The organism is Pseudomonas sp. PDM13 (assembly GCF_025685765.1).
GTDB lineage: Bacteria > Pseudomonadota > Gammaproteobacteria > Pseudomonadales > Pseudomonadaceae > Metapseudomonas > Metapseudomonas solani.
In genome coordinates, this window is the sequence record NZ_JAOTQU010000003.1 from 282,687 (window position 1) to 339,024 (window position 56,338).

Consider the following 56,338-nt stretch of genomic DNA (forward strand, 5'->3'; position numbering starts at 1 on the left):
GCGATTGCGGGCCACCGCAGCGGGAGCGTCATCGACGTGGTCGCCCAGATTGAAGCTGTCGAAGGGGACCTCGCTGAAGCCCCCGGCACGGGTGGTGACGCAGGCACGGACCCGCTCGGGAGCGGGCCAGTCAGGCGTCAGCCAGTCGTTCATCAGTTGAAGGACTCGTGGTCCTGGCGCAGCAGGGTGAGCAGCCAGACCATATCGTCAGGCAGCGGCGACTCCCACTTCATCCGCACGCCGGTCACCGGGTGATCCAGCTCGAGGAAGCGGGCATGCAGGGCCTGGCGGGGGAAGTCCTTGAGGGTCTGGACCAGCGTCTGGCTGGCTGCCGGGGGAATGCGGAAGCGCCCGCCGTAGACGGGGTCGCCCACCAGCGGAAAATTCACATAGGACATGTGCACACGGATCTGGTGCGTGCGCCCGGTTTCCAGCTTGACCCGGGCATGGGTGTGCGAGCGGAAACGCTCCAGCACACGGTAATGACTGACCGCCGGTTTGCCGCCGGCCACCACGCCCATGCGCTGGCGCTGCTGGGAGCTACGACCGATGGGGGCATCGACCTTGCCGCCGGCGGTGATCACGCCGACCACGACGGCCTCGTAGATGCGGCTGACGGTACGGGCCTGGAGCTGCGCCACCAGCTTGGTGTGGGCTTCCAGGGTCTTGGCCACCACCATCAGGCCGGTGGTGTCCTTGTCCAGGCGGTGCACGATGCCGGCACGGGGCACGTTGGCCAGGTCCGGCACATGGTGCAGCAAGGCATTGAGCAGGGTGCCGTCGGCATGCCCGGCAGCGGGGTGGACCACCAGCCCGGCGGGCTTGTCCAGCACCAGCAACTGGTCATCCTCGTAGACGATGTTCAGCGCGATGTCCTGGGCGACCCACTCACCCTGGGACTCCTGCTCGGCGTTGAGCTCCAGCACGGCACCGCTATAAACAGTGTCACGCGGTCGCAGCACCTGGCCGTCGACCGTGAGCAGGCCGTCCTTGATCCAGGCGGCCAGGCGCGAACGCGAATGCTCGTCGAAGAGCTGTGCAGCGACCTGATCGAGACGTTGCCCGCCCAGTTCGGACGGCACCTCGGCGCTGAGTTGGATGACCTGCTTGATAATTGGGGACATGCTCGGAAACGGCGGGGGCGCAGCCTTTGGTTTCGGCCACGCGCTTGTGGTTAAATACGGCGTCTTTGTCCTGGGGGAGCCCAGGGCGCCCATCATAACAGGACGGCTCCGCCCAAGACAGCCAGCCGTCACAGGGACGCAAGCCGCTATGCAAGTGAAACACCTGCTGCTGATCGCTATTCTCGCCCTAACCGCCGCCTGCTCCTCCAAAGAGGTGGTAGACGAGAACCTGAGCGAGTCCGAGCTGTACCAGCAGGCTCAGGCCGATCTGGACAACAAGAGCTATACCAGCGCCGTATCCAAGCTCAAGGCCCTCGAGTCCCGCTATCCGTTCGGTCGTTATGCCGAGCAAGCCCAGCTGGAACTGATCTACGCCTACTACAAGAACGTCGAGCCCGAGGCCTCCAAATCCGCTGCCGAGCGTTTCATTCGCCTGCACCCGCAGCATGCCAACGTCGACTACGCCTATTACCTGAAGGGCCTGGCCTCCTTCGACCAGGACCGTGGCCTGCTCGCCCGCTTCCTGCCGCTGGACATGACCAAGCGCGACCCGGGCGCTGCCCGCGACTCCTATAACGAGTTCGCCCAGCTGACCACCCGCTACCCGCACAGCCGCTACGCGCCGGACGCCAAGCAGCGCATGATCTACCTGCGCAACCTGCTGGCCGCGTACGAGATCCACGTCGCTCACTACTACCTGACCCGCCAGGCCTATGTCGCCGCCGCCAACCGTGGCCGCTACGTGGTGGAAAACTTCCAGGAAACCCCGGCCGTCGGTGATGGCCTGGCCGTGATGGTCGAGGCTTACCAGCGCCTGAGCCTGAACGACCTGGCAGCCACCAGCCTGGAAACCCTGAAGCTCAACTACCCGGACCACCCGAACCTGGTCGACGGCCAGTTCGTGCCCCGCGAAGAAGAAGCCGACAACCGCTCCTGGCTGGCCAAGGCCACCCTCGGCCTGATCGAGAGCGAGCCGCCGCTGCCGCCGGGCGAAACCCGCGCCAACCAGGACGTGATCAAGCAGTACGAAGACGCCCAGGAAGAAATCCCGGACGAGCTCAAGCCCGAGAACCAACAGGAAGTGCAGGAAGAACAGCACGAAGCCGAAGCCAACAACAGTGGCGACCGCTCCTGGTTCAGCTACATGACCTTCGGCGTTTTCGACTGAGAACGACCGCAATGTAAAGAAGAGGCCTGCGGGCCTCTTTTTTTGCCCGCACGAAACGTGCTCGTCCCTGTTTTTGCGCCTGGCCAGGGGACCTGATGCACAGCTCGCGCCCTCCCCGCTGGGCGCCGACCATCGGCTTGGCTAAACTGCGCTCCTTTCAATGACAAGTGAGCTCGACTGGGATGGTCCGCCTGCTGTTCTGGATTGTTGTGATCTTCGCCGCCGTCTGGGTCTGGCGCCGCATGAAGACGCCACCGGCGCCGCGCCCGCAGAAGCCCGTGGACGAAACCGCCAGCCCGATGGTGCGCTGCACCCAGTGCGGCGTGCACGTGCCCCAGGCCAACGCGTTGGCCAACGGCGAGCGCTGGTACTGCAGCCGCGCGCACCTGGAACAGGACACCTCCAGCGGTGAGCGCTGAAGCCCCCGCGCTGGGCAGCCAGCCGGCACGCCGCATCTTCCGCCTCTACAACATCTACCGCCTGCTCATCGGCCTGGCACTGGTGGGCCTGATCTCCAGCGAGCTGGACAGCGAACTGCTCGACCTGGCCCGCGCCCAGCTGTTCCGCAATGCCTGCTGGTTCTACCTGCTGCTGAACATCATCATCGCGCTGATGGTCCGCCATCCGAAGCACATGCTGCAGGTCTTCAGCCTGGCGCTGGTGGACGTGATCCTGCTGTCCTGCCTGTTCTATGCAGCGGGCGGCACGCCTAGCGGTATCGGCAACCTGGTGATAGTCGCGGTAGCCATCGCCAACATCCTGCTGCGCGGCCGGGTCGGCCTGCTGATCGCCGCCGTCGCCGCCATCGGCATGATCTACCTGACCTTCTACCTCAGCCTCAGCCGCCCGGAGGCCGCCAGCCAGTATGTGCAGGCCGGCGCCCTGGGTGCCTTGTGCTTCGCCGCCGCCCTCTTCGTACAGGGCATCAGCAAGCGCCTGCAACTGAGCGAAACCCTGGCCGAGAAACGTGCCGCCGACGTCGCCAACCTGGAAGCGCTCAACGCCCTGATCCTGCAGCGCATGCGCACCGGCATCCTGGTGCTCGACCCCCAGCACCGCGTGCTCCTGGCCAATCAGGGTGCGCTGACGCTACTCGGTCGCGAAGATCTGGCCGGCAAGGTCCTCGACCCGCAAAGCCCGGAGCTGGTGAAACGCCTGCAACAGTGGCTGGACAACCCCACACTGCGCCCTCAGAGCCTTCAGGCGGTGGCCGAGGGCCCGGTGCTGCAACCGAGCTTCGTTTCCCTGCAACGGGGCGAACAGCGGGACACCCTGGTGTTCCTCGACGACATCTCGCAGATCGCCCAACAGGCCCAGCAGCTCAAGCTCGCCTCCCTGGGTCGCCTGACCGCCGGCATCGCCCATGAAATCCGCAACCCGCTGGGCGCCATCAGCCACGCGGCGCAGCTGCTGCAGGAGTCCGAGGAGCTGACCGGCCCGGACCAGCGCCTGGCGCAGATCATCCAGGACCAGTCGCGACGCATGAACCTGGTGATCGAGAACGTCCTGCAACTCTCCCGCCGCCGCCAGGCGGAACCGCAACTGCTCGACCTGAAGTACTGGCTGCACCGCTTCGCCAGCGAGTTCCGCAACGCCTCCGGCCCGGGCCAGACGCTGCACATCGAGACCAACAGCGGCACCATCCAGACCCGCATGGACCCGCACCAACTCACCCAGGTACTGACCAACCTGGTACAGAACGGCCTGCGCTACAGTTCACAGAAGAACAAGGTAGGACAGGTCTGGCTGAAGCTGTTCCGCGACCCGGAAAGCGACTTGCCCGTTCTGGAAGTGATGGATGACGGCGCCGGCGTTCCCGCCGAGCAGGTGCAGCACATCTTCGAGCCCTTCTACACCACCGAGAACAAGGGCACCGGGCTTGGCCTGTACATCTCGCGGGAGCTGTGCGAGAGCAATCAGGCCCGTCTCGACTACAGGACCCGCGAAACCGGAGGCAGCTGCTTTCGCATAACCTTTGCCCACCCGCGCAAATTGAGCTGACCATGACCAGACAGAAAGCACTCATCGTCGATGACGAGCCCGATATCCGCGAACTGCTGGAGATCACCCTCGGCCGGATGAAGCTGGATACCCGCAGTGCCCGCAACGTGAAAGAGGCCCGCGAGCTCCTGGCCGCCGAACCCTTCGACCTGTGCCTCACCGACATGCGCCTGCCCGACGGCACCGGCCTCGACCTCGTTCAGCACATCCAGCAACGCCACCCTCAGGTGCCCGTTGCCATGATCACCGCGTACGGCAGCCTGGACACGGCCGTCAACGCCCTGAAGGCTGGCGCCTTCGACTTCCTCACCAAACCGGTGGACCTCGGCCGGCTCCGCGAACTGGTGGCCGCCGCCTTGCGCCTGCGCACCAGCGGCAACGGCGAAACACCGATGGACAACCGCCTGCTCGGCGACTCTCCGCCGATGAAGTCACTGCGCAACCAGATCCAGAAGCTCGCCCGCAGCCAGGCCCCCGTGTACATCAGCGGCGAATCCGGCAGCGGCAAGGAGCTGGTGGCCCGCATGATCCACGAGCAGGGCCCGCGCCATGAAGACCCCTTCGTACCGGTCAACTGCGGCGCCATCCCGTCGGAGTTGATGGAAAGCGAGTTCTTCGGCCACAAGAAAGGCAGCTTCACCGGCGCCATCGAAGACAAGATCGGCCTGTTCCAGGCCGCCCACGGCGGCACCCTGTTCCTCGATGAAGTCGCCGACCTGCCCCTGCCCATGCAGGTGAAGCTGCTGCGCGCCATCCAGGAAAAGGCCATCCGCACCATCGGCGGCCAGCAGGAAGTGGTGGTGGATGTGCGCATCCTCAGCGCCACCCACAAGGACCTGGCCGCAGAGGTGGCTGCAGGACGCTTCCGTCAGGACCTCTATTACCGCCTGAATGTCATCGAACTCAGCGTCCCGCCGCTGCGCGAGCGCCGCGAGGACATCCCGCAACTGGCCGACGTCATGCTCAAGCGCCTGGCAGCGGACAGCAGCGCTGCGGCCAGCATCACCCGCGACGCGATGGAGAAGCTCAAGAGCTACCGCTTCCCCGGCAACGTCCGCGAACTGGAGAACATGCTGGAGCGGGCCTACACGCTGTGTGAGAACGACCAGATCCAGCCCGAGGACCTGCGCCTGACGGATGCACCGGCAGCTTCCGAAAACGGCGAAGCCGACCTCGCGCAGATCGACAATCTCGAGGACTACCTGGAAGAGGTGGAGCGCAAGCTGATCATGCAGGCGCTCGAGGAGACCCGCTGGAACCGCACCGCCGCGGCCCAACGCCTGGGCCTGACCTTCCGCTCGATGCGCTACCGCCTGAAGAAACTGGGGATCGACTGATCCCCAGGCCGATCAGGCCAGCGGCTTCAAGCGCGCCGATGGCGCATAGGGCGCCGGGTCGACAATGGGCTCACGCCCGAGCATGAGGTCGGTCAGCAGCCGGCATGACGCAGGCGCCAACACCAGGCCGTTGCGGTAATGGCCGCAGTTCAACCAGAGCCCATCGAACCCCGGGACCGGCCCGATAAAGGGAATGCCATCCGGCGAGCCCGGACGTAGCCCCGCCCAATGCCCCACCACCTCGGCATCCGCAAGGGCTGGCAGCATCTCGATCGCCGATGCCCTCAAGCTCTCCAGCGCCGACTCGGTCGGCGTCTTGTCGAAGCCTTCGTGTTCCAGGGTGCTGCCCACCAGGATGTGGCCATCACGCCGCGGAATCGCATAACGCCCCTTGGCCAGCACCATGCTCGGCAGGAAGTCCTCTGCGCACTTGAACAGGATCATCTGCCCCTTCACCGGCTCCACCGGCAGATCGAGTCCCAGCGTCGCCAGGAGTTCACCACTCCAGGCCCCCGCACAAAGCACCACGCGATCAGCGCGAATCCCTCCCTGAGCAGTCCGCACACCGACGACCCGCCCTTCCTCCTGGATGAAACCATCGACGGCGCAATCTTCCTGAAGCGTGACGTTAGGCAGTCGAAGCAGGGCTTCGCGCAGAGCGCGAGTCAGGCGCGGGTTGCGGACGTTGGCGACGTCGGCCATGTGGATGGCGGTGGAATAGCCCTCGGCCAACGGAGGAACAGCCGCCTTGACCGAGCTGATCGCCACGCGAGAAACCGGGCGATTGCGCTCTGCGGCCCACGCTAAAGCCTGCGCCTCATCGTCCAGATCGAGCCAATAGAGCCCCGTCGAATGCAGCTCAGGATCAACCCCAGTGCGCAAGAGCAATTGCCGAACCAACTGCGGATAATAGCTCTGAGACCAATGCGACAGTGCCGTAACCGCTGAGCTGTAACGCCACGGATATAGAGGTGAAACTATACCCCCTCCGGCCCAGGAGGCCTCTCGCCCAACACTTTTGCGTTCAATCAAAACCAGACGGTCCACATGCTCTGCCAACTGTAGAGCACTCAACAAACCAACCGCCCCCGCACCGACCACACACAGACTTGTCACCATTGCCCTCCTAACCCAAGCCATTGCACCGCTGTTGATGGTGGCGCGTTCGAGTTCACAGGGAGCGGATAGTCATGGAGATGAGGAAGAACTACAACAGGTCAGATGGCTTCAGCCTGCTGGAATTGCTGATAACACTGCTGCTACTGAGCGTGCTCTTCAGCCTGGCGATACCTCCTATGGCTGCATTCAAGGCACGCCAGGAGCTCAATTCGTTTCAACAGGACTTAACCAGACTCATACAGCATGCTCGTCATCATGCTCTCCTCAACAAAACCCGAGTAAGCATCTGCACCACCGATCACACGGGAAAATGCTCGACCCTCGAGTACGGCACTCTGACCAGCTTCATCGACGAAAAGGGGCGCCGCATGCTCAAGGACGACACCGACATTCTGATGAGGCTTGACATACCCGGCAGCCTGAAAATCCAGTGGCGCGGAATGAGGCCTCGCAGTTCACTTCACTTCAGCCCATACGGCATGACATTCGTGAGCAACGGCACCTTCACGCTCTGTCATCGCAAACCCAATGCCCATCACTTGAAAACCGTCATCAGTCTGCAGGGGCGAATACGGTCAAGCCGCATTCCTGCTCAATGCCCTCGTGATAGCTGAGCCGATCCTGCTGCGGGACGCCATGTACCGTTCACGCTTCGTTTCACGCCTGCCATCCAGCCAAAATTGTTTCGCCCGTGTCGTTACAAGAAACTGCACTCAATAGTGCGCCTAGAGGCCCGTGATGCAGAACAGTAAAGGATTTACCCTGATAGAACTGATGGTGACCATTTTGCTCTTGGCGATAGTCACATCCCTCGCCGCGCCGGCAATGGGGGGGTTCGTTCTCAGGCAGCGGGTCAGCGGGCAGGCCTCGGACTTCACCCTCGCCCTGGCCCTGGCAAGATCGGAAGCGGTGAAGATCAACGCAAGCGTATCCGTCGTGCCGATGACCAGCTCCAACTCTGGCTGGAGCGACGGCTGGTGCGTAGGCCCCACCAGCATCAGTGACTGCTCCGACAGCGCAGTTGTCCGTAAATTTGCTGCTGCTGAAGCGGTAACCGTCACCAGTGCCAATCTGGCCTCTCCTCCACGTATCACCTTTCTGCGCGACGGAACCCGTGGAGCTGCGACGGGCACGCCGGCAATCAAGGTTTCCTCTGACCGACTCAACGCCACAGGTGAAGACGCTCGCTGCGTGCGGGTGAACCCGCAAGGACGTGCAGAAATCGTGAAGATCATCAAATCAGCCACATGCAACTGAATGCAGGAATCCCGGATGAGAAGCTTTTCAGTTAAACAATTGGGGACCTCATTGATCGAGGTGCTGGTTACCCTTGTGATCTTTACCGTAGGTCTGCTCGGCCTGGCCGCACTGCAACTCAATGCCCTGCAGGGCACTTCGGACAGTGCCCAGCGCTCACAAGCCACCTCGGTGCTGCAGGATCTGGCCGAGCGCATTCGCGCCAACCCGTCCGGCTCAGCTGCCGATTATGCTGCCGCAGTGAACTGCGCCCAATTGCCGGCCACCATCTGCTCCGACTACTTCTCCCCCAGCACCAACGCCAAGGTCAACGCCACGAGTTGTACAGCGACCCAGATGGCTAAATTCGACAGTTGGGAAGCCAGTTGCAGCTACGCGGCGATCTCGACGTTCAATACCATCGACGCCCGCTTCAACAGCCGCGACTTCATTTCCCCGGCGTCCACCGCTTCGGTCATGACCATTACAAACTCCTCGAATGTCCTGAGCCTGAAATCGTCCTGGTTAAGCAAGTCAAACGCTCCCCAGGAACAAGGCAAGGAAACCAAGTCGGAAAAAGTACTCTCGGCAGAGCTCAAGGAACTTCGGAGATGAAGCCAGTAACCCTATTCAATCAGCGTGGCCTGAGTATCATCGAACTCATGGTCGCCTTGGTCCTGAGCCTGATCCTGCTGACGGGGGTCATTCAGGTTTTTCTGTCGACCAAACAAACCTATGCCACTAACGATGCCATGTCGCACCTGCAAGAGAACGGCCGCTTTGCGCTCGAGTTCATTGCAAGGAACGCACGGCTCGGTGGTTACACCAATCCCACGGAGTTAATCTCCCCCCCTCTTCCCGTGCAAGGCAAGAACTGCGGAGATGCATGCAGCCTGAACGGCAGCGGGGCAGACTCCGATACCCTGGCGATAGCCTTCCAACCCCCGAGAGACGAAGGTACCGGCCTGCACTACGACTGCGCGGGCGCATCGGTTGACGACGACAAAGTATTGGTAAACGTATTCAAGACACTCAACGGATCCCTCGTTTGCAGCTCCTATTACATTGGAACCACGACCGCCATCAGCAGCAATAAGCCGCTGGTAGAGGGGATTGATCGACTCCAGGTTCTTTACGGGGTCAACACAGCGGGAAAAGCCGACAGCGTTGATCAGTACATATCGGCGGATAGAGTCACCAGCTTGAACAAGTGGGATCAAGTTAGGGCAATAAGACTGGCCGTCCTGGCCAACTCCGTCACGCCGGTAAATCCGACCCCGCCTGCACGAAAATTTGCACTTCTTGACGCCACTCCAGTGTCATTTTCGAACGCAGAAGCCCGACTTGGCCGGCAGATCTTCACCACCACCATTCTTCTCAAGAACACCAACTGAGGCGACGATGTTGACTATCCCTGGGCATAACCAGCACGAGACAGGCGCCAGCTTGATTGTCGCTCTAATCTTCCTGCTCGTACTGACGATTGCTGGCATCACCGCCATGCGCTTTGCCACGATGGAAGAGCGCATGGCCAGCAATACGCAGTTCCGCACCGACGCCTATCAACTTACCCAGAGCGAAATCCGTGCACAGATGAAGGATTTCAGCGGCAGCGTCGCCAAGAGAGTGCCACTGCTCAATGCCAAGAACGCGAATGCTCATGGCCTGACTCAAGAACGCCTGCTCGAGCTGGCGCTGCCAAAAAGTAGCCGTGTGCCCGTCAACCTAACAGCCGTTATCTCGGATATCCGCGGTTCGTTCGCTGCAAACTCGGTCCGCTATCTGTCTGACAGTCCCTGCGAAGGTGGTTATAGCCTGGAGAAGTTCTCCTGCACTTACTACGAAATAAACACCAAGGCTGCCCTCAATGGCGGAGCGTCTTCCGACCAAGTCCAAGGTATCGTGTTTCGCACGAACAAGTGAGACCCCATGAAATATCTACTGTTCTTCATCACCCTTGTAATGACGTCCGCCCACGCTGACGAGACCGTCCCTGACAACTACTCGTTCGAAACCGTAGAGGCCGAGCGTCTCATCGTGAACTGGCAACCAACGGATACTCGCCTGGGCACCATGCTGGTCTATCGCTGTACAACCTGCGACCCCATCAAGATGTCGTTCTACCGGGACACTGAGTTTCGCCTCCAAGGAAAACTGGCCGATATCGCCGTCCTGAAGAACAAGGTCGACTGGAAAGGCCATATCAAGTTCACGGAAGAGAATCCTGAACGAATCATAAAAATCAATATCATCGAGCCGACAGAGGACAGCCAATGAAACGCACACGCAAACCTCTGCTTTTCGCCGGCGCGTTCTTTTACACGCTGTTCTCGCTGCAAAGTGCGCTGGCGGAAGATATTGAAATCTACGTAACGCGTGACCTCCCCGCGGACCAACGCGTACGCCCGAACATCTTGTTCATCATTGACTCCTCCGGCTCGATGGACACCAAGGTCAAGTCAACCAACAAGACGCGTATCCAAGTCGTCCAGTCCGTTACCAATAACCTGATCGACCAGCTCAAAGGCAACGGTGACGTAAACATCGGCTTCATGCGTTTCAACACCAGCGACGGCGGCAAGGTCATCAGCCCCATCTCGATCCTTAACAACAGCACGGCTGACGGGTTCAAGCAGACCGTCAACAACATCGGTGCAGATGACTGGACCCCCCTGCTGGAAACCTACTATGAGGCCTACCTCTATCTGACAGGAGGAACACCGGTCTGGGGGAAGAAAACCAGCGTCGCTTCGTCGATGGCCAACGGCAAATATATTTCGCCGATCACCCATAGCTGCCAGAAGACCAGCATCATCTACCTGACCGACGGCGAGCCCACTGAAGATATCGGCTCCAACGCTGACGTTCGCAAGCTCGTTGCCGGCAAGAACACCGCTCCGTGGGCTAGCACGAGTTGCGGTAATGGCCATGGCGTGTGCCTACCGCACCTCGCGCAATATCTCGCCAATCAGGATCTCTCCAGCTCCTACAGCGGCAAGCAGATCGCCAGTACTTACACCATCGGCTTTGCAACCGACCAGACGCTGTTGAGCAATACTGCAGCAGCGGGCAAAGGCAGCTACCAAACCACCGACAACGTGTCTGGCCTCACTGAGGCGATGAAATCCATCATCGTCGAGATCCTGGCCGAAAACACGACCTTCGCCACGCCCAGCGTGGCCGTGAGCGCCTACAACAACCTCGGTTTCCGCAACGATCTCTACTATGCGCTGTTCCGCCCGGCGGAAGGCGCTCGGTGGGTCGGGAACGTCAAACGCTACAAACTCGGCAAGAACAGCACGGGCGACAGCATCATTCTGGATGCGTCGGGAGCGGCAGCCGTCGACTCCACGACTGGCTTCTTCTCGGAGACATCGCGAAGCTTCTGGTCGACTGCCGCTGATGGCCGCGACGTAGAAAAAGGCGGGGTTGCCGCAAGACTGCCCGCCCCCACCAGCCGCAGTGTTTTCACCTGGACGGCTGCAGACAGGAGTCCGACCGCCAGCGCTGGCGTAACCGACAGCGCGGCGCTTCCCACCTTCTCGGATACGACCGCACTCACCAGCGCACTGCTAGGGGCTAGCTCCACCGCCGAAAGGACCAAATTCATCGAATGGGGCCGCGGATTCGATCCCGATAGCACGACGTCCCCGAAAGCAGCGAGGAAGCAGGTCGGCGACGTTTTGCACAACGAGCCCAAGCTGGTGGCCTACAAGACAGACGAGGACCTCGTCAGGGTAGCCAATTCCCAGAAGCCGACCAGCGACGCCGCCTATCAGGCCTCACCTGAACAGCTGTATATGTTCTTTGGGACCAATGAGGGCTTTATCCATGCGGTAGACCCATCAACAGGAGAAGAGAAGTTTGCCTTCATTCCGAAGGAACTGCTGCCGAACCTGGGGTACTACTACAAGAATGCCGAGGGTCTCGGAACCAAGAAATATGGCATGGATGGTCAGTTCAATCTGTGGACCGAATACTCGGCCCTGAACGCCACCACTCGCACCCGCGACATCACCAAGGCCTATCTCTATGCAGGCATGGGTCGGGGTGGTCGCAACTATTACGCCCTGGATGTCACGTCCATCACCGCGCCGAAGCTGAAATGGACGATCAAGGGTGGCGAAACCTCCGGCTTCGAGAAACTCGGGCAGAGCTGGTCCACACCGAAGCTCGCCAAAATCAAGCTGAACGGTACCGACAAGCAGGTGCTGATCTTTACTGGCGGCTATGACGTCAACCAGGACAACGACAACCCTAACACCCCGATCGATGACACCATCGGTAACCGCATCTTCATCGTGGATGCAGATACCGGGCAGTTGCTGTGGAGTGCTGGCAATACAGGAAGCACGCTCAACATCACCTCCATGACCAACAGCATTCCGGCTGACCCGGCCATCATCGACAGAAATGGTGACGGCTTCGCCGACATCATCTATGCAGCCGACACCCGCGGCCAGGTCTTCCGGGTCGATCTGAACAACGCCAACACTGGTGCATCGACGCTGGCGACTGGCGGTCGTATTGCGAGCTTCGGCGGGACCAATGCGCTCAACAACCGGCGCTTCTTCAATACCCCGGACGTGGCACTGGTTCGCGAGCGAGGCGGCAGAAGCTACTTCACCATTTCACTGGGCTCAGGCTATCGCGCCCACCCGCTTAACGAAAACACTGTCGATCGCTTCTATGTGATTCGCGACACCAGCGTTTCCGCACCACCGACGGCCTACACCACGCTGACGGAATCCGACCTTACGGACGTATCCAGCATCAACCTGACTGAAGCCGGAGCGGCGGAAATTCTGGCCTCCATCGCGACCAAAGAAGCCGCGATCAACTCGCTCAACAATGCAGCCAGCGCGGCACAGACAAACTTCAAGAACTACAAGGCAGGTATCAACTTCACCAGCAAGCAGACCGAAATGGTCGACACGGCAACAGAGGCCAACAACCGTCAGAAGCAGATTGATGCGATCTTCGACGCCGACCCCTACATCGCCGAACATGCTCCGGAAAGCACCAAGCAAAGTGCCTACCAGACCCAGATCGGGGCCATGCAGTCGCTGCTGAATGAACTGGTCCAGGGCAATGTGGACACCAGCGAACGTGCACGCCTGGTCGCTGCCTACAACAGTGTGCTTGCCACCCAATCCACCCTGGATTCACTGAACAGCCAGATTCTGGCCAAGGAACAGCAGATCATCGCAGCCCAAGTCGACCCGCAACCCGGCGTCGTGCAGGGCCTGGAAGCTGAACTGGCCACTCTGCGAAGCAACTACACAGCCAATGCGGCCTACACCAAGCGCGAACAGCAGAACCAGAGCGACCGGCTCAAGCAACTCATCACGGCAGTCAAGCAGAGCCAAAGCTCGCCGCCTCCTGCGCTGCATGATGCGATCACCAACCTGCTCGCCGAAACAGGCACAGGCACAGGCCAGGACGAAGCTGCTCTGCAGGCTCGCGACGAGGCAGCCAAGCAGGCGCAACTAAGCAACCAGGCCACCAACCAGACCAACAACACCACCCTGCTCAATACGCTAGAGGCGCAACGTGTGACGCTGGCTGGGAAGGTGAGTTCTCTTCAGGCGGAGCTGGATGCACTGGCGGCTACCCCTTACAGCAACAGCCCCACGCTGACGAATGCGCAGCTGACGGCTGCACGGGCCAAGTACGGCAACGGCATGACCATTTTCGATGCCTACCAGTATCTGATCGATGTGGCCCTGACCAATGCAGGTGATCAACTGCCAACCCTGAGACAGCAGATAAACGAGCTCTACGGTCAACTGACCCCGGGTGACAGCTATACGCCTAACCTCGAGCAATTGAACGCGAGCAAGGGCTGGTTCCTGCGCCTTCCAAAAGGCGAGAAAGTCCTGTCCAGTTCAGTTTCGTTCAATGGCGCGGTGCTGTTCAGCACCTTTAGCCCGCGAGGTTCCGCGGTGACTACCTGCGGTCCTGACGTTGGACGTGGCCGCTTCTTTGCACTCAACCTGACAGATGCGAGTGCCGTGTTTACCAAGCAGGTCAATGGTGTCGCTACGCCTACCCGCAGTTTCGACCTGGGCCGCAGCGGCATTCCGCCGAGCCCAACGGTCATCGTCGGGGACAGTGGATCGGACGGCTCGGACAACAATACCGTTTGTATTGGCACCGAATGTCCCAAACTTGAATGCGTTGAAGGTGGCCAGTTCTGTAATGCGCCTCCGATCAGTGCCAAATACTGGAGAGAAAATTGATTAAGCAAAGGGGCGTCACGCTAATTGAACTAATGGTGGTGATGGTGATAGTTGCGATCCTCGCCGGCATCGCCTATCCAAGCTATCAGAGCTATACCATCCGCTCAGGCAGGGCGGATGGGATGGCCAAACTGATGGAGATCATGCAAGCGCAGGAACGCTTCTACTCGCAGAACCAGAGCTACATCGCCGCCTTGGATGGTGACGCGTCGGCGAGCCCCCCTACGGGGCTCGGCTATGCAGCTACGCCGGTTCCAAGTGATGAGAAGCGCTACACGATCACCGCAGCTGCATGCGGTACGGCAGCAGCTGATGTAATTGCACGCTGCGTGACTCTTACGGCGGCACCGGCCGGACCGCAAACAAAGGACACGGAGTGCAAGAACCTCACGCTCAACAGCCGGGGAGAAAAAGGGATATCCGGAACGGGAAAAGTAGAATCGTGCTGGTAGCCCTGGACACGCCCCTGTATTGACGAACAATAAAAAAGCCCGGCATCGCCGGGCTTTTTTATGTCAGTCAGATTTATTTCACCTCAACGACGCGCAACTCCTTCGGCATCGAGAAGGTCACATTCTCCGGTCGGCCATCCAGCTCGACCGCAACCTCGGCGCCCCAGGCGCGCAGCTGTTCGATTACACCCTGCACCAGCACTTCCGGTGCAGAGGCACCGGCCGTAATGCCGACGCGGGTGATGCCTTCGAACCACTCCTGCTTCATGTCCTCGGCGCCGTCGATCAGGTAGGCCGGGGTGCCGATGCGTTCGGCGAGCTCGCGCAGGCGGTTGGAGTTGGAGCTGTTGGGGCTGCCGACCACCAGGACTACTTCACTCTCGTCGGCGAGCTGCTTGACCGCGTCCTGGCGGTTCTGGGTGGCGTAGCAGATGTCGTCCTTGCGCGGGCCACCGATGCTGGGGAACTTGCTGCGCAGGGCGTCGATGACGCGGCTGGTGTCGTCCATGGACAGGGTGGTCTGGGTGACGAAGGACAGCGCCTCGGGGTTGCGCACCACCAGGTTTTCGACGTCGGCTTCGTTTTCCACCAGGTAGATGGCGCCGCCGTTGCTGCCGTCGTACTGGCCCATGGTGCCTTCGACTTCCGGGTGCCCGGCATGGCCGATGAGCACGCATTCGCGGCCGTCACGGCTGTAGCGCGCAACTTCCATGTGCACCTTGGTCACCAGCGGGCAGGTGGCGTCGAAGACCTTCAGGCCGCGGCGGTCGGCTTCCTGGCGCACGGCCTGGGAGACGCCGTGGGCGCTGAAGATGACGATGACGTTGTCCGGCACCTGGTCCAGCTCCTCGACGAACACCGCACCGCGGGCGCGCAGGTCCTCGACCACGAACTTGTTGTGCACCACTTCATGACGCACGTAGATCGGCGGGCCGAACACTTCCAGCGCGCGGTTGACGATCTCGATGGCGCGATCGACGCCGGCGCAGAAGCCGCGGGGGTTGGCGAGTTTGATTTGCATGCTGTCTACCTCTTGGCCTTGCGGCCGCCCTCCCCTGCGGGAGCTGAAATCACGCCGGCTCGACTGCCAGAATCTCCACCTCGAAGCGCAGCGACTTGCCGGACAGCGGGTGGTTGAAGTCGATGGTCACATGGCTGTCATCGAAACTCTTCACCACGCCAGGCAACTCGGTGTTGGCGGCGTCATTGAAGATGATCAGCAGGCCTTCGGAGAGTTCCATGTCCTGGAACTGACTGCGCGGCATGACCTGCACGTTCTGCGAGTTCGGCTGGCCGAAGCCCTGCTCCGGCTCGATCGGCAGTACCCGCTTGTCACCGGCCTTGAGACCGAACAGCGCGCCCTCGAAACCCGGCAGCAGGTTGCCATCGCCGACCTTGAAGGTGGCCGGCTGGCGGTCGAAGGTGCTGTCGACGACATCACCGTTCTCCAGCTTGATGGCGAAATGCAGGGTGACCCGGGCATCCGGACCGATGCGCGACTCAGTGGCGAGAGACTCAGTCATGAGCGGGTTCTCCGGACTTCTTCGACTTGAACATATCCAGCGCCAGCATGATGGCGCCCAGGGTGATGGCGGTATCGGCCAGGTTGAACGCGGGGAAGTACCAGCGATCCTGCCAATGCACCAGGATGAAGTCGACCACGTGGCCAAGCACCACGCGGTCATAGAGGTTGCCCAGTGCGCCACCGAGGACCATGGCCAGCGCAATGGCCAGCCAGGTTTCGTCGGCCTTCAGGCGCTTGAGCCAGACCACCAGCACGCCGCTGACCACCAGGGCGATCAGGGCGAAGAACCAACGCTGCCAGCCGGAGCTGTCGGCGAGGAAGCTGAAGGCGGCACCGGTGTTGTAGACGTGAATCCAATCGAACCAACCGGGGATGACGGTGATCCGTTCGCGGAACGGAATCACATCCAGCACCACCCACTTGGAGCCCTGGTCCAGCACGAACACCAGTACGCTCAGCAGCAGCCAGCCGAGACGGCCAAAACGGGCCTCAGGCATAGTGGCGAACCTCACCAGCGCCTTCGATGTTCTCGACGCAACGACCACACAGCTCGGGATGCGCAGCGTTCACGCCGACATCCGCGCGGTGGTGCCAGCAACGGCCGCACTTGGCGTGGACGGACTTGAGGATCTTCAGCTTCAGGCCTGGCACTTCGGTTTCCACGGCATCGGCCGGTGCGGCTGCCAGGGGCTGCACATCGGCGGTGGAGGTGATCAGCACGAAACGCAGTTCGTTGCCCAGCTTGGCCAGCTTGGTGGCCAGGGAGTCCTCGGCGAAGACCGTGACCTCGGCCTGCAGGCTGCCGCCGATGGCCTTGGCGGTCCGCAGGTTCTCCAGCTCCTTGTTCACCGAAGCCTTGACCGCAACCACGTCTTCCCAGAAGGCGTTGCTCATCTCGAAGCCTTCCGGCAGCTCGCTCAGGCCCTGGTACCAGGTGTTGAGCATCACCGACTCACCACGCTCGCCCGGCATGAACTGCCAGACTTCCTCGGCGGTGAAGGCCAGGATCGGCGCGACCCAGCGCACCAACGCCTCGACGATGTGGAACAGCGCGGACTGGCAGGAACGACGCGCCAGGCTGTCGGCCTGGGTGGTGTACTGGCGGTCCTTGATGATGTCGAGATAGAAGCCGCCCAGTTCCTGCACGCAGAAGTTGTGCACGCGGGAGTAGACGTTCCAGAAGCGGTACTCGCCGTAGGCCTCTTCCAGCTCGCGCTGCAGCTGCAGGGTACGGTCCACGGCCCAGCGGTCCAAGGCCAGCATGTCTTCCACCGGCACCAGGTGCTGCGCCGGGTCGAAGCCCGAGAGGTTGGAAAGCATGAAGCGCGTGGTGTTGCGAATGCGGCGATAGGCATCGGCGCTGCGCTGCAGGATCTGCTGGGAAACGGCGATCTCGCCGGAATAGTCGGTGGACGCAACCCACAGGCGCAGGATGTCAGCACCCAGGGTGTCGATCACGGTCTGCGGCACCACGGTGTTGCCCAGGGACTTGGACATCTTGCGGCCGGACTCGTCGACGGTGAAGCCGTGGGTCAGCAGCGCGCGGTACGGCGGGTGGTTGTCGATGGCGCAACCGGTCAGCAGGGACGAATGGAACCAGCCGCGGTGCTGGTCCGAGCCTTCCAGGTACAGGTCGGCACGCGGGCCGGTGGCATGGCCCAGCGGGTGCGAGCCGCGCAGCACGTGCCAGTGGGTGGTGCCGGAGTCGAACCACACGTCCAGGGTGTCGCTGATCTTGTCGTACTGCGGGGCCTCGTCGCCCAGCAGCTCGGCGGCATCCAGCTTGAACCAGGCTTCGATGCCCTCCTGCTCGACGCGCTTGGCCACTTCCTCCATCAGCTCGACGGTGCGCGGGTGCAGCTCACCAGTGGCCTTGTGCAGGAAGAACGGAATCGGCACGCCCCAGTTGCGCTGGCGCGAGATGCACCAGTCCGGACGGCCGGCGATCATGTTGTGCAGGCGCGCCTGGCCCCAGACGGGTACGAACTCGGTCTGCTCGATACCGGCCAGCGCGCGCTCGCGCAAGGTGGCGCCTTCGTTGGGCTGCTTGTCCATGCCGACGAACCACTGCGCGGTAGCGCGGTAGATCAACGGGGTCTTGTGGCGCCAGCAGTGCATGTAGCTGTGGTTGATGCTTTCGTGCTTGAGCAGCGCACCAACCTCTTCCAGCTTGGCGACGATGGCCGGGTTGGCCTTCCAGATGAACTGGCCGCCGAAGAAGGGCAGGTCCTGGACGTAGACGCCATTGCTCTGCACCGGGCTGAGGATGTCGTCGTTGCTCATGCCGTAGTGCTTGCAGGAACGGAAGTCGTCCTCGCCATAGGCCGGGGCGGAGTGGACCACACCGGTGCCGGCGCCCAGCTCGACGTACTCGGCCAGGTAGACCGGCGACAGGCGCTCGTAGAACGGGTGGCGGAAGCGGATGTTCTCCAGCGCTTCGCCCTTGGCGGTGGCGATCACCTGGCCTTCGAGGCCGAAGCGCGCCAGGCAGGACTCCACCAGCTCTTCGGCCAGCAGCAGCAGGCGCGCGCCGGTATCGACCAGGGCGTAGTTGAATTCGGGGTGGACGTTCAGCGCCTGGTTGGCCGGGATGGTCCAGGGGGTGGTGGTCCAGATGACGATGGCGGCCGGCTTGGCCAGGCTCGACAGGCCGAAGGCGGCAGCCAGCTTGTCGGCGTCCTCGACCAGGAAGGCGACGTCGATGGCGTCGGACTTCTTGTCCTGGTACTCCACCTCGGCCTCGGCCAGGGCGGAACCGCAATCGAAGCACCAGTTGACCGGCTTCAGGCCCTTGAACACGAAGCCCTGCTTGACCATCTCGGCCAGGGCGCGGATCTCACCGGCCTCGTTGGCGAAGGCCATGGTCTTGTAGGGGTTGTCCCATTCGCCCAGCACGCCCAGGCGGATGAAGTCGGCCTTCTGCCCTTCGATCTGCTCGGCGGCGTAGGCGCGGCAGAGTTCGCGGGTCTTGTCGGCGGGCAGGTTCTTGCCGTGGGTGGTCTCGACCTTGTGCTCGATCGGCAGGCCGTGGCAATCCCAACCCGGCACGTACGGGGCATCGAAGCCCGCCAGGGTCTTGGAACGGACGATGATGTCCTTGAGGATCTTGTTGACCGCGTGACCGATGTGGATGCTGCCGTTGGCATAGGGCGGGCCATCGTGCAGGACGAACTTCGGGCGGCCCTCACCGATCTGGCGCAGCTTCTGATAGAGCCCAATGGAGTCCCAGCGCTGCAGGGTCTCCGGCTCACGCTGGGGAAGACCGGCCTTCATCGGAAATGCCGTTTCCGGCAGGTTGAGGGTCGCTTTGTAATCGGTCATGTCAGTCCAGGCTCATCATTGAATTGGGATGCCTTGCCAGTAGGCACGGGCTGCGGCGACGTCCGCGTCGATCGCCGACTTCAACGCCTCGAGGGAGGCGAAACGCTGCTCTTCACGCAGCTTGTGGTGGAAGGTCACGCTGATGCGCCGGTCATACAGATCGGCGGAGTAATCCAGCAGATGCACTTCCAGGTGGGCCTTGCCATCCCCCTTCACGGTGGGACGCACGCCGATGTTGGCAACGCCGGGGCGACGCTGGCCGTCCAGTTCGACGCTGACCAGAAAGACCCCGGAAAGGGGAACGCGCCGGCGCTTGAGCTGCACGTTGGCCGTGGGCGTGCCCAGTTGGCGTGCCAGCTTCTGCCCGTGCAGCACCCGCCCGGTGATGGAGAAGGGCCGGCCCAGCAGGCGCTCGGCCAGGGCGAAGTCGGCAGCGGCCAGGGCCTGGCGCACGCGCGTACTGCTCACCCGCACATCATCCAGCTCGACGGTGGCGGCAGCTTCCACGCTGAAGCCTTCGGCCGCACCGGCCATCTGCAGGAATGCGAAGTCGCCGGCGCGATCACAACCGAAGCGGAAGTCATCGCCCACTTCCAGATGCTTGACTCCAAGCCCCTCCACCAGCACCGCATGCACGAACTCGGCGGCGCTGAGTTCGCGCAGCCGGCGGTTGAAGGCCAGGCACAGTACGCGGTCGACGCCTTCGGCAGCCAGCAACTCCAGCTTGTCGCGTAGGCGGGTCAGGCGTACGGGGGCGGTATCGGGGCCGAAGAACTCACGGGGCTGCGGCTCGAAAATCACCACGCAGCTGGGCACGCCCAACTCGGCTGCGCGCTCGCGCAAGCGTTTGAGAATGGCTTGATGGCCACGGTGTACGCCGTCGAAATTGCCGATGGTGGCAACGCAACCCCCAAGTTGGGGCCGCAGGTTATGGAGGCCTCGGACCAGCTGCATAGCACACGTCTTGTTCACAAAGTGGCCGAATTATACGCACACCCGCAGCCAGACAACAGGCGCCGCTGACGGGCCGCGCCGATGCCCGATCAGGCGGCCCCGGGAAGCTCAGATCGCACGTCGGGCGAAGTGTCGCAGGCGGAAGCCGAGCAGCGCCAAGGTCGCGAAATAGCTCAGCGCCCCTGCCGTGACCAACCCACCCAGGCGCAACAGGCGCACCAGCATGTCGCCCTGGTCCCAGGCCGGCAGCAGCCACATGCCGCCCACCAGCACCGCCGCCATCAAGGTCACCGCCACCAGCAGCTTGATCAGGAACATCGGCCAACCGGGCTGCGGCTCGAACAGCTTCTGCCGGCGCAACTGCCAGAACAGCAGCGCGGCATTGAGGCAAGCGGCCAGGCCGATGGCCAATGCCAGCCCGGCGTGCTGCAGCGGGCCGATGAAGACGAGGTTCATCAGTTGCGTCGCAACCAGGGTGAACAGGGCGATGCGCACCGGCGTGCGCAGGTTCTGCCGGGCGTAGAAGCCAGGCGCCAGCACCTTGACCAGGATGATCCCCAGCAAGCCCGCCGAATAGGCGATCAGCGCACGCTGGGTCATCTCGGCGTCATGGGCGCTGAACTTGCCGTACTGGAACAGCGACACCGTCAGCGGCTCGGCGATCAGCGCCAGCGCCAGGGCACAGGGCAGCACCAGCAGGAAGCACAGGCGCAACCCCCAATCCAGCAGCTGCGAATAGGCCTGGCGATCATCGCTGGCATAGGTCTTGGCCAGCGACGGCAGCAGAATGGTGCCCAGGGCTACGCCCAGCACACCGGACGGCAGCTCCATCAGGCGGTCGGCGTAGTACATCCACGACACCGAGCCCGCCGCCAGGAAGGACGCGAAGATGGTGTTGATGATCAGCGAGATCTGGCTCACCGAAACGCCGAAGATCGCCGGCCCCATCTGCTTCAACACCCGCCAGACGCCGCTGTCCCGCAGATTCAGGCGCGGCAGCACGAGCATGCCGATGCGCTTCAGGTGCGGCAGCTGGTACAGCAGCTGCGCCAGGCCGCCAGCCAGGGTCGCCCAGCCCAGGGCCATTACCGGCGGGTCGAAATAGGGTGTCAGGAACAGCGCGAAGATGATCATCGCCACGTTCAACAGGGTCGGCACGAAGGCCGGCACGGCGAAGCGGTTCCAGGTGTTGAGCACCGCTCCGGCCAGGGACGAGAGGGAGATAAGGAAGATGTAGGGGAAGGTCACCCGCAGCAGCGAGGTGGTCAGTTCGAATTTTTCCGGCGTATCGGTGAAACCCGGCGCCGTGGCCCAGATCACCCATGGCGCGGCGAGTATGCCGATGGCCGTGACAATCGCCAGCACCAGCGTCAGCAAGCCGGATACATACGCCAGGAAGGTGCGGGTCGCCTCCTCCCCCTGCTGGTTCTTGTACTCCGCCAGGATCGGCACGAAGGCCTGGGAGAACGCGCCTTCGGCGAATATCCGACGCAGCAGGTTGGGCAGCTTGAAGGCAACGAAGAAGGCGTCGGTCGCCACGCCGGCGCCGAAGATGCGCGCCACGATGGTGTCGCGAACGAACCCGAGGACCCGCGAAAGCATGGTGATGGAACTGACGGCCGCCAGCGATTTGAGCAGGTTCATAAGGTCAGGCTGCTTGCATTCCGGGGTGAGCATGAAGGGTTTGCGCCCGGCGGGCGGGGCGGTAACCAGGCCAAACGCGCTGGTTTTCGGAGGCCGCGAGTGTAGAGCCGGTGCAGAAATAAATCACGCTGCCCGCCGATCTGAGGTACGCTCGTCGCCCCTTTGTAGGGAAGCCGTACCTGCCCTTGACATTGCTTCATCGCATCGGCATGATTCGCGGCCTTATTTGTTTGTATCCCCCCAGTTTTCGAGGAGCTTGACGGTGGCCAATACACCTTCTGCCAAAAAACGCGCAAAACAGGCTGAGAAGCGTCGTAGCCATAACGCCAGCCTGCGCTCCATGGTCCGTACCTACATCAAGAACGTCGTCAAGGCGATCGATGCCAAGGACCTGCCCAAGGCCCAGAACGCCTACACCCTGGCTGTTCCGGTAATCGACCGTATGGCCGACAAGGGCATCATCCACAAGAACAAAGCTGCTCGTCACAAGAGCCGCCTGAACGCCCACATCAAGGCGCTCGGCCAGGCTGCTGCCTAAGCTTTGCTTCTGATGGAAGACCGGCCCCAGGGCCGGTTTTTTATTGCCCGCGAAAAAGCATCGCCGAAGCGCGACCACAAAAAAAGCCCGGCGAACCGGGCTTTTGATCTTCAGCGCGACTCGGCCCAGGGCAGGATCGGGATCGCGGTGACCGCATTCTGCGGACTGCCCTCGATCACCCGATCGCTGTACACCAGGTACACCAGCGTATTGCGCTTCTGGTCGAAGAAACGCACCACCTGCATGGTCTTGAACACCAGCGAGGTGCGCTCCTTGAAGACCTCCTCGCCATCCTTCAATTCACCCTTGAAGTGAATCGCCCCCACCTGACGGCACGCGATGGAAGCCTCGGCACGATCCTCGGCCAGGCCGAGCCCACCCTTCACTCCGCCGGTCTTGGCGCGCGACAGGTAGCAGGTCACGCCATCCACCTTGGGGTCATCGAAAGCCTCGACGACGATCTTGTCGTTCGGCCCCACCCACTTGAACACGGTGGAGACCGAACCGATCTCCTCCGCAGCAGCCAGCAAAGGCATGCACAACACCAATGCCGACAATCCCTTGATCACGCGCATCCGAACGCTCCTTCAGACCAGAACCAGATTATCCCGATGCACCAGCTCGGGCTCATCGACATAACCCAGCAGTTTCTCCACCTGCTCGGAGGACTGCCCGATGATCTTCTGCGCCTCCAGGGCACTGTAGTTGACCAGGCCGCGCGCCACTTCGCGCCCATCCGGCCCGACACAGACCACCATCTCGCCACGGCGGAAGCTGCCCTGCACCGCCTTCACACCCACCGGCAGCAAGCTCTTGCGGTCGTCACGCAGGGCCTTCACGGCGCCAGCATCCAGCACCAGGGTACCGCGAGTCTGCAGATGGCCAGCCAGCCACTGCTTGCGCGCCGCCAGCATGCCGCGCTCGGGCGCCAGCAGGGTACCCAGGCGCTCGCCCGCCTTGAGGCGATCCAGCACCCGCTCGATGCGCCCACCGACGATCACCGTATGCGCGCCGGAACGGGCCGCCAGGCGCGCCGCACGCAGCTTGGTCTGCATGCCACCACGCCCCAGCGCACCACCGGTACCGCCCGCCACGGCGTCCAGCGCCGGATCATCGGCACGGGCCTCGAAAATCAGCTGGGCATCGGGATTGTGGCGCGGGTCGGCATCGAACATGCCGTCGCGATCGGTAAGGATCACCAGCAGATCAGCTTCGACCAGGTTGGCCACCAGGGCCGCGAGCGTGTCGTTGTCGCCGAAGCGGATTTCGTCGGTGACCACCGTATCGTTCTCGTTGATCACCGGAATGGTGCCGAGCTCGACCAGGGTGCGCAGGGTGCTGCGCGCATTGAGGTAGCGCTTGCGATCGGAGAGATCGTCATGGGTCAGGAGAATCTGCGCGGTGTGCCGGCCATGCTCGCCGAAGCTCGACTCCCAGGCCTGCACCAACCCCATCTGCCCCACCGCAGCCGCGGCCTGCAATTCATGCATGGCTTTCGGCCGGGCGCTCCAGCCGAGGCGGCTCATGCCCGCCGCCACGGCACCAGAGGAAACCAGCACCAGCTCGACCCCGGCATTGCGCAGGGCCACCATCTGCTCGACCCAGACCGCCATGGCATCACGATCGAGACCACGACCATCCGCCGTCAGCAGCGCACTGCCGATCTTGACCACCCAGCGCTGCGCGCCCGTCACCTTGTCCCGCATATCTTCCAACCTTAGCTAGAAAGCCGTGCGGCCCACGGCGCACAGCCTATGGCGATCATTTGCGCCGAGCGGCGCACTCATCAGGGAACGTAGAAGATTTCCGGACCGTCGCCGTCGTCTTCGTCATCATCGAAGTCATCGTCGTCATCCTGCGCACCGGCGCTCTTCAGCCCGGCACGGCGCAGGGCACGCTGATCGTCCAGCGCCTGCAGACGGGCACGCGCCTCGTCCTCGATACGCTGATCCAGCTCCGCGAGCCCTTCGGCGTACTCGGGCTCCTCGCTCATGCGCAGGGTGCGCTCGTCGAGGTAGCGCATGATGTCCTGGGACAGCGCCTCGGTGCCTTCACGCTCCAGCGCGGAAATCACATAGACCGGACCCTCCCACTCCAGGCGCTCGATCACCGCCTTCAGGCGAGCCTCGCGATCCTCGTCGAGCAACTGGTCGGCCTTGTTCAGCACCAGCCAGCGGTCACGCTCGGTGAGCGCGGGACTGAATCGACCCAGCTCCTCGATGATGGTGGCAGCCGCTTCGGCCGGATCGCTCTCGTCCAGCGGCGCCATATCGACGATATGCAGCAGCAGACGGGTACGCGCCAGGTGCTTGAGGAAACGGATACCCAGGCCCGCACCTTCGGCAGCGCCCTCGATCAGGCCAGGAATGTCGGCCACGACGAAGCTCTTGTAGCGCCCCACGCTGACCACACCCAGGTTCGGTACCAGGGTGGTGAAGGGGTAATCGGCAACCTTCGGCTTGGCAGCGGAAACCGCACGGATAAAGGTGCTCTTGCCCGCATTCGGCAGGCCCAGCAGACCGACATCGGCCAGCACCTTCAATTCCAGCTTGAGGTCACGGGAATCACCAGGCTTGCCATTGGTGGTCTGGCGCGGCGCACGGTTGGTGCTCGACTTGAAACGGGCGTTGCCCAGGCCGTGCCAGCCGCCCTGGGCGACCATCAGCCGCTGACCGGGCTTGGTCAGGTCACCGATGATTTCCTGGGTGCCGGCATCGATGATGGTGGTCCCGACCGGAACGGGCAGGACCAGATCATCACCCTTGCGGCCGGTGCAGTCCTTGCTGCCGCCGTTCTCGCCACGCTGGGCGTCGAAACGACGGGTGTAGCGATAGTCGACCAGGGTGTTCAGGTTCGGGTCGGCTTCCATGAACACGGAACCGCCATCACCGCCATCGCCGCCGTTGGGGCCGCCCTTTTCAATGAATTTTTCGCGACGGAAACTCATCAGGCCGTTGCCGCCGTCACCCGCTTTTACAAAGATCGATACTTCATCGACGAATTTCATCAGGACGCCTCCCGCCACGCGGGACGGGTTGAAAGAAAAAAGAACACAAGGATACAGGGAAGCCCGCGCAAATCGGAGTTTCCATCTATCAGAAACAAAAAAGCCCCGTCGCGAGACAGGGCTTTTGCAGCGGAGTCGCGATTAAGCCGCGACGACGCTCACGTACTTGCGACCGAAAGCGCCTTTGACCTCGAACTTGACCACGCCGTCCACTTTCGCGAACAGGGTGTGGTCTTTGCCCAGGCCAACGCCGTAACCGGCGTGGAACTTGGTGCCGCGCTGACGCACGATGATGTTGCCGGCCTTGATGACCTGGCCGCCGTACAGCTTCACGCCAAGGCGTTTACTTTCTGAGTCGCGGCCGTTGCGGGTAGAACCGCCAGCTTTTTTGTGTGCCATGAGTCAAATCCTCCAAAAAAGGAAATTAGGCCTGGATGCCGGTGATTTTGATTTCAGTGAACCACTGGCGGTGGCCCTGGCGCTTCATGTGGTGCTTACGACGGCGGAACTTGATGATGCGCACTTTGTCGTGACGGCCTTGAGCGACCACTTCAGCGACTACTTTGGCGCCATCAACGACCGGAGCGCCGATTTTCACGTCGTCGCCATTGCCGATCAGCAGAACGCGATCGAAGGTCACGGATTCGCCGGTAGCGATCTCGAGCTTCTCGATCTTGAGGAATTCACCTTCAGCGACTTTGTATTGCTTGCCGCCGGTAACGATAACTGCGTACATGGATTTTCTCCGTTAAACCTGCTCACCCGACGCTTTATAGAAATAAGTAGGGGTCGGCATGGCTGCATGGGGCCGGAACTGGAACCCGTGCAATTGCGTAAGGCAGGAAAATGCCCAAGGAAGTTCAGGGGCCGCGATTGTACGCAAGCCATGATTGCCGCGCAAGCACCGCTGGTACTCGCCTTGACAGCCCCCACCCTGCCCCCTAGCATGCCGCGCAACCTCAAAGGAGCACCCCTCGCTGATGCAACCCCAGGCCTTCTACCGCGTGGTGGCGGACGATTTTACCGCAGTCGACGACATCATCCGTCGGCAACTCACCTCCCGCGTTCCCCTGGTGGAGAAGATCGGCGACTACATCGTGTCCGCCGGCGGCAAGCGCCTGCGTCCGCTCCTGGTCCTGCTCAGCGGCAACGCCCTGGGCTTCGGCGGTGAACAACTGCGCCTGCTCGCCGCCACCATCGAATTCCTGCACACCTCCACCCTGCTGCACGACGACGTGGTCGATGCCTCCGGCCTGCGCCGCGGCCGTTCCACCGCCAATGCGCTGTGGGGCAACGCGCCGAGCGTACTGGTGGGCGACTTCCTCTATGCACGCTCCTTCGAAATGATGGTAGAGCTGGGCTCGATGCCGGTGATGCGCATCATCTCCCAGGCCACCCGCGTGATCGCCGAAGGCGAAGTGCTGCAGCTGTCGAAGATCCGCGACGCCAGCACCACCGAAGAAACCTATATGGAAGTCATCCGCGGCAAGACTGCGATGCTCTTCGAGGCCTCCACCCACAGTGCCGCCGCGCTGGCCCAGGCCCCGGCCGAACAGGTCGAAGCCCTGCGCACCTTCGGTGACTACCTGGGCATCGCCTTCCAACTGGTGGACGACCTGCTCGACTACCGTGGCGACGCCGCCACCCTGGGCAAGAACGTCGGCGACGACCTGGCCGAGGGCAAGCCCACCCTGCCGCTGATCGCCACCATGCGTGACGGCACCGCCGAGCAGGCCGCCGTGGTCCGCCAGGCCATCCAGCAGGGCGGCAGCCAGGACCTGGAAGGCGTCCGTGCAGCCGTCGAAGCCGCCGGCGCCCTGGACTACACCGCCCGCCTCGCCCGCGACTATGCCGAGCGCGCCATCGCCTGCCTGGAGGTGCTACCGGACAACCAATACCGCGACGCCCTGATCGAACTCACCCGCTTCGCTGTCGCACGCACGCACTGATCCAGACCCGCATCAGCAAAAGCCCGTCCTCGCGACGGGCTTTTTATTGCGCCACCGCCAGCCCTCTTCCGATTCCCCACAACGCAGTGGATACGGGCTTCGGGCACAGACTCGGGCGCACCATCCAGCGTGACCTGGATCAAGCAGACGACGAAAGGCGCAAATCGCGCTTGCCATTTTGATAATAGGAATTATTCTCATCTCACTACTTTTCAAGGAGATGAGCCATGACCTACCTGATCGATGCCTGGCTGGATCGCCCGCACCCCTACCTGCGCATCCTCCACCGTGAAACCGGCGAAGTGTGCGCCATCCTCGAAGAGGAAGCCCTCGACGAACTACGGGACCAGGGGGATCTCGACCTTGCCGGCCTGACCTCCAGCGAGCCCCTGATACTCAAGGAGCTGGTGCGCAGCCTGTTCCTCTTCTGCTATGCGCGGGCACTGCGTCCGCACAACGAGATCCAGCTGCACTGAAAGAGGTTCGAGCGGAGGCAAAGGCGCCTCCGCCGGTTCCCGGGCCGTCAGGGACGACGCGCCCGGCAATCACCCCGAGAAGGCTCAGAGGATTTCCAGCAGCTCCACGTCGAACACCAGCACGCTGTGCGGCGGGATGCTGCCAACGCCCTGAGCGCCATAGGCCAACTCGCTGGGCACGTGCAGGCGCCACTTGCTGCCGGCGTTCATCAGTTGCAGGGCCTCGACCCAACCGGCGATCACGCCACCCACCGGGAATTCGGCCGGCTCACCACGGTTGTAGGAGCTGTCGAACACGGTGCCGTCGATCAGGGTGCCGTGGTAGTGGGTGCGCACGGTGTCTTCGGCGGAAGGCTTGGCGCCCTCGCCCGCAACCAGTACTTCGTACTGCAGGCCGGACGGCAGCTGGGTCACGCCTTCACGCTTGGCGTTCTCCACCAGGTAGGCACGGCCTTCGCCAGCGGCGGCATCGGCTTTCGCCTGGGCTTCAGCCTGCATGCGCTCGCGGATCACCTTGAAGGCGGCGGACAGGGCATTACTATCCACACGGCTCTCGATGCCGGCGAAGGCATCGCGCAGGCCGGCGACAACGGCGTCGATGCTCACGCCGGGCGGGGGATTGTCACGGATCTGGTCGCCCAACTGGCGGCCGATGCCATAGCTGACACGGGTTTCATCGGTGGAAAATTCGAGTTCGGACATGGCCGGGGCTCCGCTCTGGAAAAAAGGTCGGCCAGACTAGCACAGCCCCCTTCCGCACCCTATCCCCGCATCGCACCCCGCCCGTTCAGCGACTGGAACTCATCGACAGCGGCACCCGCAACGCGCTGCGCCCATCGGGGGCGATGCCGCACATCTCATCGTGCACCGACGCATGCACCAGATAGAAAGGCAGGCGCGGCAGCTCGTGTAACAGCCCCCGCGCATGCTCCACCGAGCGCAGTTGCATCGCATGGCCACGGCCATCGTCCAGGGTGTGGCAGCGCCCATCGATATGCGCCTGCAGCAAATAGATGCCCCCTTCCATGGAGATGAGGTCGAGCCCCTCGATATGCCCGGCACGGGCTTCGCTGGAAAGGGTCTGCAGGTTCATGGCGTCACCTCGGCGGTCTGTACAGGAAAAAGTTAAATACAGTTTCTGTACAGGATCAAAACCGCCGGGCAGAAACACGACCGCCCACGAGCGGGACGCTGACGGGCGGTCATGGTGGCGCAGGAAGGCGATCAGTGATCGTGCTTGGTCATCTTGTCCAGGTAACCCATGGCGAACGCCGAGATCACGAAGGTCATGTGCAGTATCACGTACCACATGATCTTGGCGTTATCGATGTTCTGCGCATCCATGAACACCCGCAGCAGGTGGATCGACGAGATCGCCACGATGGACGCGGCCACCTTCATCTTCAGCGAGCCGGAATCCATCTTGCCCAGCCAGCTGAGCTTCTCCTTGCCTTCATCGATATCCAGCTGGGAGACGAAGTTCTCGTAGCCCGAGATCATCACCATCACCAGCAGGCCACCCACCAGCGACATGTCGATCAGCGACAGCAGCACCAGGATCAGTTCGGCTTCGGTTTTCTCGAAAACATGGGGGAGGACGTGATAGACCTCCTGGAAGAACTTCAGCGACAGCGCCAACAGCGCCAGGGACAGGCCGAAGTAGATGGGCGCCAGCAGCCAACGCGCCGCGTACATCGTGTTTTCCAATAAGCGTTCCATGAAGCCTCGCATCCAGAATCAAAACTGGCGGCGAGTATAACGAGCACATTCCTACAGAAAAACAGGCAAGTAATGCCTCGAAATATCCCCAACAGCTGTGGATAACCCTGTGAACAGTCTTGGGAACGATGGCCCGGAGCAGGTGTGGCCGGGGCTCGCCGGGCGCTGCGCAAAAGCTGCTCAACGCGAAGGCCGTCAGGTCTCCGGGCTGAACAGGAAGCTGCCCAGGCTGTGACGCCGCTCGCCATTCAGCCGGCGCAACTCACCCTGCACATGGATACGCCAGATCATCGGGCCCGCGCATTCGCAGTAGCCCAGTTCGGCCAGGCAAGAAGCAATCGCGGACAGTACCGATTCAGCGACGAAAGGCCCGTGGAATGGGCCCTGCGCCTTTAGCGCGGAAGGCTGCGCCCCGGAGATGCCGGCCGCGCAGATAAGCGTCCAGAGTCCCTTCTCTCCAGCCAGTGGCAGGATGACGCACTCGATGCGCGTAACCAGCCCCAGGCATTGACGGGTAAGGCAGAGGTTGCGGGACATAACGGCGTTCCTCGCGTAGACCTGCGGCCAGCCTACACCCGCATGCAGCCCTGAGGAAGTGAGGAAACCTTATCCACGCCAGCTGTGGATAAGCCTGTGGATGGAGCGGTGAAAAGTCTGTCGGACCGGCAGCCGCACTGGGCCGGCCCTCTTCGCTCAATGACTGACCAGCCACGACGCCCGCAAGCGCCATGACCGGTCATCGCCTGGTCAGGCCGGCCCCTGGATCTTGTCCTCGGGCGGGGTCTTCTTGCCGGGCTCCTTCTTCGGCCCCTTGCGCGGCGGCTTGGCCGGTGCCGGCGCTTTCTCCAGCGCGGCGACGGCTTCCTTGGCCGCATCGGGCTTCTCTTCCTCCTCCATACCCATCTCGGCGATCTCGCGCAGGCGCTCCACCACCCGGGCGTTGACGCTGCCCTTGGGGAAACGGCCCTTGTCGTCCGGGCTGCCCGCCGCCTCGCCCACCAGCAGGCTCAGCGCCTCGTCGGCCTGGCGCACCGCGTAGACGTGGAAGCGTCCGGCACGCACCGCCTGCAACACGCGCTCGTCGAGCATCAGGGTGGCGACGTTGGCCTGGGGGATGATCACGCCTTGTTCGCCCGTCAGGCCACGCGCCTCGCAGAGGCGGAAGAAGCCCTCGATCTTCTCGTTGACCCCGCCGACTGCCTGCACCTCGCCGAACTGGTTGATCGAGCCGGTGATGGCGAAGCACTGTTTCAGCGGCGTGCGCGACAGGGCCGAGATCAGGGTGCAGACCTCGCCCAGGGAAGCGCTGTCGCCGTCGACATAGCCATAGGACTGCTCCAGGGCGATGCTCGCGGAAATCTCCAGCGGGAATTCCTGTGCATAACGGCTGCCCAGGTAACCGGTGAGGATCATCACGCCCTTGGAGTGAATGGGCTGGCCAAGGTTGACCTCGCGCTCGATGTCGACGATGCCCGAACCGCCCGGGTACACCGTGGCGGAAATCCGCGCGGGCACGCCGAAGGCCGAGTCGCCCACCTCCAGCACCGTGAGGCCGTTGCACTTGCCCACCGCTGCACCATCGGTGTCGATGAGGATGATGCCCGCCAGCATGTCATCGAGGATGCGCGCCGAAACGCGCCCGGTGCGGGTCGCCTTGGATTTCAGCGCACGCTCGATGTGCTCGGCGTCGGTCACCTTCTCGCCGGCCAGCTGGCGCACGAAGTCCGCCTCGCTGAGCAACTGGAACAGGTCGCCGATCTTCGCCGAGAGGCGCTTCTGGTTCTCCGCCAGGCGCGCGCTGTAGGTGGCCAGGCGCGCCACTGCGGCAGCGCTCAGCGGCGCCATGCCCTCTTCCGAGGTGCGGGTCTTGAGCAGTTGGGCGAACTGTTCGAGGGTTTCCTCCGACAGCGGGATCTCCTCATCGAAGTCCACCAGCACGCGGAACATCTCCTGGAAGTCCGGATCCAGGTCCTGCAGCGTGTAATACAGCTGGCGCGAACCGATGATCACCACCTTCAGCTGCAGCGGGATCACCTGGGGCGTCAGGGTCACCGTGGCCAGGCGGCCCAGCTCGGCCAGGGGCGATTCCATCTTCAGCTGGCGCGAATGCAGGGCGCGCTTGAGCGCATCCCAGACGAAGGGCTCGCTCAGCAGCTTCTCCGCCTCCAGCACCAGGAAGCCGCCGTTGGCGCGGTGCAGGGCACCCGGGCGCAACTGCCGGTAGCTGGTATAGAGGGCGCCCTGGTCGGTGCCGTACTCGATGCGGCCGAACAGGTTGTCGTAGGTCGGGTGCGACTCGAACACCACCGGCGCGCCGCCGCTGGCCGGGTGGCCCACCACCAGGCTCGGGCAGTACTGCTCCTCGAGCATCTCGCGGCGCTGCAGGTCCGGCTTGTCGTCGAGCATCTGGTCGACCACGGTCTTCAGCAGATTCACCTGCATGGCCTGCAGGTAGGCGACCACGCCGGCGTTCTCCGCGTACTTCTCGGAGAGCACGCACAGCAGCGGCTGCAGGGCCTGGGTGATGGTCTCGTCGTTGAGCTGGCGCAGCTGGTTGCTGGACTCGCGCTTCCATTGCGGCAGGCTGGCCAGCTCCTCGTTGAGGCGCTCCTCCAGACTGGAGATGTCCTCGTGGAAGCGTTCGCGCTCGGCTTCCGGCAGCTGGGCGAACTCGGCCTCGTCCAGCGCCTTGCCATCCTTCATCGGGGTGAAGGCGATATTGGCGCTGTCGCGGTAGAGCGCCACGTCCCTCTCCAGCGCCAGGCGCTCGATCACATCCAGGGCACGGTCGTAACGCTGGTTGAAGGCGCGGTCGATGGCGCTCTTCTTCTGCTGGAACGTGGGCGTCTCGAACACCGCCGGGAAGGTCGCCAGCAGGTTATCCACAAGCTGGCCGATGTCGGTGATGAAGGCGTTCGCCTCACCCGGTGGCAACTGCACGGCGCGCGGCTCGCGCGGCTCCTCGAAGTTGTTGACGTAGACCCAGTCCATCGGCGTTTCCAGGCGTTTGCCCTCAGCCTTGAGGTAGCGCTGCACGAAGGAGAAACGACCGGTACCCGGCTCGCCCATCACATAAACGTTGTAGCCCGGGCGCGGCATGGCGACGCCGAACTGCAGGGCTTCCACCGCGCGCTCCTGGCCGAGCACGCCGCGGAAAGGTTCGAGGTCGTCGGTGGTGGCGAAGGCGAACTGCTTGGGATCGAAGGGGCGGGTGAGCGCATCGGGCGCCAGGCGCAGGGAAGCGGCGAGGGGATCGGGCATCGGAAATCCTTATTGGCGACGCGGAAGCAATGGCCGCATTCTGGCGCCGCCTTTGTCCACGTTGCAAGGCGTTCCGACCTCAGCGGAGCGCGGCGCGAGGCGCTTCGCAAATGCATCGGAAGGCTTGCGCAATCGTGCATTCTGGCCTTGCTTGACACCCACCCCGGGCATCGCCAAAGCTCGCCCATCCCCTCCCCAGGCGAAAGCGAGCAGTGCAGTTGAAACGGATCTTCTCCCTCCTGGCGCTCTGCACCTGTACACACCTGATGGCGGCCCCCGCCATTCCCCAGCAAACCCTGCAGCGCCTGGCGAAAGACCCCTACTGGATCGCCCTCGGCCATTACGAAACCGGCAAGCTCGGCGGCTGGCGCAGCTACGTCGACGACGAACGCTTCTTCTTCGCCGAAAACGGCGACAGCGACCCCGCCGCCGAGCTCGCTGCCACGGTGGACGCCCTCTACCAGGACGCCAGCCTCGGTGACCGCCACCCGCAATGCCTCTACCCGGCGCGCACCCGCTGGCTGCGCGAGCGCCTGCAGCTGACCGGGCTGCCGGCGCCGGCCTGCAGCGAATTCGCCACCTGGTACCGCGACATCAACCCCCACAGCACGGTGCTGATCTTCCCCGCGGCGTACCTCAACAGCCCCTCGTCCATGTTCGGCCACACCCTGCTGCGCATCGACCAGCCCGACGTGCAGGAGAACAACTCCGCCCTGCTCAGTTATGCGCTCAACTTCGGTGCCTTCATCGAAGGCGCGGACAACAGCATCCTCTATGCCTGGAAGGGCCTGATGGGCGGCTACCCCGGCCTCTTCGCCCTGGTGCCGTACCGCGACAAGCTCAAGGAATACAGCCGCCTGGAAAACCGCGACCTGTGGGAGTACCGCCTCAACCTCACGCCCGAGGAAACCGGGCGCATGGTCGAGCACGTGTGGGAGCTGCGCCAGGTGCGCTTCGACTACTTCTTCTTCGACGAGAACTGCTCCTACCGCCTGCTGGAGCTGCTGGAGATCGCCCGCCCCGGTATCGAGCTCACCGAGCAGTTCCCGCTCACCGCCATCCCCACCGACACCGTGCGCGCCATCAAGGACGCCGGGCTGGTGGAGCAGATCGACTACCGCCCCTCGCGGGAAAAGGAACTGATGGCCCGTGCCGCGCCACTGGATGGCGACGAGCAGGACTGGGTCCTGCGCCTGGCGGAGGATGAAGGCCTGCTGGACGACCCGGCCTTCCGCGCCCTGCCCGCCCCGCGCCGCGCGCTGATCCAGGACGCCGCCTTCCGCCTGGAGCGCTACCGCTCCACCGGCGAGGAGCGCAGCGGCGCCCGTGCGCAGCGCAGCTTCCAACTGCTGCGGGCGATCAACCAGAACCCGCCGCCCCCGCTGCAGGCCGAACGCCCGGCGCTGCCCGAGGAAGGCCACGAGTCACGCACCTGGCAACTGGGCGTCGGCAGCCGTGAAGACCGCGCCTACGCCGAATACGGCCTGCGCATGGCCTACCACGATCTCAACGACAACCTCGCCGGCTTCCCCCTCGGCGCGCAGATCGAAATCCTCCAGCTCAAGCTGCGCCAGTACGAGCAGAACCACTGGCAGCTGCAGCAACTGGACTTCGCCACCATCCGCTCGCTGACCCCGCGCACTCAGCTGCTGCAGCCCTGGTCCTGGCAGGTGGCCGGCGGCCTGGAACGGGTGCCCGGCAAGGACGGTGACGAAACCCTGGTGAGCCACCTCAACGGCGGCGTGGGCGGCAGCTGGCAGCTGGGGGACGACGCCCTCTACTACGCCCTGGCCACCGCCCGGGTGGAGCACAACCCGGATTTCGGCGCCTTCGTCGCCGGGGCCGGCGGCTTCGATACCGGGCTGCTCTGGCGCAACGCACTGGGCAACCTCAGCCTGGAAGCGGCCGGCGATTACTTCCACAACGGCGAGGTGCGCCGGCGCCTGTCACTCAACCAGCAATGGGAGCTGAGCCCGGACCTGGGCCTGCGCCTCTCCGCCGAGCGCTCCTTCAGCCAGCTCGGCGGCAATGACAACGAAGTGATGCTGCAGCTGCGCTGGTACCACTACTGATCGAGGTAGCGCTCGGCGATGCCGCGCCCAGCGAACCAGGCCACCACGGCCTCGCGCTTGAGCAGGCGGGCGTACACCGGCGCATTCGCCCCGCCGCGGATCAGTTGCCCAAGGTCCACACCTGCATCGGCCAGACGCACCAGCAGCGCTTCGTCACCGGCCTCCACAGCGTGCTCCAGGGCCAGGCGCTGCAAGGCCGGCTCGGCCAGTAGCCGGCCGTCTTCCAGCGCACTGCGCCAGTCCTGCACCTGGGCACTCATCCCCGCCCGCAGCCGCTGCGCCAACCCGGCATCCTCGGCGGCCAACGGGTCCAGAGCCTCGTCCAGCTCCAGGCCGGTGCCGTCGGCGCCCTCGGCAAAGGGGTCGCTGTAATACACCAGTTGGGCGAACAGCCCCTCCAGATCGTCCGCCACGCGGGCGAAGGAGTCCTCGTGCAGGCGCATGGGCCAGGCCGGCGGCAGCCCCTTGCTCCAGGCATAGACAGCGCCGAAATTGTCACCCGGCTCGATGCGGACATAGATGCGCTCCAGGTACTCGAAGCCGCCCACGGGCAGGAACGCCAGGCGCCCATCCCAGTCGCGGCCCTCGTCCTCGGCGAACTCCCGAGCGCCCTCCTCCTCGTGCTCGACCCAGCCCCACAGGTCGTGGTAACCGTCACTGCCAGGGAAGAACAGCTCGCTCAGGGAGAAGGGATGCAGGTGGCCCTGGTAATCCACCTGGAAGTCGTAATCGAGGCGGCCACCGAAGGCGACACGCCACAACCGCACCAGGGTCGGTGGCAGCGGACGCCCCAGGCGCCGCTCCACCTCGGCCAGCTCGGCATCGGTGATCGGCGGCCGGGCCTCGTGGATGATGCGCCTGGCGAAAGGCACCAATCCGTGCCGGCGCAGGCGTTGCAGTTCGTCGTCGGTGAACATCAGGCCTGCCCTCCCAGTCGCTCGCGCACCTGCATCAGGGCGAAGCCCAGCAGGTTGAGGCCACGCCAGGTAGCGGGCTCACGCGCCGCCGCGTCCGCCTCGGCCAGGCCGATGCCCCAGACCGGGTCCACCGGGCTGGCCTCCACCAGCACCTTGGTGCCGGTGCCCAGCAGCACCCGTTGCATGTCGGGGTTCTGCTCGAACTTGCCGAGATTGCCTTCCACCACCAGGTCGAAGCTGTGCGTCCGCCAGCGGGCGTCATCGAAACCACGGACCTCGCGACCGAGCGCCTTGGCATCGGCCGGCGTACGGGCGGCGAGGATGCGCTCCAGCGCCTGCTCATCCCCGAACAGGCGCGCCTTGCCGGCCATCATCCAGTGCTCGGCGGTGGCATAGCGCACGCCATCCAGGGTGAAGGGCGACTTGAACCACTGGCTGAAACAGGCCTTGCCCAGCGGTGCACCGGGGGCGCTGCTGTGGCCCCAGAAGTACAAATAATCGAAGGATTCTCCCGCCGCGCAGCGCTCGCGCAGTTGCTCGACGGAGTGAGGGAGGTTCATGGGCGGTCCTTGCTCGGCACGTTCGAAAGGCGCACAGGATAGCCGAGCCCGGCGGCCTGGGCTGCCACCCGGCTCACGCCACGGCCTCTACCCGGCGGCCAGGTCCTTCCACTCCAGGCCGAACCGCGCCAGGTACTTGCGCAGCCGGTCGGCATCATTGGGCTGCGCCTTGGCCTGACGCGAGACGTCATAGAGCAGCCGTCCCGCCTCGGACAGGCTGCTCGCCTCGCGGCACACCGCGACCACCGCCGCCAGCTGCAGGCGGTCGAATCGGTCCAGCTCCACCACCCGCTCGCCGAGCAGCGCCGCCAGGCCATCATCCGCCTGCCCCTGGGCGCCCCAGGCGTAGCGCAGGCGGTCGATCTCCTCCTGCACCAGCGCCTCGTCGATGCGGCCGCTGTCGGCCAGGGTCGCCATGCGCGTGATCGAGGCCGACAGCTCGCGGAAGTTGCCCGCCCAGCGCGCTTCCCCCGAACAGGCGAAGGCCAGGTAGCGGCGTCGCGCCTCGACGTTGAAACGCACCATGCGCCCCTGCTCGCGGGCGTGGCGTTCCAGTTCGAAATCGATGTTCGGCTCGATGTCCTCGCGGCGCCCGGCCAGGCCCGGCAGTTCGAAGGTCCAGAGGTTGATGCGCGCATAGAGGTCTTCACGGAACAGCCCCTCGGTCACCCGCGTGCGCAGATCGCGGTGGGTGCCGGCGATCAGCAGGAAATCGCTTTCCACCTCGCGGTCCGAGCCCATGGGGAAGAAGCGTTTCTCCTCGATGGCCTTGAGCAGCATGGCCTGCTCGTCGAGGCCCAGTTCGCCGATCTCGTCGAGGAACAGCATGCCGCCGTCCGCCGCGCGCAGCAGGCCGTCACGGGCGTTCTGCGCGCCGGTGAAGGCGCCCTTGATATGGCCGAACAGCGCCGACATCGCGCCGTCGCCGCGCAGGGTCGCGCAGTTCACCTCGACGAAGCGGCCCTTGATCTGGTGGCGCGCATCCTTCAGCTCGAAGATGCGCCGCGCCAGGAACGACTTGCCCGCCCCGGTCGGCCCCACCAGCAGCATGGGCGCGCGGGAACGCAGCGCCACCCGTTCGATCTGCTCGATGCTGCGGTTGAACGCCGCGTTGCGCGTGGCGATGCCGGATTTCAGCAGCGCCAGGCTCTCCAGCATCTCGCGCTGAAAGCGCGAGGCGATATGGTCGTAGCGCGACAGGTCGAGGTCGATCAGCGAGTGGGTGCCGATGGCGTGGCGATCCTCGTCGCGGCGGCGTGCCGGCGAGGTCTGCACCAGGCGCGCCGGCAGGTAACGCGCCTCGGTGAGCAGGAACCAGCAGATCTGCGCCACGTGGGTCCCGGTGGTGATGTGCACCAGGTAATCCTCGTGTTCGGTATCGAAGCGGTAGGCGCTGGCGAAGTCGTGCAGCGCCGCATACACCTCCTCGAAGTCCCAGGGGTTGTGCAGCGGCATCTCGTGCAGCACCACCTCGGTCTGCGGCGACACCTGCTCCACATCGCCCTTGATGCGCTGGGCCAGCCCCAGGTCGCGGGCGTCGCTGCCGTGGATCAGCTCCAGGCGGTCCAGCAGCAGGTCCGGTTGCTGGCAAAGGCCGACGCTGGGGCGCCACTTGTTCCAGCGCTCGGCGCCCTTGCCCATGCGGTCCAGGGTGGCGCCGATAAAGCCGATGGCGACGGTCTTGCGCGCCATGCTCAGTGCTCCGCCACGGTGATCAGCAGGGGCGACTCGAAGATCGCCACCGGTGATACCACGGTCTCGTCCAGCGGGATGGCCTGGCCGTAGCGCTCGCGCATCTTCGCCTTCACCACCGGCGAACTCAGGTCGAAATCGCGGATGCGTTGCAACTCGCCCAGGCGCAGGCCGAGGCTGCGCTCGTAGAGTTTCCACACCAGCTCCGAGCAATACAGGCGCTGGTCATTCCACTCGAAGGCCAGGTCATAGCGACGCCCGCGCATGCTTTCCGCCAGCTGGCGCATCTGCACCAGCACGTGAGGGGTCAGCAGCTCATCGGCACGGGCCAGCCGCTTGATCACGTAGTGCCCGCCCTCGCCCCGGGCGATCCAGTGCTGCAGCGGCACGTACTGCACCTTCGCCCCCGCCTCGAACACCTGCAGCGTCCCGTTGCGCGCCAGCACCAGCCCCATGTGGCTGTAGCGCGAGCGGGTGGCCTGCTGCACCGCCAGGCTCTGCGCCGAGCGCGACTGGTGGAAGATGATGTCGCCCTCGTGCACCTCGGGCAGCGGCACCGCCTGGGCCAGGCCGGCAAACAGGCTGAAGACGAGAAAAAGTGAAAAGCGCATTGGCATGTCCTTGTCGAGGGCGCGTCAGTGACGGCGAGTTTATCCAAAAATATAAATCCGTATATCCATGAATATGAATATCCATGACGACTGCCGCCATGAATAACCTTGGATTCAGCGCGCATAGAAATTAATTATTTATAAATCAATGATTTAAAAACTAATTCGAGCCACGAAAACGAAACTGGCACGCCGCTCGCTATATCCCTCTCGACCGCATCGCTGATGCAGCCCACGGGCAGGGATTCCAATCCCGCCGGTGCCCGAGCCCACCCCTGGTGTCGGCTTCGTGCATGCCGCTGCAGCAGCGAAGGTCGATGGCGCGGTAGCTCAGGCCGGTAGAGCACTCCCCTCCGAGGGAGCCGTCGCAGGTTCGAATCCTGCCCGCGCCGTTCGATAGCTCAGTCTGGTAGAGCAGCCATTCTCGGATGGCCTGACGCGGGTTCGAGTCCCGTTCGAACACTGCCCCTCACGGCAGCTACTCAATGGAAGCAACACCCCCGCCGGTGCGGCGAAGGGATAGGCGCAAAGCGGCCAGGATGGTCGAAACCGCCAGGGACCCGAAGCCACCGCCGGCTCGCCTGGTACGAGGAACGGGCTTGCGACACGTCAGGCGCTGGCCGAAGGAATCGGCCGAGAAGGACCGGAAGTCCACAGCGCCTGCCTCTCGCAGGCTCCCTCCTCGCCACTCGGCGGGCCGGCCAGCACCGGCACCCCGGACAAGATGAAGAAGGAAGAGACGAATGAAACTGCTGAAGCGATTCAACGTGAAGAAAAACGAACGTGGCCTGCTGTACTCCGAAGGCGACCTCCTGGCGCTCCTCGAGCCGGGCATCTATCGCCATCTGGACCTGGGCAACCGCCTGAGCGTGGAAACCTTCAGCCTGAATACCCCCCAGTTCGAGCACCGCCTGGCTGGCTACCTGCGCCAGTCCGAGCCCGAGTTGGTGGAACGCTACTTCACCCGCATGGACCTTGCCGAGAACGAAGCGGGCCTGCGTTACGAGGACGGCGTTCTGGTGGAGATCCTCGCTCCGGGTAGCCGTCGGCTGTACTGGAAGGGCCAGACCGAGCAGCGCCTGGAGCGCATCGACCTGAGCCAGGACTACCGCGTGGCAACGGCACTGCTGCAACAGCTACAGGGCAATCTGCGGGGCCGCAGCGTGATCGGCGTAGAAGCGATCCTGGTGGCACAGGTACCGGCCTACCAGGTCGGCGTGCTCAAGGTCGACGGTGCGGTGATCGAACTGCTGCCGGCGGGCCAGCATGGCTTCTGGCGCTACAACCGCCAGGTGAACGTGGAACTGATCGATATGCGCACCCAGGCACTGGAAGTCAGCGGCCAGGAGATCCTCACCCGCGACAAGGTGAGCCTGCGCCTGAACCTGGCCGCCAACTGGCGTTACAGCGATGTGCTGATGGCCTTCTCGCAGCTTTCCAAGCCGCTGGAGCACCTGTATCGCGAGCTGCAATTCGGCTTGCGGGCGGCGGTGGGAACACGCTCGCTGGACGAACTGCTGGAGAACAAGCAGGTGATCGACGAATCCGTCGGCGCCTACTTGAAGGAGCGCATGGCCGGCACCGGCATCGAAGTCAGCGGCCTGGGCGTGCGCGACATCATCCTGCCCGGCGAGATGAAGACCCTGCTGGCCCAGGTGGTGGAGGCCGAGAAGGCCGCGCAGGCCAACGTGATCCGCCGCCGCGAAGAGACCTCGGCGACTCGCTCGCTGCTGAACACGGCCAAGGTGATGGAAGACAACCCCACCGCCCTGCGCCTCAAGGAGCTGGAAACCCTGGAGCGGGTGGCTGAACGAATCGACCGCATCTCGGTATTCGGTGGCCTGGATCAGGTATTGAATGGACTGGTAACGCTGAAGCAGGCCTGAGCAAGGCCTGCCCGGCGAAGGAGAGGGTTGCGTGAAGAGCAACAAGCAACGCCGCCGGGAAATCCGCGAGGCACGTGAGCGACGCAAGGCATGGAAGGCCGAGTCGGCCAGACGGCCCACAGGCCAGAAACCGCCGCCCGGCAGCTTTCCGGTCAACCGGGCCAATCTCGCGCCCTACAACAGCTACGGCGACCCGGATTTCGTCCATCGCGGCTGGTACGAGGACCTGGATTTCAGGTGCCACGATTGCGGTATCGAGCAGACCTGGACGGCCGCCCAGCAGAAGTGGTGGTACGAGGACTGCAAAGGACAGGTGTTTTCCACGGCGACACGTTGCCGCGCCTGCCGACTGAACAAACGAATTCGCGATGGCCGGGTACAACCCGTTCCCGGCCAGGACGCAACGCAATAGAAGTGAGTAACGACATGAGCAACGAAACCTTCCAACTGCTGGAAGTCGCCAACGGCAAACCGATCAAGCTCTGGACCCAGGGCGTACCGGTGGAGGACGACGCGCGCAAGCAGCTGATGAACACCGCGCAGATGCCCTTCATCTTCAAGCACCTGGCCGTGATGCCGGACGTGCACCTGGGTAAGGGGTCGACCATCGGCAGCGTGATCCCCACCGTCGGCGCCATCATCCCGGCCGCCGTGGGCGTGGACATCGGTTGCGGAATGATCGCCGCGCGCACCTCGCTGACCGCCTCCGACCTGCCGGATAACCTGGCCGGCCTGCGAAGCGCCATCGAAAGAGCCGTGCCCCACGGGCGTAGCGTGTCCCGCGGTGGTCGAGACAAAGGCGCCTGGGAAGACGTGCCGGAACTGGCGGACCACGCCTGGTCGGCCCTGGCCGGGCGCTTCAAGGTGATCACCGACAAGTACCCGCGCCTGGAGAAGACCAACAACCGCAAGCACCTGGGAACCCTGGGAACCGGTAACCACTTCATCGAGGTCTGCCTGGACGAAGCACAGCGCGTCTGGTTCATGCTCCACAGCGGATCGCGCGGTGTAGGTAACGCCATCGGCAACCTGTTCATCGAACTGGCTCAGGCCGATATGCGCCAGCACATCGCCAACCTGCCGGACCGTGACCTGGCCTATTTCGAAGAAGGCAGCGAGCACTTCGACGACTACGTGGAAGCCGTGAGCTGGGCCCAGGATTTCGCCAAGCAGAACCGCGCGATGATGATGCATGCCGTGATAGCCGCCGCGCGCCAGGTGATCACCAAGCCCTTCGAGGCCAACCTGGAGGCAGTGAACTGCCACCACAACTACGTGCAGAAGGAGCAGCACTTCGGCCAGGAGGTCCTGGTAACCCGCAAGGGTGCGGTATCGGCACAGAAGGGCCAGCTGGGGATCATCCCGGGCTCCATGGGTGCGCGCAGCTTCATCGTGCGCGGCCTGGGTAACGAAGAAGCGTTCTGCTCCTGCAGCCACGGTGCCGGTCGCACCATGAGCCGTACCAAGGCGAAGAAACTGTTCACCGTGGAAGACCAGATCCGCGCCACCGCCCATGTGGAATGCCGCAAGGACGAAGACGTGATCGACGAAATCCCCATGGCCTACAAGGATATCGACGCCGTGATGCATGCCCAGCGCGAGCTGGTGGAAGTGGTGCACACACTGCGGCAGGTGGTGTGCGTAAAGGGGTAGCGGAAAAACTACCTGCGTTGCCATCGCTGCGTTAAAAGCAGGCTAAAAATGCTCATTTACGGCTCGTAAACTCCGCTTTTTCGCCTGCTTTTGCCTTGCGCTGGCTGCCTCGCCGACGTTTTTCAAGACACTGTGAAGAGGGAATCATGCTGCAGAAACTGGAAAGCCGGCGGGTGACGGAGCTCCAGGCCCGCCTCGACGAAGCCGGCAGCGTCTTCGACTTCGTCGTGCTGGGCCTGGATGCCACCGCCCGCCCCGGCGAGGCCGAGCACAAGGATGCGCTGCGGGTGCTGTTCGAAGGCATTCGCGAACGCTCCCAGGCATGGCGCCGCAAGCTGCTGGAAGAACACCCGCAGTACGCCAATAAACCCTGGCCGGAGCTGATCCCCGACCTGGATCGGGCCCGCCCGCAGGCCCTGGATACCGAGCGCATCGAGGACCTGGCGCGGGACGATGGGCCGCTGTACCGGGCCCTGGTCGGCCCGCCCTATGGCAGCACGCTGCAGGTGGAGGACTTCCGCGAATGGCGCGAGGTCCTGCGGCTGCATGCAGGCGAAGGGCTGCAGGTGCTGGACTGGGTCGGCAACGCCGACGACGAACCCCAGCGCAGCGCCTGGAGCAGCTACTTCGATGACGGCAAGGAATGGTGGGGCATCTGGTGCCTCACCCTGTACAACCCGAGACGACGAACACTCAGCGCGCTGGCCGCCAGCGCCACCGATTGAAGCAGTAAAGGAACCAACGAAATGACCAGCGACCACCGCCATCCCCTCCCCGCCGCCATGCGCGGGCGGGTGCTGGAGGAACTGCACCGGGTCGAACGCGAGCGCAACGTCACCGTGCTCTACGCCTGCGAATCCGGCAGCCGCGCCTGGGGCTTCGCCTCCAGCGACAGCGACTACGACGTGCGCTTCGTCTACGTCGAGCAACCCGACTGGTACCTGCAGGTGCGTGAGCCGCGCGACGTGATCGAGCGCCCGCTGGACGACGAGCTGGACGTCAGCGGCTGGGAACTGCGCAAGGCCCTGCGCCTGCTGCGCAACTCCAACCCCACGTTGCTGGAATGGCTCGACTCGCCTCTGGTGTACCGCCAGGACGAGACCGCCAGCGCACGCCTGCGTGAACTGGCCGAAGCCTTCTGGTCGCCCCGCGCCGTGCGTCACCATTACCTGTCCATGGCCAAGAAGAACTTCCGGGGCTACCTGCAAGACGAGACCGTGCGTTTCAAGAAGTACCTCTACGTCCTGCGCCCGCTCCTGGCGGTACGCTGGCTCGACCAGGGCCGCGGCCGCCCGCCGATGCCCTTCGAGGACCTGCTGGTGACCCTGGACGACGCTGCGCTGTTGGAGGAAACACACGCGCTGCTGCAGCTCAAGCGTGCGGGTACCGAGGCCACCTACGGCCCTCGCCGCGAGGTGTTGCACGCCTTCATCGAAGCCCAGCTGGCCTGCGCCGGTGAAGCGCCGCAGCTGCCACGGGGCGAGGGCGATGACGCACTGCTGGATGAATTCATGCGCCACTGCGTGCGGACCCACGCCGCCTGACGCCAACGAGTAAAGGGAGAACACGGGAAATGGATTTCAAACTGCTTATCACCCTGCCGGCGCTCCTCGGCCTGGCCAGCGGCCTGGCCGCCCAGGAGCGCCAGCGGCTGGAAACCGTCGCCCTGGACGCAACAACGGCCTTCGAACTGTCGCTGCCCGCCTGCAACCAGGCGCCCTGCCCCTTCGAGCTGCGCCTGTTGCGTGGCGGCCAGCCGGTCGGCGCCCCGGCGGCGCTGGCCTGGTCGGCGACGGCTGCACCGGCCCAGCCAGCAGAGCCCGATCCCCTGTACGGCACCGGTACGCCCCTGGCGAGCGCTTCGGCCCAACCCGGGGTGTGGATAACCGGTGAGGAGGAAGGGCAGGTCAGCGCCTCCGCCCGCCCGCTGCCGCTGGCGGGTGGCGCGCAGGCGCTGCTGGTCACCCAGATGGCCGGCTTCGAACACCCCAAGCGCCGCCACGCCCTCTACCTGGCAACGGCCCAGGGCCCGCGCCTGGCCTGGTCCCACGACGAAGCCCCGGGGCCCAACCAGAGCTGGGTGCTGGCCGCCACCGGTGAGAATCCGGTGCTGCTGGTGCGCTACCACGCCCTGGAGGACAACGCGCCGGACCGCCTGGAAACCCGCAACCTGAAGTGGAATGGCGACCACTCGGCCCTGGCCGAAGCCGCCACTCCGCCACCAGCGTCGCGGCTCGCGGTGATCGCCGAGCGCCACGCCAGCATCACCGCCGCCCATGCCTCCCGCACCCGGCAACCCGAGTGCCTGGGGTCCTATGCGGTCATCGACACCGGCACCCCGGGCGCTAACCGCTACGCCCTGACGCAGGTGGCGGAAAGCGCCTCCCAGGCCCGAGCGGAAACCACCCGCCTGCGCCACTGCGCAGCGACCCTGCGCCCGCAGACCGTGCCACTGGCACCGCTATTGAATACACCCGCACCGATGCCCTAAGCCGGCGGGACAGGGATGGGGCCAGATCCCCCGTCCAAGGAGAGCTCCAATGAACACAATGCAATGGCTCGCCCATTGGCGGGACCAGCTACGCGTGAAACAGGCTGCCGGCGAATACACCGACTGGCTGCGATACCGGCTGGACGAAGCCGAAACCGCCCTGGCCAACGGCGCCCCCCTCAGCGCCCGCGAGCTGCCCCGGCAGCACAACGGTTTCATCCGCGAGGGCGTGCTGCGCCGATACCTCGAACGGGGCGACGAATCCGCTTTGGCCTATTGCCTCATCTGCCTGAACGACTCGGTGGCGAGCCTGCGCGAGCTGGCACGTGGCGCCCTGGAACAGCGCCTGGTTGCGGCATCTGCCGAGAGCCTGCTGGCCAACCTCGACCTGCTGCTGGACCTGCAGCGCAAGATGCGCGCCGACCACAGCGTGGCCCTGGCCAGCATCCAGGAGCGCCTGCGAGAGCCCACGCTGCGACCGACCTTGCTTCAGGCGCTGCCAGGCCTGAGCGGGCGGGAAGCACGCTTCGTCTTCAGCACCTTGATGGCGGAGGGCAACCTCGACGCCGAACTGCTCGGGACCGCCCTGGTACACCCCGATCCAACCCTGCGCACCCAGGCCATGGACGCGCTAGGCAAGGCGCCGGCCGACCTGGCCGGGCCGCTCTGGCGCCGAGCCTTGATGGACCGCAGCGGCCGCCTGCGCGCCAAGGCCCTGTATGCGCTGCTCAAGGGCGAACCCGACACAGCAGAACTGCACAGCTGGCTGGAAACGGCCCTGCTGGACAGCTCGCCCGCCGTTCGCGACCTGGCTCGCTGGGCTGCACCTCGCCATGGCGTCGACGCCCCGGCCGTGGTGCGACGTGCCCTGGAACAGCTGCCGGAGGACAGGGCGCACTGGCACGGCGTGCTCGGCCAGGCCGCTGAACTGCGTATGGAGGAAGCCGTTCCGCTGGCTCACCAGGCGCTCGCCGCGCCACTGCCCTCCGTACGCCGCAAGGGCCTACAGGTGCTGATGGAGCTCGCCCCTGAACAGGCAAGCGAGGCGAGCCTCGTCCTGCTGGACGACGCCGCACCGGGCGTGATCGTGGCGGCACTCCTGGCCTTGAAGCGCCTGCACCACCCGGCATTCGAGCCGGCACTGCAGGCAGAGATCGCCCGTCGTGCCGTGGAGGACATACCGGGCAGCCTGCGCCTCATCCTGATGCGGCCCGCCGGCGCCCAATGGGAAAGCCTGCTGGATGGCCTGTGCAACGCTCCTGAAGCCCAGCGCGAGCTCTGGCTACAGGCGTTCCAGTCCTGGCGTCAGCGCTGGCGACCGAACAGATACTGGGCGTCTGCCGCGCAACTCAAGGCCCGCCTGGAAGGCCTGCGCGACAGGCAACTGATACCCGAAGAAGAACTGGCGGCCCTGATACGGGCCCTGTAACGAACACCGACAAGGATGGCCAGACCCCATGACCTGCAAGACCAAGGGCCCGGCAAGGACACCCGCCAAATGCAGCCTGAAAGCCTGGTTCGCCCACAGCGCGCCGGTGGCGGTACTGCTGCGCCGTGGTCCCAGCGAATGGGTACGGATGATCCGCTGGGACCTGAGGGATGACAGCTTCGCCCTCGGCCAGTGGTTTCACGGAAAAATCGCAGCCGAGCAATGTGATCTCTCGGACGACGGCGAACTCTTCCTTTATCTCGCACGGCGCGAGGGGCGGCGTTACTGGCCAGAAGACATTGGCCCCGCGTGGACGGCCGTCAGCCGGCCGCCCCACTTCTCCGCACTGGCGCTGTGGGCCCACCCTGGCTATGAAGGCGGCGGGTTGTTCAAAGGATCGAGGCATCTGCTGCTGAACATCGCCCGCCCCTGCGAGCGACGCGCGAACGCCGAATTGCCGTTGCAGGTGGAGACGAGCGGGCGATTCTCCAGCTGGTTTCAGGCCTGCCTGCACAACGGTTGGCAAGCACCCGATCTACCAGACGGAGCCGAATCCAATTACCACTGGCAGATGCGCACACGCCTGATCAAACGCCAGGGCGAGCTCATGCTGACCTGGCAGAAACATCAAGCCCATCGATATCAATGGCGCAACCATTTCACCCTGTGGAGAAGCGGTGAGCCCACCGCGATCGGAGAGGCCGACTTCGTCGACTTCGACTGCAACGGTCGCCTGGTGATGGGACGGCAAGGCCAGGTGCTGGCATGCCAACGACCAGAAGAAAACCTCGAATGGGTATGCCTGGCGGACTTCTCCAGCCAGCAGCCGGAACCGATGGAACCCAATGAATCGGCCATGACCTGGCCAGCCGCCCCAAGCGGAAGCAATTGATCGGAACACTGAAGACATGAACAAGGATTTTCTCGAACTCGACGGCGCCATCGGTGGCGGCCAGATACTGCGCAGCGCGCTGAGCCTGTCGATGATCAGCGGGCGCCCGTTCCGCATCCGCAATATCCGTGCGAAGCGCAGCCGGCCGGGCCTGCTGCGCCAGCACCTGACGGCGGTGCTGGCGGCGGCGCAGGTGTCCGGGGCAGTGGTCGAGGGCACTGAGCTGGGCTCGCAGACGCTGTGCTTCACGCCGGGGCCGATACGCGGCGGCAACTACCGTTTCGCCATCGGCAGCGGGGGCAGCTGCACCCTGGTGCTGCAGACCTTGCTGCCGGCGCTGCTGTTCGCCGACGGGCCGAGCACCCTGGAAGTCAGCGGCGGCACCCACAACCCGCTGGCGCCGCCGGTGGACTTTCTCCAGTGCGCCTGGCTGCCGCTGTTGCGCCGCATGGGCGCCGAGGTGGAGCTGGAGCTGCTGCGCCACGGCTTCATGATGGCCGGTGGCGGCGTGGTGCGGTTGCGCATGGCACCCGGCGAACTGCAGCCGCTGCACCTGGAAGCACCGGGCGCGGTGTCGAAGCGCCAGGCACGCGCCCTGGTTGCCGGGGTTCCCGGCCATGTCGGCGAGCGCGAGCTGCAACGGGTGGGCAAGCGCCTGGGCTGGAGTGACAACGAGCTGCACCTGCAGTTCATCGACAATGACCAGGGGCCGGGCAATTCCCTGCTGCTGGAGATCGGCTGCGCGACCCTGACCGAGGTGTTCAGCGCCTTCGGCCAGCCCCGCCTGGGCGCGGAGCGGGTCGCCGATCTGGCGGTGGACGAGGCCCGCGCCTGGCTGGCTTCCGGCACCGCGGTGGGCGAGCACCTGTCGGACCAGTTGCTGCTGCCCATGGCCCTGGCCGGCGGCGGCAGCTTCAGCACCCTGGTGCTCAGCGACCACTTGGTGAGCAATATCGACGTGATCCAGCAATTCCTGCCCGTCCGCTGTCAGATACAGAGTAAGCGGCAGGATTTCCACGACATCGCCATCACGGCGGTTTGACGAAACCACGACATCCTCCCGCCGATACTTGCGCCAGGCCGCCCCTCCCGGGGTGGCCGCCGCAATGAAATCAGCGCATGTACGCCCGGGTAACGGGCGTACGGGAGTCGAACATGGCGTCATTCCGCGCCACCCTTGCCATCCCCCTTATCCTCGGCTGCGCCCTGCTGGCCGGCTGCGAGAGCACCCACCAATACCTGATCGCCGAAGGCTACCCACCCGCCTTCGCCGACGGCTTCCGCGACGGCTGCAGCAGTGGCCGCCAGGCGGCCGGCGTGATCACCGGCGCCTTCCGCAAGGACGTGCCGCGCTACCTCAAGGAGCGCACCTACGCCGAAGGCTGGGGCGACGGTTTCGAGCAGTGCAAGGAGCAGGTGCGCAGCGAAGAGCTGCGGGAGTTCCACGAGCAGATATCCAAGGATCGCGACGAGGACTGGGAGCGTGACAAGCGCCGCGCCATGGACCGCGCCCTGACCGGCCATTGAGCGGCCGGGCACAACCGCCGCGCAAACGAAAAGGGCAGCCATTCGGCTGCCCTTTTCTTCGCGGATGCATCCGCTCCCACCAGGGGATGTCGCGACTCAGACCACGCCTTGCGCCAGCATGGCGTCGGCCACCTTGACGAAGCCGGCGATGTTGGCGCCCTTCACGTAGTTGATCCGACCGTTTTCTTCGCCGTGGGCGACGCAGGCATGGTGGATGTTCTGCATGATGCCGTGCAGGCGCTGGTCCACCTCTCCGGCGCTCCAGTGCAGGCGCATGGCGTTCTGGCTCATCTCCAGGCCGCTGGTGGCGACGCCGCCGGCGTTGGAGGCCTTGCCCGGGGCGTAGAGGATGCCGGCCTCGATGAAGATATCCACAGCCTCCAGGGTCGAGGGCATGTTGGCGCCTTCGGCGACGCAGATGCAGCCGTTGGCCAGCAGGGTGCGGGCGTCGTTGGCGTCCAGCTCGTTCTGGGTCGCGCAGGGCAGCGCGATGTCGCAGGCCAGGCTCCAGGGGCGCTGGCCGGCGAGGAAGCGCAGGCCGGGCGCCTGCAGCTCGCTGAGGCGGCCACGGCGCACGTTCTTCAGCTCCATCACCGCTTCCCACTGCTCCTGGGTCAGGCCGCCCTCGGCGAACAGGGTGCCTTCGGAATCGGACAGCGAGATCACCTTGCCGCCCAGCTCCATGACCTTCTGCGCCGCGTACTGGGCGACGTTGCCGGAGCCGGAGATGGCCACGCGCTGGCCGTCGAAGCCGCTCTCGCGACCCTTGAGCATTTCCTGGGCGAAGTACACGCAGCCGTAACCGGTGGCTTCCGGGCGGATCAGGCTGCCGCCGTAGGACAGGCCCTTGCCGGTGAGCACCGAAGTGAACTCGTTGGACAGGCGCTTGTACTGGCCGAACAGGAAGCCGATCTCGCGGGCACCCACGCCGATGTCACCGGCGGGCACGTCGAGGTCGGCGCCGATGTGGCGGTACAGCTCGCTCATGAACGACTGGCAGAAGCGCATGACTTCGGCATCGCTCTTGCCCTTGGGGTCGAAGTCCGAGCCGCCCTTGCCGCCACCCATGGGCAGCGAGGTCAGGGAGTTCTTGAACACCTGCTCGAAGGCCAGGAACTTGAGCACGCCGAGGTTCACCGAGGGGTGGAAACGCAGGCCGCCCTTGTACGGGCCGATGGCGCTGCTCATCTGCACGCGGTAGCCACGGTTGACACGCACGCGACCGGCGTCATCGACCCAGGGCACGCGGAACAGGATGGCGCGCTCGGGCTCCACCAGGCGTTCGAGGATGCCGGCCTGCAGGTAATGCGGGTTGGCTTCGAGGAAGGGCCACAGGCTGCGCAGCACCTCTTCCACGGCCTGGTGGAATTCGGGCTGGTCGGGGTCACGCCGTTTCAGGCGGGCAAGATAGTTGTCGACGGATTCGGTCATGGCGTCCTGGCCTGCTCGTTCTGATCAAAAGGGCGCTGACTCTAACAAGGAAAACGCGCCCTACAGAAGTGCAAAATGACGCCTTATTGAATCTTTTTGGTGCAAATCTATAAAAGACGCCGTAATCGAAGGGAATAAAACCCTCTGAAACGGGGGTTTCGTCGTGCCAAGCCTGCACCTTGTCGGAGCAATTCAGGCTCTCAAATAGCGCATGCGCGCGAGCACTGAGCGAGTGGGGCGCTACCGCCCGGCCTTTGTATCCACGCATTTCCACGGGAGAACCCGGCACCTTCGCGACAGTCATAGCGATGTGCCATTTCGGCACTCACTCCCAGGAGTCCATCCATGTACCGCTCGCGCATGCGTCCTTCTCTCCTCGCCGCCACCACGGTCACCGCCCTGCTGCTCGCCGGAATCGGCCAGGCCCGAGCAGGTGTCGAGATGGCAGGCTCGGCCAGCAGCTATGACAACCTCGCCGCCGTGGACAGCACCTCCCAAGGTGGCCAACTGACGGAGAGCAACATCAGCGTCGGCGATCTCAAGGAGATGCAGAAGCACATCAACAAGCTGAATCAGCTGAGCAGCGATCAGGCCGACACCATCAGCGCCCTGAGGCGCCAGGTGGACGACCTCAAGCGCGACAGCGGCTCGGCCAACGACATCTCCGGCATCAAGCGCGGGCTGGATGAGCAGGCACGCAAGACCGACCAGCTGCAACGCAGCCTGGACGACCTGGCCCGCAAGGTGAAGTAAGCCGGGAGCGGAAACGAAAACGGAGCCTTTCGGCTCCGTTTTCTTGTGCGGCCCACCCGGCATCAACCGGGGGATGACCTCAGGTCACTGGGCCAGCTTCTTGTGACGCACACGGTGCGGCTGGGCAGCGGCATCGCCCAGGCGTTTCTTGCGGTCGGCTTCGTACTCGGTGTAGTTGCCCTCGAAGAACACCGCTTGCGAGTCGTCTTCGTACGCCAGGATGTGGGTGGCGACGCGGTCCAGGAACCAACGATCGTGGGAAATCACGATGGCGGCGCCGGGGAAGTCCAGCAGGGCTTCTTCCAGGGAGCGCAGGGTTTCGACGTCGAGGTCGTTGGACGGTTCGTCGAGCAGGAGGACGTTGCCACCCTCCTTCAGGGTCAGGGCCAGGTGCAGGCGGCCACGCTCACCACCGGACAGGTCCTTGACGAACTTCTGCTGGTCGCCGCCCTTGAAGTTGAAGCGACCAACGTAGGTGCGCGACGGGATCTCGTAGTTGCCGATGCGGATCTGGTCGGAGCCGTCGGAAATCTGCTGGAACACGGTCTTGCTGCCATCGAGGTCGTCGCGGCTCTGGTCCACGCAGGCCAGTTGCACGGTCTCACCGATCTCGATGCTGCCCGAGTCCGGCTGCTCCTTGCCCATGAGCATGCGGAACAGGGTCGACTTACCGGCGCCGTTACCGCCGATCACGCCGACGATGGCGCCCTTGGGCATGGAGAACGACAGGTTGTCGATCAGCACGCGGTCGCCGTAGCCCTTGGTGACGTTCTTGAACTCGATGACCTTGTCGCCCAGGCGCGGACCGGCCGGGATATAGATCTCGTTGGTCTCGCTGCGCTTCTGGAATTCCTGGGACTGCATTTCCTCGAAGCGCTGCAGGCGGGCCTTGGATTTCGACTGGCGGGCCTTGGCGCCTTTGCGCACCCACTCCAGCTCTTCCTTCATGGCCTTCTCGTGGGCCGACTGCTGCTTGGATTCCTGGGCCAGGCGGGCCGACTTGGTCTCCAGCCAACCGGAGTAGTTGCCCTCGTAGGGGATGCCCGCACCACGGTCGAGCTCGAGAATCCAGCCGGCGACGTTATCCAGGAAGTAACGGTCGTGGGTAATGGCTACCACGGTGCCCGGGAAGTCGTGGAGGAAGTGCTCCAGCCAGGCGACGGAGTCGGCGTCCAGGTGGTTGGTCGGTTCGTCCAGCAGCAGCATGTCGGGGGCGGACAGCAGCAGGCGGCACAGGGCCACGCGGCGCTTCTCACCACCGGACAGGTGCTCGACACGGGCGTCCCAGGCCGGCAGGCGCAGCGCATCGGCGGCGACTTCCAGCTGGCGCTCCAGGTTGTGGCCATCGCTGGCCTGGAGGATGGCTTCGAGCTTGGCCTGTTCGGCGGCCAGTTTGTCGAAGTCGGCGTCCGGGTCGGCATAGGCGGCGTAGACCTCGTCCAGGCGTGCCTGGGCGTCTTTCACCACGCTGACCGCTTCCTCGACCACTTCGCGCACGCTCTTGGTCGGGTCCAGCTGCGGCTCCTGGGGCAGGTAGCCGATGTTCAGCTCGGGCATCGGGCGCGCTTCGCCGTCGAACTCGGTGTCCACGCCGGCCATGATCTTCAGCAGAGTCGATTTACCCGAGCCGTTGAGGCCCAGCACACCGATCTTGGCGCCGGGGAAGAACGACAGGGAGATGTTTTTAAGGATTTCCCGCTTCGGCGGAACAACCTTGCTCAGCCGATGCATGGTGAAGACGTATTGAGCCATGGGTGACCTTGGTTCTGTGATCAGGGGTATAGAGCGGGGCGCAGGCGCTCCCGCGCGCGTGCGGCAAAGCTACCGGAATGGGCGAAACAGGGCAAACGACGCTCGTCGGCCATGCTGGCACTTCGCCTCACTTCAAGGCATGCTAGCCGGCTTGCATCAGCCGGACTACAGTCAGTCGGCAAGCACCACCCTGCCTTTTTCGTCGTCACCGCAGGATTTCGCCCAGTGCCCAAGCTTCGCCCTTCCACTACCCCGCGTGCGCCCGGAGAGCCGTACGGCCCGCCGATGCATCGCTCGGTGAAGGGCCTGCTCGTGATCCTCGTGCTGTCGATGCTCGGCCTGCTCCTCTGGCAGCTGCAGCAGGAATACCACCAGCTCCAGGACAGCCAGCGGCAACGCAGCCAGGAGCTGGCGCGGGAGCTGTCCAGCCACCTGGAAGGCAGCATGGAGTTCAAGGCCCAGGCCGGCCTCGCCTTCCTCTCCCAGAGCGCCCGCCAGCCGTCCAGCCACCCCGAGCTGATGGACAACCTGCGGCGCATCTACCCGTCCATGCGCAGCATCGCCTGGCTCACCCCCCGTGGCGGCATCGCCGCCGACAGCGCGGAAGGCGCCGACGACGCCCTGTTCGTTGCCAGCCTCTACCAGCGCTCCGCCAACCAGCCCGTGCACTTCGCCTTCAGCGCCCAGGCCGGCGGCCAGCTGTACCTGATCCTGCGGGACGTGCAGGCCGGCAACGCCTGGCTGCTGCGCCTGGCGCCGCGTGCGCTGCACAACTGGATCCGCGAGCAGGAGCGCGCCCAGTCCGGCTGGCTGCTGGAGGACCGTTTCAGTGCTCGCGTGCTGATGCACAGCGGCAAGCTCGACAAGGACAGCCCCATCGTCATGCCGGTGACCGCCGAGGAAGAGTCGCAGACGCTGTTCCTCGCCCCCCTCGCCCACAGTGACTGGCAGCTGCGCGCGCTCTACGACGAACGCCAGGTGCAGGCCCAGTTGCTGCCCGGCCTCATCGGCCGCCTCGCACTGTTCCTGATCTGCGCCACCCTGGCCACCATCGCCCTGGTCGTCCTGCAGCGCGAACAGCGCAACCTGCGCGAGATCAACGACGCCTCGCGGCGCTCCCTGCGCCAGGCGGCCAGCGCCCTGGGGGTGATCGAAGAGCGCGTGGTGGTGACCTGGACCGACGGCGTGGTGTGCTACCTCAACGCCCGCGCCGAGGCGTTGTTCGGCATGAGCAGCGAAGAATCCCAGGAGTACCACCTGCTGGCCCTGCTGCCGGGGCTGGACCCGCTGCTGCTGCACGCCACCACCTTCCCCAACGACCTCGGCCCGGATCTGGTGCCCGCCGGCGTGGATGGCGAGCAGCGCCTGTTCGCCGTGACCCGCAGCGACCTCAACGATGGTGCCAAGCTGATCGGCTACGTCTGGGTGCTGCGCGACGTCACCGAAGAGCAGCAGGCCCTGCGCGTGCTGCAGGAAACCCGCCGGCGCTACCAGGACATCTTCGAAGGCACCGGTGTCGCGCTCTGCGTGCTGGACCTTTCCAGCCTGCGCGAATACCTGTTCCAGCTGGGCCTGCGCGACACCCAGGCCCTCGGCCAGTGGATCACCGCGCACCCCGAGCAGCACATGGAGCTGCAGCAGCGCCTGCGCATCACCGAGGTCAACCAGTTCGCCCTGCGCCTGCTCGGCGTCGCCAGCACCGAGCAGGCCTGGCAGCAGCTGGTCGGCCATGGCCCGCTGCGCGACGGCGGCATCCGCGCCCAGCTGATCGGCGCCGTGCTCGGCAGCCAATCGCAGATCGAGCTGGAAACCCGCATCGTCACGCCCCAAGGCACCGAGCGCCATCTGTGGGTGGTGCTGCGCCTGCCGGAGATGATCCAGGACCTGCACGCCGTCACCCTGAGCATCAGCGACATCACCAGCCGCAAGCGCATCGAGCTGTCGCTGATCGAGCGCGAGCGCTTCTGGTCCGACGTGGTGCTGGCCGTGCCGGACACCCTCTACGTGCACGACATCGGCAACCGCAAGGTCATGCTCAGCAACAACCGCCTCGGCCAGCAGCTCGGCTACAGCCGCAGCGAGCTCAAGGAGATGGGTGAGCGCTTCTGGGAACAGGTGCTGCACCCGGACGACGAGGAACAGTACTGGCGCATGCGCAACCTGCAGCAGGTGGTCGGCGACGGCCTGCTGCTGCAATGCCAGCTGCGCTGGCGCCACCGCGACGGCAACTGGCACTGGTTCGACATCCGCGAGCAATCACTGACCCGCGACGACAAGGGCCGGGTCAGCCGCCTGATAGGCGTCGCCAAGGACATCACCGAGCAGATCGAAGCCAGCGAACTGATGCGCGACAGCGAGCGGCGCTACCGCCTGCTGGCCGAAAGCATCAGCGACGTGATCTTCACCAGCGACCGCCAGCTGCAGCTCAACTACGTCAGCCCCTCGGTGCAGCCGGTGCTCGGTCTCAGCGCCGAATCGGTGGTCGCCAACGGCTTCAACACCGCGGTCGCCGACCCACGGCAGATGGCCCCGCTCTACGTGCTGCTGGACCAGGTCAGCAACGCCCTGGGCAACCCCCAGCGCCTGGCCGAACTGCGCGCCCGCCTGCCGGCCCAGCTGTTCCTCTTCGACTGCCTGCGCGCCGACGGCCGCAAGATCCCCGTGGAACTGCGCATCATGCTGATGTGGGACGAACACGGGCAGTTCGAAGGGCTGCTCGGCGTCGGCCGCGACATCAGCCAGCAGCGCCGCGCCGAGAAGGACCTGCGCATGGCGGCGACGGTGTTCGAGCACTCCACCTCGGCCATCCTGGTCACCGACCCGGCGGGCTACATCGTCCAGGTCAACGAAGCCTTCAGCCGCATCACCGGCTATTCCTCCGCCGAAGTGCTCGACCAGCTGCCCTCGGTGCTCACCGCCGACCGCCAGCAGGCCACCCAGCTCAACTACATCCTCGGCCAGCTCAACCAGCGCGGTAGCTGGGAGGGCGAGGTCTGGCTCAAGCGCCGCCAGGGCGACGCCTATCCCTCGTGGATCGGCATCACCGCGGTGCACGACGAAGAAGGCGACCTGGTCAGCTACGTGTGCTTCTTCAGCGACATCAGCGAGCGCAAGGCCAGCGAACAGCGCATCCACCGCCTGGCCTACTACGACGCCCTCACCCACCTGCCCAACCGCACCCTGTTCCAGGACCGCCTGCACACCGCGCTGCAGCACGCCGAGCGGCACCAGGAGTGGGTGGTGCTGATGTTCCTCGACCTCGACCGCTTCAAGCCGATCAACGACTCCCTCGGCCATGCCGCCGGCGACCGCATGCTCAAGGACGTGGCCATCCGCCTGGCCGCCTGCGTCGACGACGACGACACCGTGGCGCGCATGGGCGGCGACGAGTTCACCCTGCTGCTGCAACCCCGCGCCACCCGTGAAGGCGCGCTGAACCGCGCCATCAGCGTGGCCGAACAGATACTCGCCAGCCTGGCCCGGCCCTTCGTGCTGGAAGGCCGCGAGTTCTTCGTCACCGCCAGCATCGGCATCGCCCTCAGCCCCCAGGACGGCCGCGAGCTGAGCCAACTGATGAAGAACGCCGACACCGCGATGTA

At 64.3% G+C, this 56,338-nt stretch carries 53 protein-coding genes and 1 tRNA gene (2 of these 54 only partly in view); 29 read left to right on the forward strand and 25 right to left on the reverse strand.

All coding sequences use genetic code 11. The annotated features are described in order from the left end of the window. Window positions 1-153: the beginning of a peptidoglycan editing factor PgeF gene (gene pgeF, locus OEJ36_RS05105; RefSeq protein WP_263400605.1), read on the reverse strand. It extends 573 nt beyond the left edge of the window; the window shows 153 of its 726 coding nt (coding positions 1-153); it begins with the start codon at window positions 151-153; the stop codon falls past the left edge of the window. Further along, window positions 153-1,124 carry a 23S rRNA pseudouridine(1911/1915/1917) synthase RluD gene (gene rluD / locus OEJ36_RS05110; RefSeq protein WP_411860965.1) on the reverse strand — a complete coding sequence of 324 codons (972 nt, stop codon included), beginning with the start codon at window positions 1,122-1,124 and terminating at the stop codon, window positions 153-155. The genes pgeF and rluD overlap by 1 nt, the downstream gene beginning before the upstream one ends. A gap of 148 nt (window positions 1,125-1,272) precedes the next feature. Here rluD and OEJ36_RS05115 point away from each other — a divergent pair, with 148 nt between their 5' ends. The 4 genes from OEJ36_RS05115 to OEJ36_RS05130 all read left to right on the forward strand — a co-directional run bounded on the left by OEJ36_RS05115 (window position 1,273) and on the right by OEJ36_RS05130 (window position 5,630). Then, a complete protein-coding gene (locus OEJ36_RS05115; RefSeq protein ID WP_263400606.1) occupies window positions 1,273-2,292 on the forward strand; it encodes an outer membrane protein assembly factor BamD in 1,020 nt (339 codons plus the stop codon). A gap of 182 nt (window positions 2,293-2,474) precedes the next feature. Further along, a complete protein-coding gene (locus OEJ36_RS05120) occupies window positions 2,475-2,711 on the forward strand; it encodes a PP0621 family protein (protein WP_021219358.1) in 237 nt (78 codons plus the stop codon). Next, window positions 2,701-4,293, forward strand: coding sequence for a sensor histidine kinase (locus OEJ36_RS05125; RefSeq protein ID WP_263400607.1), 1,593 nt, complete (start codon window positions 2,701-2,703; stop codon window positions 4,291-4,293). The genes OEJ36_RS05120 and OEJ36_RS05125 overlap by 11 nt, the downstream gene beginning before the upstream one ends. Before the next feature lie 2 nt (window positions 4,294-4,295). Continuing rightward, window positions 4,296-5,630 carry a sigma-54-dependent transcriptional regulator gene (locus tag OEJ36_RS05130; RefSeq protein ID WP_263400608.1) on the forward strand — a complete coding sequence of 445 codons (1,335 nt, stop codon included), beginning with the start codon at window positions 4,296-4,298 and terminating at the stop codon, window positions 5,628-5,630. Between the two features lie 12 nt (window positions 5,631-5,642). Here the strand turns inward: OEJ36_RS05130 and thiO are convergent, their stop codons facing one another. Then, complete coding sequence (gene thiO, locus OEJ36_RS05135) at window positions 5,643-6,749, reverse strand: glycine oxidase ThiO (protein ID WP_263400609.1); 1,107 nt, start codon at window positions 6,747-6,749, stop codon at window positions 5,643-5,645. A 71-nt stretch (window positions 6,750-6,820) separates the two neighbouring features. Here thiO and OEJ36_RS05140 point away from each other — a divergent pair, with 71 nt between their 5' ends. From OEJ36_RS05140 to OEJ36_RS05180, 8 genes are all read left to right on the forward strand, one after another. After that, window positions 6,821-7,363, forward strand: coding sequence for a GspH/FimT family protein (locus OEJ36_RS05140; RefSeq protein WP_263400610.1), 543 nt, complete (start codon window positions 6,821-6,823; stop codon window positions 7,361-7,363). A gap of 124 nt (window positions 7,364-7,487) precedes the next feature. Beyond that, on the forward strand, window positions 7,488-8,006 hold the full coding sequence (locus tag OEJ36_RS05145; RefSeq protein WP_263400611.1) for a GspH/FimT family pseudopilin: 519 nt from the start codon (window positions 7,488-7,490) through the stop codon (window positions 8,004-8,006). Between the two features lie 15 nt (window positions 8,007-8,021). Beyond that, window positions 8,022-8,600, forward strand: coding sequence for a type IV pilus modification protein PilV (pilV, locus tag OEJ36_RS05150; protein WP_263400612.1), 579 nt, complete (start codon window positions 8,022-8,024; stop codon window positions 8,598-8,600). Next, window positions 8,597-9,379, forward strand: coding sequence for a PilW family protein (locus OEJ36_RS05155; RefSeq protein ID WP_263400613.1), 783 nt, complete (start codon window positions 8,597-8,599; stop codon window positions 9,377-9,379). The genes pilV and OEJ36_RS05155 overlap by 4 nt, the downstream gene beginning before the upstream one ends. A 7-nt stretch (window positions 9,380-9,386) precedes the next feature. Continuing rightward, window positions 9,387-9,908: a PilX N-terminal domain-containing pilus assembly protein gene (locus tag OEJ36_RS05160; protein WP_263400614.1), complete on the forward strand. Its 522-nt coding sequence runs from the start codon at window positions 9,387-9,389 to the stop codon at window positions 9,906-9,908. A gap of 6 nt (window positions 9,909-9,914) precedes the next feature. Then, window positions 9,915-10,262 carry a hypothetical protein gene (locus OEJ36_RS05165; protein ID WP_263400615.1) on the forward strand — a complete coding sequence of 116 codons (348 nt, stop codon included), beginning with the start codon at window positions 9,915-9,917 and terminating at the stop codon, window positions 10,260-10,262. Beyond that, a complete protein-coding gene (locus OEJ36_RS05170; RefSeq protein ID WP_263400616.1) occupies window positions 10,259-14,227 on the forward strand; it encodes a pilus assembly protein in 3,969 nt (1,322 codons plus the stop codon). The genes OEJ36_RS05165 and OEJ36_RS05170 overlap by 4 nt, the downstream gene beginning before the upstream one ends. Further along, entirely contained in the window at window positions 14,224-14,679 is a 456-nt protein-coding gene (locus tag OEJ36_RS05180) for a type IV pilin protein (protein ID WP_279802526.1), read from the forward strand. The genes OEJ36_RS05170 and OEJ36_RS05180 overlap by 4 nt, the downstream gene beginning before the upstream one ends. A 73-nt stretch (window positions 14,680-14,752) precedes the next feature. On the opposite strand, the gene ispH is transcribed toward OEJ36_RS05180, so the two are convergent. The 6 genes from ispH to murJ all read right to left on the reverse strand — a co-directional run bounded on the left by ispH (window position 14,753) and on the right by murJ (window position 22,123). After that, the gene (gene ispH / locus OEJ36_RS05185; protein ID WP_263400617.1) at window positions 14,753-15,700 is read right to left on the reverse strand and encodes a 4-hydroxy-3-methylbut-2-enyl diphosphate reductase; all 948 of its coding nucleotides are present in this window, start codon (window positions 15,698-15,700) and stop codon (window positions 14,753-14,755) included. 49 nt (window positions 15,701-15,749) lie between these two features. Continuing rightward, on the reverse strand, window positions 15,750-16,202 hold the full coding sequence (locus OEJ36_RS05190; protein ID WP_263400618.1) for a peptidylprolyl isomerase: 453 nt from the start codon (window positions 16,200-16,202) through the stop codon (window positions 15,750-15,752). After that, on the reverse strand, window positions 16,195-16,701 hold the full coding sequence (gene lspA / locus OEJ36_RS05195; protein WP_263400619.1) for a signal peptidase II: 507 nt from the start codon (window positions 16,699-16,701) through the stop codon (window positions 16,195-16,197). The genes OEJ36_RS05190 and lspA overlap by 8 nt, the downstream gene beginning before the upstream one ends. Beyond that, complete coding sequence (gene ileS, locus OEJ36_RS05200; protein WP_263400620.1) at window positions 16,694-19,525, reverse strand: isoleucine--tRNA ligase; 2,832 nt, start codon at window positions 19,523-19,525, stop codon at window positions 16,694-16,696. Before ileS ends, lspA begins: the two co-directional genes overlap by 8 nt. Window positions 19,526-19,540: 15 nt before the next feature. Continuing rightward, a complete protein-coding gene (gene ribF, locus OEJ36_RS05205) occupies window positions 19,541-20,479 on the reverse strand; it encodes a bifunctional riboflavin kinase/FAD synthetase (protein WP_021219373.1) in 939 nt (312 codons plus the stop codon). A gap of 108 nt (window positions 20,480-20,587) precedes the next feature. Further along, window positions 20,588-22,123, reverse strand: coding sequence for a murein biosynthesis integral membrane protein MurJ (gene murJ, locus OEJ36_RS05210; protein ID WP_263400621.1), 1,536 nt, complete (start codon window positions 22,121-22,123; stop codon window positions 20,588-20,590). Between the two features lie 262 nt (window positions 22,124-22,385). Here murJ and rpsT point away from each other — a divergent pair, with 262 nt between their 5' ends. Next, window positions 22,386-22,661 (forward strand): 30S ribosomal protein S20, encoded by a 276-nt coding sequence (gene rpsT, locus OEJ36_RS05215; protein WP_031287647.1) that lies wholly within the window; start codon window positions 22,386-22,388, stop codon window positions 22,659-22,661. Between the two features lie 110 nt (window positions 22,662-22,771). On the opposite strand, the gene OEJ36_RS05220 is transcribed toward rpsT, so the two are convergent. The 5 genes from OEJ36_RS05220 to rplU form a co-directional block, all read right to left on the reverse strand. Further along, the gene (locus tag OEJ36_RS05220) at window positions 22,772-23,236 is read right to left on the reverse strand and encodes a CreA family protein (RefSeq protein ID WP_263400622.1); all 465 of its coding nucleotides are present in this window, start codon (window positions 23,234-23,236) and stop codon (window positions 22,772-22,774) included. 12 nt (window positions 23,237-23,248) lie between these two features. Further along, window positions 23,249-24,367, reverse strand: a complete 1,119-nt coding sequence (gene proB / locus OEJ36_RS05225; RefSeq protein WP_263400623.1) for a glutamate 5-kinase — start codon at window positions 24,365-24,367, stop codon at window positions 23,249-23,251. A gap of 80 nt (window positions 24,368-24,447) precedes the next feature. Next, window positions 24,448-25,668: an Obg family GTPase CgtA gene (gene cgtA, locus OEJ36_RS05230; RefSeq protein ID WP_263400624.1), complete on the reverse strand. Its 1,221-nt coding sequence runs from the start codon at window positions 25,666-25,668 to the stop codon at window positions 24,448-24,450. Window positions 25,669-25,809: 141 nt separating this feature from the next. After that, window positions 25,810-26,067 carry a 50S ribosomal protein L27 gene (gene rpmA / locus OEJ36_RS05235; RefSeq protein WP_031287649.1) on the reverse strand — a complete coding sequence of 86 codons (258 nt, stop codon included), beginning with the start codon at window positions 26,065-26,067 and terminating at the stop codon, window positions 25,810-25,812. Window positions 26,068-26,092: 25 nt separating this feature from the next. After that, window positions 26,093-26,404, reverse strand: coding sequence for a 50S ribosomal protein L21 (gene rplU, locus OEJ36_RS05240; RefSeq protein WP_021219380.1), 312 nt, complete (start codon window positions 26,402-26,404; stop codon window positions 26,093-26,095). A gap of 244 nt (window positions 26,405-26,648) precedes the next feature. Between rplU and OEJ36_RS05245 the strand changes: the two genes are divergently transcribed. Continuing rightward, on the forward strand, window positions 26,649-27,617 hold the full coding sequence (locus tag OEJ36_RS05245) for a polyprenyl synthetase family protein (RefSeq protein ID WP_263400625.1): 969 nt from the start codon (window positions 26,649-26,651) through the stop codon (window positions 27,615-27,617). A gap of 227 nt (window positions 27,618-27,844) precedes the next feature. Continuing rightward, on the forward strand, window positions 27,845-28,093 hold the full coding sequence (locus OEJ36_RS05250) for a hypothetical protein (protein ID WP_021219382.1): 249 nt from the start codon (window positions 27,845-27,847) through the stop codon (window positions 28,091-28,093). A gap of 84 nt (window positions 28,094-28,177) precedes the next feature. On the opposite strand, the gene OEJ36_RS05255 is transcribed toward OEJ36_RS05250, so the two are convergent. From OEJ36_RS05255 to OEJ36_RS05275, 5 genes are all read right to left on the reverse strand, one after another. Next, the gene (locus OEJ36_RS05255) at window positions 28,178-28,795 is read right to left on the reverse strand and encodes an FKBP-type peptidyl-prolyl cis-trans isomerase (RefSeq protein WP_263400626.1); all 618 of its coding nucleotides are present in this window, start codon (window positions 28,793-28,795) and stop codon (window positions 28,178-28,180) included. A gap of 85 nt (window positions 28,796-28,880) precedes the next feature. Beyond that, a complete protein-coding gene (locus OEJ36_RS05260) occupies window positions 28,881-29,186 on the reverse strand; it encodes a DUF6482 family protein (protein ID WP_263400627.1) in 306 nt (101 codons plus the stop codon). Window positions 29,187-29,317: 131 nt separating this feature from the next. Next, window positions 29,318-29,812, reverse strand: coding sequence for a TIGR00645 family protein (locus OEJ36_RS05265; RefSeq protein WP_031287650.1), 495 nt, complete (start codon window positions 29,810-29,812; stop codon window positions 29,318-29,320). 195 nt (window positions 29,813-30,007) lie between these two features. Beyond that, window positions 30,008-30,349: a hypothetical protein gene (locus OEJ36_RS05270; RefSeq protein WP_263400628.1), complete on the reverse strand. Its 342-nt coding sequence runs from the start codon at window positions 30,347-30,349 to the stop codon at window positions 30,008-30,010. A gap of 210 nt (window positions 30,350-30,559) precedes the next feature. Further along, window positions 30,560-33,073, reverse strand: coding sequence for a Lon protease family protein (locus OEJ36_RS05275; RefSeq protein ID WP_263400629.1), 2,514 nt, complete (start codon window positions 33,071-33,073; stop codon window positions 30,560-30,562). Between the two features lie 266 nt (window positions 33,074-33,339). On the opposite strand from OEJ36_RS05275, the gene OEJ36_RS05280 reads away from it, so the two are divergent. Then, window positions 33,340-35,145 carry a DUF4105 domain-containing protein gene (locus OEJ36_RS05280; RefSeq protein ID WP_263400656.1) on the forward strand — a complete coding sequence of 602 codons (1,806 nt, stop codon included), beginning with the start codon at window positions 33,340-33,342 and terminating at the stop codon, window positions 35,143-35,145. Here the strand turns inward: OEJ36_RS05280 and OEJ36_RS05285 are convergent. The 4 genes from OEJ36_RS05285 to OEJ36_RS05300 all read right to left on the reverse strand — a co-directional run bounded on the left by OEJ36_RS05285 (window position 35,139) and on the right by OEJ36_RS05300 (window position 38,925). Then, window positions 35,139-36,062: an SMI1/KNR4 family protein gene (locus tag OEJ36_RS05285; RefSeq protein WP_263400630.1), complete on the reverse strand. Its 924-nt coding sequence runs from the start codon at window positions 36,060-36,062 to the stop codon at window positions 35,139-35,141. The genes OEJ36_RS05280 and OEJ36_RS05285 overlap by 7 nt on opposite strands. Beyond that, window positions 36,062-36,622, reverse strand: coding sequence for an NADAR family protein (locus OEJ36_RS05290; protein WP_263400631.1), 561 nt, complete (start codon window positions 36,620-36,622; stop codon window positions 36,062-36,064). The genes OEJ36_RS05285 and OEJ36_RS05290 overlap by 1 nt, the downstream gene beginning before the upstream one ends. Before the next feature lie 87 nt (window positions 36,623-36,709). Next, complete coding sequence (gene rtcR, locus OEJ36_RS05295; RefSeq protein WP_263400632.1) at window positions 36,710-38,314, reverse strand: RNA repair transcriptional activator RtcR; 1,605 nt, start codon at window positions 38,312-38,314, stop codon at window positions 36,710-36,712. A 2-nt stretch (window positions 38,315-38,316) separates the two neighbouring features. Beyond that, on the reverse strand, window positions 38,317-38,925 hold the full coding sequence (locus tag OEJ36_RS05300) for a YiiX family permuted papain-like enzyme (RefSeq protein WP_263400633.1): 609 nt from the start codon (window positions 38,923-38,925) through the stop codon (window positions 38,317-38,319). A gap of 319 nt (window positions 38,926-39,244) precedes the next feature. Here OEJ36_RS05300 and OEJ36_RS05305 point away from each other — a divergent pair. From OEJ36_RS05305 to OEJ36_RS05355, 11 genes are all read left to right on the forward strand, one after another. After that, window positions 39,245-39,317: transfer RNA gene (locus OEJ36_RS05305), tRNA-OTHER, on the forward strand. A gap of 351 nt (window positions 39,318-39,668) precedes the next feature. Beyond that, on the forward strand, window positions 39,669-40,811 hold the full coding sequence (locus OEJ36_RS05310; protein WP_263400634.1) for a slipin family protein: 1,143 nt from the start codon (window positions 39,669-39,671) through the stop codon (window positions 40,809-40,811). Window positions 40,812-40,842: 31 nt separating this feature from the next. Next, entirely contained in the window at window positions 40,843-41,223 is a 381-nt protein-coding gene (locus tag OEJ36_RS05315) for a zinc-ribbon domain-containing protein (protein WP_263400635.1), read from the forward strand. 14 nt (window positions 41,224-41,237) lie between these two features. Next, a complete protein-coding gene (locus OEJ36_RS05320; protein WP_021219394.1) occupies window positions 41,238-42,464 on the forward strand; it encodes an RtcB family protein in 1,227 nt (408 codons plus the stop codon). A 146-nt stretch (window positions 42,465-42,610) separates the two neighbouring features. Beyond that, a complete protein-coding gene (locus OEJ36_RS05325) occupies window positions 42,611-43,189 on the forward strand; it encodes a hypothetical protein (protein ID WP_263400636.1) in 579 nt (192 codons plus the stop codon). Window positions 43,190-43,210: 21 nt separating this feature from the next. After that, window positions 43,211-44,008, forward strand: a complete 798-nt coding sequence (locus OEJ36_RS05330) for a nucleotidyltransferase domain-containing protein (RefSeq protein WP_263400637.1) — start codon at window positions 43,211-43,213, stop codon at window positions 44,006-44,008. A gap of 29 nt (window positions 44,009-44,037) precedes the next feature. After that, window positions 44,038-44,955, forward strand: a complete 918-nt coding sequence (locus OEJ36_RS05335; RefSeq protein WP_263400638.1) for a hypothetical protein — start codon at window positions 44,038-44,040, stop codon at window positions 44,953-44,955. Between the two features lie 49 nt (window positions 44,956-45,004). Continuing rightward, window positions 45,005-46,384, forward strand: a complete 1,380-nt coding sequence (locus OEJ36_RS05340) for a HEAT repeat domain-containing protein (RefSeq protein ID WP_263400639.1) — start codon at window positions 45,005-45,007, stop codon at window positions 46,382-46,384. Window positions 46,385-46,412: 28 nt separating this feature from the next. Then, window positions 46,413-47,276 (forward strand): hypothetical protein, encoded by an 864-nt coding sequence (locus tag OEJ36_RS05345; protein ID WP_263400640.1) that lies wholly within the window; start codon window positions 46,413-46,415, stop codon window positions 47,274-47,276. 16 nt (window positions 47,277-47,292) lie between these two features. Beyond that, on the forward strand, window positions 47,293-48,318 hold the full coding sequence (gene rtcA, locus OEJ36_RS05350; protein WP_263400641.1) for an RNA 3'-terminal phosphate cyclase: 1,026 nt from the start codon (window positions 47,293-47,295) through the stop codon (window positions 48,316-48,318). A gap of 113 nt (window positions 48,319-48,431) precedes the next feature. Further along, window positions 48,432-48,803, forward strand: a complete 372-nt coding sequence (locus OEJ36_RS05355; RefSeq protein ID WP_263400642.1) for a hypothetical protein — start codon at window positions 48,432-48,434, stop codon at window positions 48,801-48,803. Between the two features lie 96 nt (window positions 48,804-48,899). On the opposite strand, the gene gdhA is transcribed toward OEJ36_RS05355, so the two are convergent. Continuing rightward, the gene (gene gdhA / locus OEJ36_RS05360; RefSeq protein ID WP_263400643.1) at window positions 48,900-50,234 is read right to left on the reverse strand and encodes an NADP-specific glutamate dehydrogenase; all 1,335 of its coding nucleotides are present in this window, start codon (window positions 50,232-50,234) and stop codon (window positions 48,900-48,902) included. Between the two features lie 345 nt (window positions 50,235-50,579). Here gdhA and OEJ36_RS05365 point away from each other — a divergent pair, with 345 nt between their 5' ends. Beyond that, window positions 50,580-50,987, forward strand: a complete 408-nt coding sequence (locus OEJ36_RS05365) for a hypothetical protein (protein WP_263400644.1) — start codon at window positions 50,580-50,582, stop codon at window positions 50,985-50,987. A gap of 84 nt (window positions 50,988-51,071) precedes the next feature. Here OEJ36_RS05365 and ettA read toward each other — a convergent pair whose 3' ends face one another. Beyond that, window positions 51,072-52,739, reverse strand: coding sequence for an energy-dependent translational throttle protein EttA (gene ettA, locus OEJ36_RS05370; RefSeq protein WP_263400645.1), 1,668 nt, complete (start codon window positions 52,737-52,739; stop codon window positions 51,072-51,074). Between the two features lie 285 nt (window positions 52,740-53,024). Between ettA and OEJ36_RS05375 the strand changes: the two genes are divergently transcribed. Then, on the forward strand, window positions 53,025-56,338 hold the 5' portion of the coding sequence (locus OEJ36_RS05375) for a bifunctional diguanylate cyclase/phosphodiesterase (protein WP_263400646.1). The gene runs 853 nt beyond the window's last position; only the first 3,314 of its 4,167 coding nucleotides appear in the window; the start codon lies at window positions 53,025-53,027; its stop codon lies off the right edge, out of view.

Excerpts from the sequence above, each read along its gene's own strand:
- rluD (WP_411860965.1), bottom strand. The coding sequence starts at position 1,124 with ATGTCCCCAATTATCAAGCAGGTCATCCAACTCAGCGCCGAGGTGCCG.
- OEJ36_RS05115 (WP_263400606.1), top strand. The coding sequence starts at position 1,273 with ATGCAAGTGAAACACCTGCTGCTGATCGCTATTCTCGCCCTAACCGCC.
- OEJ36_RS05120 (WP_021219358.1), top strand. The coding sequence starts at position 2,475 with ATGGTCCGCCTGCTGTTCTGGATTGTTGTGATCTTCGCCGCCGTCTGG.
- OEJ36_RS05130 (WP_263400608.1), top strand. The coding sequence starts at position 4,296 with ATGACCAGACAGAAAGCACTCATCGTCGATGACGAGCCCGATATCCGC.
- thiO (WP_263400609.1), bottom strand. The coding sequence starts at position 6,749 with ATGGTGACAAGTCTGTGTGTGGTCGGTGCGGGGGCGGTTGGTTTGTTG.
- OEJ36_RS05140 (WP_263400610.1), top strand. The coding sequence starts at position 6,821 with ATGGAGATGAGGAAGAACTACAACAGGTCAGATGGCTTCAGCCTGCTG.
- OEJ36_RS05145 (WP_263400611.1), top strand. The coding sequence starts at position 7,488 with ATGCAGAACAGTAAAGGATTTACCCTGATAGAACTGATGGTGACCATT.
- pilV (WP_263400612.1), top strand. The coding sequence starts at position 8,022 with ATGAGAAGCTTTTCAGTTAAACAATTGGGGACCTCATTGATCGAGGTG.
- OEJ36_RS05155 (WP_263400613.1), top strand. The coding sequence starts at position 8,597 with ATGAAGCCAGTAACCCTATTCAATCAGCGTGGCCTGAGTATCATCGAA.
- OEJ36_RS05160 (WP_263400614.1), top strand. The coding sequence starts at position 9,387 with ATGTTGACTATCCCTGGGCATAACCAGCACGAGACAGGCGCCAGCTTG.
- OEJ36_RS05165 (WP_263400615.1), top strand. The coding sequence starts at position 9,915 with ATGAAATATCTACTGTTCTTCATCACCCTTGTAATGACGTCCGCCCAC.
- OEJ36_RS05170 (WP_263400616.1), top strand. The coding sequence starts at position 10,259 with ATGAAACGCACACGCAAACCTCTGCTTTTCGCCGGCGCGTTCTTTTAC.
- ispH (WP_263400617.1), bottom strand. The coding sequence starts at position 15,700 with ATGCAAATCAAACTCGCCAACCCCCGCGGCTTCTGCGCCGGCGTCGAT.
- OEJ36_RS05190 (WP_263400618.1), bottom strand. The coding sequence starts at position 16,202 with ATGACTGAGTCTCTCGCCACTGAGTCGCGCATCGGTCCGGATGCCCGG.
- lspA (WP_263400619.1), bottom strand. The coding sequence starts at position 16,701 with ATGCCTGAGGCCCGTTTTGGCCGTCTCGGCTGGCTGCTGCTGAGCGTA.
- ileS (WP_263400620.1), bottom strand. The coding sequence starts at position 19,525 with ATGACCGATTACAAAGCGACCCTCAACCTGCCGGAAACGGCATTTCCG.
- ribF (WP_021219373.1), bottom strand. The coding sequence starts at position 20,479 with ATGCAGCTGGTCCGAGGCCTCCATAACCTGCGGCCCCAACTTGGGGGT.
- murJ (WP_263400621.1), bottom strand. The coding sequence starts at position 22,123 with ATGAACCTGCTCAAATCGCTGGCGGCCGTCAGTTCCATCACCATGCTT.
- OEJ36_RS05220 (WP_263400622.1), bottom strand. The coding sequence starts at position 23,236 with ATGCGCGTGATCAAGGGATTGTCGGCATTGGTGTTGTGCATGCCTTTG.
- proB (WP_263400623.1), bottom strand. The coding sequence starts at position 24,367 with ATGCGGGACAAGGTGACGGGCGCGCAGCGCTGGGTGGTCAAGATCGGC.
- cgtA (WP_263400624.1), bottom strand. The coding sequence starts at position 25,668 with ATGAAATTCGTCGATGAAGTATCGATCTTTGTAAAAGCGGGTGACGGC.
- rpmA (WP_031287649.1), bottom strand. The coding sequence starts at position 26,067 with ATGGCACACAAAAAAGCTGGCGGTTCTACCCGCAACGGCCGCGACTCA.
- rplU (WP_021219380.1), bottom strand. The coding sequence starts at position 26,404 with ATGTACGCAGTTATCGTTACCGGCGGCAAGCAATACAAAGTCGCTGAA.
- OEJ36_RS05245 (WP_263400625.1), top strand. The coding sequence starts at position 26,649 with ATGCAACCCCAGGCCTTCTACCGCGTGGTGGCGGACGATTTTACCGCA.
- OEJ36_RS05250 (WP_021219382.1), top strand. The coding sequence starts at position 27,845 with ATGACCTACCTGATCGATGCCTGGCTGGATCGCCCGCACCCCTACCTG.
- OEJ36_RS05255 (WP_263400626.1), bottom strand. The coding sequence starts at position 28,795 with ATGTCCGAACTCGAATTTTCCACCGATGAAACCCGTGTCAGCTATGGC.
- OEJ36_RS05260 (WP_263400627.1), bottom strand. The coding sequence starts at position 29,186 with ATGAACCTGCAGACCCTTTCCAGCGAAGCCCGTGCCGGGCATATCGAG.
- OEJ36_RS05265 (WP_031287650.1), bottom strand. The coding sequence starts at position 29,812 with ATGGAACGCTTATTGGAAAACACGATGTACGCGGCGCGTTGGCTGCTG.
- OEJ36_RS05270 (WP_263400628.1), bottom strand. The coding sequence starts at position 30,349 with ATGTCCCGCAACCTCTGCCTTACCCGTCAATGCCTGGGGCTGGTTACG.
- OEJ36_RS05275 (WP_263400629.1), bottom strand. The coding sequence starts at position 33,073 with ATGCCCGATCCCCTCGCCGCTTCCCTGCGCCTGGCGCCCGATGCGCTC.
- OEJ36_RS05280 (WP_263400656.1), top strand. The coding sequence starts at position 33,340 with ATGGCGGCCCCCGCCATTCCCCAGCAAACCCTGCAGCGCCTGGCGAAA.
- OEJ36_RS05285 (WP_263400630.1), bottom strand. The coding sequence starts at position 36,062 with ATGTTCACCGACGACGAACTGCAACGCCTGCGCCGGCACGGATTGGTG.
- OEJ36_RS05290 (WP_263400631.1), bottom strand. The coding sequence starts at position 36,622 with ATGAACCTCCCTCACTCCGTCGAGCAACTGCGCGAGCGCTGCGCGGCG.
- rtcR (WP_263400632.1), bottom strand. The coding sequence starts at position 38,314 with ATGGCGCGCAAGACCGTCGCCATCGGCTTTATCGGCGCCACCCTGGAC.
- OEJ36_RS05300 (WP_263400633.1), bottom strand. The coding sequence starts at position 38,925 with ATGCGCTTTTCACTTTTTCTCGTCTTCAGCCTGTTTGCCGGCCTGGCC.
- OEJ36_RS05310 (WP_263400634.1), top strand. The coding sequence starts at position 39,669 with ATGAAACTGCTGAAGCGATTCAACGTGAAGAAAAACGAACGTGGCCTG.
- OEJ36_RS05320 (WP_021219394.1), top strand. The coding sequence starts at position 41,238 with ATGAGCAACGAAACCTTCCAACTGCTGGAAGTCGCCAACGGCAAACCG.
- OEJ36_RS05325 (WP_263400636.1), top strand. The coding sequence starts at position 42,611 with ATGCTGCAGAAACTGGAAAGCCGGCGGGTGACGGAGCTCCAGGCCCGC.
- OEJ36_RS05330 (WP_263400637.1), top strand. The coding sequence starts at position 43,211 with ATGACCAGCGACCACCGCCATCCCCTCCCCGCCGCCATGCGCGGGCGG.
- OEJ36_RS05335 (WP_263400638.1), top strand. The coding sequence starts at position 44,038 with ATGGATTTCAAACTGCTTATCACCCTGCCGGCGCTCCTCGGCCTGGCC.
- OEJ36_RS05340 (WP_263400639.1), top strand. The coding sequence starts at position 45,005 with ATGAACACAATGCAATGGCTCGCCCATTGGCGGGACCAGCTACGCGTG.
- OEJ36_RS05345 (WP_263400640.1), top strand. The coding sequence starts at position 46,413 with ATGACCTGCAAGACCAAGGGCCCGGCAAGGACACCCGCCAAATGCAGC.
- rtcA (WP_263400641.1), top strand. The coding sequence starts at position 47,293 with ATGAACAAGGATTTTCTCGAACTCGACGGCGCCATCGGTGGCGGCCAG.
- OEJ36_RS05355 (WP_263400642.1), top strand. The coding sequence starts at position 48,432 with ATGGCGTCATTCCGCGCCACCCTTGCCATCCCCCTTATCCTCGGCTGC.
- gdhA (WP_263400643.1), bottom strand. The coding sequence starts at position 50,234 with ATGACCGAATCCGTCGACAACTATCTTGCCCGCCTGAAACGGCGTGAC.
- OEJ36_RS05365 (WP_263400644.1), top strand. The coding sequence starts at position 50,580 with ATGTACCGCTCGCGCATGCGTCCTTCTCTCCTCGCCGCCACCACGGTC.
- ettA (WP_263400645.1), bottom strand. The coding sequence starts at position 52,739 with ATGGCTCAATACGTCTTCACCATGCATCGGCTGAGCAAGGTTGTTCCG.